This is a genomic window from Kitasatospora sp. NPDC091276 (assembly GCF_040684355.1).
In the GTDB taxonomy this organism is placed as follows: Bacteria; Actinomycetota; Actinomycetes; order Streptomycetales; family Streptomycetaceae; genus Kitasatospora.
Genome location: NZ_JBFBFU010000015.1, coordinates 56,677 through 111,704, shown reverse-complemented (window position 1 = coordinate 111,704; position 55,028 = coordinate 56,677). Strand labels below are relative to the sequence as shown.

The following is a 55,028-nucleotide window of genomic DNA, read 5'->3' as shown; positions in this document are numbered from 1 at the left end:
CGCCGCGCCCTGCCGCGCTTCCGCACCGAGCAGCCGCCGTACTCGCTGCTCGCCCGCGGCGTGGAGCGCGACGTGCTGCCCGTCGTCCAGCGGCTCGGCATGGGCGCACTGACCTGGGGCCCGCTCGCCTCCGGCTTCCTCACCGGCCGCTACCGCAAGGACCGCCCGGCTGACCTGACCACCGGCCGCCCGACCATCAACCCGGGCCGCTTCGACCCGACGCTGCCCACCACCGCGGCCAAGCTGGAGGCCGTCGAGGCCTTCACCGCCCTCGCCGGGGACCTCGGCCGCACCCTCCCCGAACTGGCCGTGGCCTTCCCGCTGGCGCACCCCGCCGTCACCTCGGTGATCCTCGGCCCGCGCACCCACGACCAGCTGGAGGCCGCCCTCAAGGGCGCCGACCTGGTCCTCGACGACGCCACCCTGGACCGCATCGACGCCATCGTCCCGCCCGGCACCGACGTCTACCACCCCGACGGCGTCTGGCAGCCCCCGTCCGTCACCACCCCCGCCCTCCGCCGCCGCCCCACCGCGGACCGCCCGGCCGGATAGCCGAACCGGTCTCCCCCGCCAGTGCGACACGGTGCATTACGGCGCGATACACTTGCCCCATGAAGACCATCACGCAGCGCGAACTCGCAGCGCGGTCCAAGGCCGTGCTCGACGATGTCGAAGCCGGCGAGATCTACCACATCACTCGCAACGGCACCGAGATCGCCGAAGTCCGGCCGATCAGCAGTCGCCGCCGATTCGTCCCCGTCGAGGAACTCCAGCGAAAGTGGCGGAACGCGCCGGCGGTCGACGCGACGCAGATGCGCGCGGAAGCCGACGCCTTCTACGGCGATGAGGACCGGATCGGCGGCGACGACCCGTGGGAGCGGAAGTGACCGAGCGACGCCGACGCGGACTGCTCGACACCTGCGTCGTGATCGATCTGCCGCAGATCGATCCACAGCTCCTGCCGGCCGATGCCGCGCTGTCGTCCGTCGTGCTGGCCGAACTCGCCCAGGGCGTCGCCATGGCCAAGGACCCGGTGCAGATGATGGCCAGGGCCCAGCGACTCGCGGACGTGGAGGCGGAGTTCGCCGCCCTCCCCTTCGACCGCGAGGCAGCTCGGCGGTTCGGCACCCTGGTCGCCCTCACGATCCAGGCCAGGCGGGACCCCCGCCCCCGCCGCATGGACCTGATGATCGCGGCGACCGCGGCCGCCCACGGCCTGCCGCTCTACACGCGGAACGCGGGCGACTTCGTCGGCCTGGAGCAGGGCGTCGACGTCATCCCCGTGTGACGAACGGCCCCGCTCCAGTGGTGCCGTCGCCACTTCCGGACGGGTCGCCGCCACCGGCCGCCCGCGGGGAGCCGGCTACTCCCTCGGGGCGGCGAAGCAGTGGACCACGACCGTGCGGTCGGCGGCCCACTGCTGTTCGCCGCTGCCGAGCCAGGTCCAGCCGAGGCGGCGGTAGCAGGCGTTCGCCGGGGCCGCGGTGGCGAGGACGTCGAGGACGGGGTGGAGGCCGAGCGCCCGCGCGTGCGCCACGGCGGACGCCACCAGCTGTGCACCGATCCGGTGGCCGCGCGCCGTGGGGGCGACGTAGAGCCGGCCGATCACGGCGGTGAGTTCCGGGCGGCCGCCGGTGCGGCGGCTCCACAGGCCGGGGGCGACGTCGCCGGGGGCACTGCGGGAGAGGCCCACGTGGCCGGCCGGGCGGCCGTCCAGTTCGGCGACCCAGGCGGCGAGCAGGCCCCCGGGGGTGAGCCAGGCGGCGGGGCGGTCGGGCCAGTCGGCGGGGTAGCCGTCGGTGGCGTGGACGTCGCCGAGCACCCGGACGCAGTCGGCGAGGTCGGTGACGCGGCGCCGTCGGACGGACACCCCTGCCCCGGCCTGCCGCGAGCCGGACGCGACGACGTTGGCGCGTTCTTCAAGGTCAGCCATGCCGGTACGTTACCGGCCGGGCCCCACCGCCGCAGCAGGTCGGCGACCCCGGCCGGATCCTCGCCGCCACCGCCGGCCGTCGGCCGACGCTCCATCAGCCGAACGCGGCCGGGCGCGCCCAGGCGCTCGGGCGGGCCGTCAGGCGATCGCGGCCGACACCACCGCCGCGACCGCGATGTTGCAGCTGGCCGAGACCCAGACCGCCGGGTGCGGGTCCGGCTCGACCAGGATCGCGCCGAGCCTGCCGGGCGTCAGCAGGTCCACCGCCCAGAAGGCGACGGCCATCAGCACCAGCCCGAGCAGGCCGTAGCAGGCGGTCGAGACCAGGCCCTTGGCGAAGTCCGCGTAGGTGTACATGATCGCGGTGAAGACGATGCCGCCGATGCCGAGCAGCGCGGAGCTGAGCAGCACGGCGGCGTTGCGGTTGCGCTCGACCCAGATCTGGTGGCCGAGCCTGCCGGGCGTCAACAGGTCCACCAGGCCGACGCCGAGGAGCAGCAGCACCACCCCGAGGGCTCCGTAGGCCGCTGCCGCGCCGAGCCCGTGCAGGATGTCGTCCATCGTGGTCCCAGCCCCCGGTCCGCTCGCCGATCCCCGACCGGCCTGGTCAAGGGTTGGCAAAAGATACCCCACCGGGGCGGGCGGCGGACCGGGGAAGCAGGACCCCTGACGTCAGTGGGGGATCAGTGCTCCTCGTGCACCAGGTGGTCGACGCAGGCGGCGATCGCGAGCAGCAGGCCGGTGTCGGCGCCGTCGGCGATCTCCACGCCGTAGGTGTCCCGGATCCGGAACCACTTGCGGGAGATCCGGGCGAGGTCGTCGCCGTGGTGGTTCTCGATCCGGTAGTCCTTGTCGATCAGGTTGCCGTGGATCTTCAGCTCGCCGCCGGATGCCAGCTCCACCAGGTACTTGTCGCGGAACGGGGTGAACAGCTTCTCCCGGACGGTCGCGATCACCTCGCCGTCGGCGTCCTCGATCTTCATCGCGTCGCGGACGGTGAACGCCTTCTCCTTCACCACCGCGACCACCCGCCCGTGCGCGTCCTTCAGCTCGAAGGTGTGCCGCAGCCGCAACACCTTGCCGTCCACCAGGTACGCCTTGTGACCCCGGTCGTCCTCGATCCAGTAGTCGTCCCCGACCGCGAACAGCTTCTCCCTGACCAGGTACCGCACAGCGGCCTCCTCCGTGTCGACGTGACCCCCATTCGACCCGATCCCCCCACCCGCCGGGAAGCACCGCCACACACGGGCGTTCAATGGCGGCATGCGTCCCGACCCCGCCGCCCCGCTGCACAGCGAGCGCCTCGACCTCCTCCCGATCGGCCCCGAGCACGCCGAGGAGCTGGCCGCCGCCCTCGCCGACCCCGCCCTGCACGCCTTCACCGGCGGCTCCCCGGCCACCGCCGACGACCTGCGCGTCCGCTACGCCCGGCTCGCCGCCGGCTCCCCCGACCCCGCCGAGACCTGGGGCAACTGGGCGCTGCGGCTGCGCGCCGACGGGCGCCTCACCGGCTACGTCCAGACCACCGTCCGCCCCGGGGCCGCCGAGCTCGCCTGGGTGGTCGGCACCCCCTGGCAGGGCCGCGGCCTGGCCACCGAGGCCGCCCGCGCCCTGCTCTCCCACCTCGCCGCCACCGGCGTCAGCACCGTCACCGCCCACATCCACCCCGACCACCACGCCTCCGCCGCCGTCGCCCGGGCCCTCGGCCTCACCCCCACCGGCGAGCAGCAGGACGGCGAGACCCGCTGGCAGGCGGAGCTCCCCCGGCCCTGACGCGGACCTGACCCGGACCTGACCCGGACCCGGCCCTGACGCCCTCAGTCCTCCTCGCCCGGCGCCGGATGCGGGTTGATGGCCTGCCCGTCGATCGGCTGCCCCCAGTCGTCGTCGCCCTCGGCCCCCACGCAGTACCCGGAGCCCTCCACCCACCCCCCGGCGTCCTGGCACTGCTCCGCGGTGACGTCACGCGGACCGGGCCGGGCGGCCGCCGCCGCCGAAGCGGCGCCGGCACCGGTGGCGAGCAGGACAGCGGTCGCGACCGTCAGGGCCGACCGGAGCAGGGGTGAGGTGATCATGCGGCCAACGACAGCACGACCCCCGGCCCCCACCCCGCCGACACGCCCACCACCCCCGACCGCGCCCCCACCACGACCGCCGCCCCGGAATGCCGCCCGACCACGATGCGGTTGGATACAGGCATGGCATCTCGTGCACGTGTACGCGCCCCCGAGCTGGTCGGGGCAGGCGGTTGGCTGAACACCGGTGGCAAGGAGCTGACGCTCGCCGACTTCCGGGGCAAGATCACCGTCCTGGACTTCTGGAAGTCCTACACAATGTAGGGATCTCCAGAGGGGGCGTACGTGCACCACCACACCCTGTGTGACCTGTACCTTCGGCTGTCCTTGGACCGGGACGGCAAGACGGCGATCGAACGGCAGGAAGCCGACTGCCGTGCGTGGGCCAAGCGCAATGGACTGACGGTCCGCAAGGTCCACATCGACCGGGGGCGCTCCGGCTTCAAGGACGTTGAGCGCAAGGGGTTCGACTCCGCCCTTGCCTCCGTGACTGCGGGCGTCGTCGGGACGCTGATCGTGTGGAAGCTGGACCGGCTGTCCCGGAAGGGCATCGGGCAGGTCGGCAAGGTCCTGGACGACATCGAGAGGGCGGGCGGCCGTCTGGTCTCTGTCGTCGACGGCCTTGACACCTCGAACGACTCGGCCCGCATGGTCGTCGCCATGCTCGCCGAACTCGCCCGGTCCGAGTCGAAGAACCTCGGCACCCGCGTGGCCCACGCGAAGCGGCACCTGCGCCGCCAGGGCCAATGGATCGGTGGACAGCCCCCGTACGGGCTGCTGGTCGACGCCGCCACGAAGAAGCTGACGCACGACCCCGAGACGGCCGTCTACGCCCGCCTCATCGCGGATGACGCGCTGGCCGGCAAGTCCCTCGTGCAGATCGCCCGACTGCTCAACGAGTACGACATCCCCTCGGCCCGGGGCGGTCAGTGGAACGCCGCGAGCATCATGAACCTGGTCAAGTCGCCTGCCTTCGCCGGTCTCATGCCCGAGACCGAAACCATCGAAGCCGAGGACGGCAGCCGCAGGTTCACCAGTCGAGTCTTCCCCTACCGAGACCCCGAGACGCTGGACACAGTGAGCATCGGCGAAGGCATCATCACGGTCGGCGAGCGCGAACGGATCATCCGGCAGCTCGAATCCCGGACCCGTACCCACGCAGGCAAGCGGATGCCGAAGCCGACCGGCACGGCGCTGCTCACCAGCCTGATCTTCTGCGACGTACCCGGGTGCGGTCGCCGGATGCACAAGGTCGGCAACAGCTACCAGTGCATGGCCCGCCGAGCGGGCAACCAATGCCCCGGCGCCAGCGCCATGGCCGACCGGGTGGACGACTACGTGTCCGAGCGCTTCCTGTCGCTGCTCCCCGCTCTGGAGTTGGACGACCCGTTGCTGGTGACGATCGCCGACCGGTGGATGAAGCGGACCGATCCCGAAACCTTCGCCAAGCGAGACGCGATCGCCTCCGAAATCACCGACCAGGAGGCCCGGTTGGCCGACCTGGAAGAAGCCCGTTACGTCCGTGGCGAGTTCGACCGCCCCGGCGCACTCGACCGCTACGACCGCCTCGCCGCCCGACTCCAGAGCCGCATCGACGGCCTACGCGCCGACCTCGCCAACATCCCACTCCCCGCAGTCGACATCACCCCGCTGCTGGACAGCGAAATGCTGAACCCCGCCTGGGAGGCGTCAACGCAGGACCAGAAGCGGGACCGCCTGTCTCTGGCCATAGACGGCGTGTTCATCAGCAAGGGCGAACGTGGCAAGCGCTTCGTCCCGGAGCAGCGCGTCCGCATCGAGTGGGCAGCGATCACGGAGTAGCCGCTCTGTGTGACCCTCCCAGCCCCGTCCGGCCCGATGGTCGGGTGGGGCTTCTTCGTGCCCGCTGGCGGCCATGTGGGCGTTCGCGGTCGGCCGGCGAAGGTGACGTGGTGACGGAATGACGGGTGATCCAGGTTTTCTCTAGACCGCGCGTGTCATAGAGAAACCAGAACTGGCCGTCATTTCGTCACCACGTCACCTGTACCGCACTGCCTCTCGCCGCCGACCAGGCGGGTGCCCCCTTCCACTCCTGCCCCAGCGCGGCAGGGAGGGAAATCTCCCGCATGGCTGATCGGACCGTTTTCGCGGTGTCCCATCCCGCTAGATCCTTGCCCGTCGGTCCTACGGGGCCACCGATGGGTGAACTCCCAAACCGCCCCCATGGGAGATCCAGGTAGGTTAAAGGCCGATCTGCGCCCCCAGCAGCAGATTTGCAGCCACCTGGCCTGGATCTCGGTACTCCGGGCGGTGTATCAACTCGGCAATGCTCCACGCCACCTGTGCGCTTCGTCCGGTTGTAGCCATACCCCGAGCATGAAGGGGTAGGTGGGGCTTAGCGTCAACCAGTGCAACTGTCGACCGTCCTTGAACTTTCCCGGTGCAACGCTGAAGTCGACGACGTGTTCAAGCTCCACTGCGAACGTCGCCGCTGAGGTCACAGCTCGCAGTCCGGACCCGCGCTCCAGAGTGATGGTTGCTTCACCGCCAGTGGCGGTCGTCAGGAACGGCTCGACCATCCCTTCTGCCATCAAGCCGGCAGGGTGAGTTGGGGTGCCGATCTGCTGCGACGTAGTGCGCTCGACGATCCGCTGAGCGAATGCTGCAAGCGGGACTGTGGCCCGAGGTGCTGCGCTTGCCTGCACGTTCATCGCCCGCCGCGTTACCGCCAGCACCAGCAGTGCGGCAATCAGTCCGACAGCCAAGCCAGCCTCCTGGTTGGTATGGCCCCAGAACGGGGCGCCCACGATGCCAATGAGGCAGCCGATCGCGCTTCCGGAGGCGAAGGCGGTCATGGCCCTCGGGACAGCGAGCGCCAGGAAGACCGATGCGATACCTATGAGAAGAGCGGCGACGACCGCGTGCCACCACGCTGATATGTGCTCATCGTTCGCCCGCTGGAGAGGGAAGCCGATGCCCCAGAAGAACGCCAATCCGTAAACGATGCCCATGAGCCGGATCTCTCGGCAGGTGATGTGTGGGCCACATCATGGCGCACCGGAGCCCGAGACGGCAGGGGCGTGAGTGGTCCGCTGTGGCTCCGGTGGACGTAGGCGGGGTCAAGCGGGACGTAGCCCGACCAGCGACAGCGCCACCAGGCGTTACGGGCCGGTGCTCGCCATAGCTACAACATCTCGCAAGACGAACCACGAACCGGACAAGACGTAGCCGCTGGCAGTCCCGGCCCCAGCTCGACAGACGCGTCCTGGGTGTGTTGCCGATTTCTCGCCCCACGGTGATCAACTAGTCATCTCTGCAAGAGTCTTCAGATCAAGAGCCGCCAAGAAGCAGGGTCGCGAAGGCACCTCTGACGGTCGCTGACGGGGTGTTCAGGGCACTCAAGGCGAGTCCGCGAGGCACGTTAGCGCCATGGGTTGTTGGCTTCTCGCAGTCTGGTGAGGAGATCCGCCCGCCGGTCGCGTTCCTCGGGCGTCAACGGGGCCTCGCTGAACTCCTCCGGAGACAGGACCGGTCGGAGCACGGCGGGCCGCGATGGGGGCCACGGGTGGGACCTCATCCAGCCGAACGGGTCCACGGGCGCAGCATCCTCACAAGGGCCTTCCGTGGGGGCCTGCGGGGCTCCCTGGACGTCATCCGTCATGGCGCACTGCCAGGCACTCCCCGTCGTCCACGTGCTGGGCACGCCACTTGGCGACCTTGCGCAGGATCGTGGGCATGTCCGGGCACCGCGCCTCCATGCCGTCGAAGAGGCCGCACCCGGGGCACTGGCCGGCGTCCGGGGCGGTCTCGGTCGTGATCGGCAGGATGCGTCCGACGATCGACATGCGGCTAACTCCCGTCACAGGGCACCGTCGTGTCCTGGCACTCGGGCAGCGCTCGGGTGACCGCCCAGGCCGACATCCCGGTGTCGTGGTCGCTGACGCGGTTGAACGACGCCAACGTCCTGCGACGCACCGCCCTGCGTTCGGGGAACATCTGCGCACTCCGGTTCTTCGCCGTCATTGGTCTTCCTCCGCCGAGTTGTCACCAAGATCTGACAGCGCCCTGGACGGTGAAACCTCGCGCAAAGGACACTTCAGAACGTCCCTCACGCGGTACAACGTCCCTACAAGAGTCCGGGCTTTGCGGGGAGACACGCGAGATGCCGAACGAGAGACTGAAAGCCGTTATGGCGGCGGGTGGTTGGACGTGCGCCGCCCTGGCGGACAAGGCCGGCGTCGACACCAAATCCGTTGAGCGTTGGGCCAATCAGAACCGTACGCCCCGATTGGGGACGGCCCGTGCGGCTGCCGAAGCGCTGGGAGAAGACATGTTCGCTCTGTGGCCGAGTCTGCGGCAGCCACGTGCCGCGCGGGCGATAAGCCCCGAACTCGTGGCCCTGTACGAGCAGCGGGCCGACCTACCGGTATCCGCCATCGTGAACTTGCTGGAGAAGGCCACCGAGCACATCGACGTGCTGGTCTACGCCGCTGTCTTCCTCCACGAGGCCTACCCACGGCTCAACGATCTGCTCCGGGAGCGCGCCGCCGAGGGCTGCGCGGTCCGGATCGCCATCGGTGACCCCGAGAGCGAGAACGTGAGGCAGCGCGGGGAGGAAGAGCGGTTCGGTCACGGCATCGAGTCCCGATGCAGGCTCGCCCTCATGCACTACAGGCCGCTCCTCGGCACGCCCGGCGTCGAGATCCGCACGCACGGCACCACGCTCTACAACAGCCTCTACCGGGCCGATGACCAGTTGCTGGTGAACGCCCACGTGTGGGGCGTGAACGCGTTCGGAGCGCCCGTCTGGCACCTTCGACGAACAGGTGCGGGAACGCTCTTCGACACCTACGCTTCGAGCTTCGACGCGGTGTGGAGCACCGCCCGACCGGTGGAGGAGAGCTGATCCATGGCACGGACCGAGCACTACGACGATCCCAACGCCCCCAAGCCCAACCGCCTGGTGGTCGCCGCCTCCGCCGTCGTGACCGACGAGGCCGGGCGCATCCTGCTCCAGCAACGGGTCGACAACGGCCTGTACGCCGTGCCCGGCGGGACGATGGATCTGGGCGAGTCGCTTCCGGGCACAGCCGTGCGGGAGGTCTTCGAGGAGACCGGCCTGGAAGTCGAGATCACCGGCCTGGTCGGCACATACACCGACCCACGCCACGTCATCGCCTACTCGGACGGCGAGGTGAGGCAGCAGTTCAACGTCTGCTTCACGGCACGGGTGACGGGCGGCTCGCTGCGCATCTCCGACGAGTCCACCGACCTCCGCTTCGTCCTCCCCGAGGAGATCACCGACCTGCCGATGCACCACACCCAGCACCTACGGCTCCGGCACTTCTTGGAGCAGAGGACTTCTCCGTACCTCGGTTAGACGGCGGCCCGAGCCTCCGTCGGCGCGACTTCTCACAGAACTCTAAGAAAAGCACCCATTTCCAGCATATCTACCCGGCGGGCATCATCAGGGTGTATGACGATCGTTAGCTTCTTGGATATCAGGCGCTCGCGGGAGTTGACTACGAAAGACAGAAGGATCATCCTTACGAGCATTTCTCGATCAGCGTGATCTATGCGGGCCATCTCGGAGCCGATAATTGGCATCGCAATGGCTTCTCGCCTACCATGACGGCCTACTGCCCTCCAGAGACCCCCAAGACTCAGCCAGAGATCGTCCATATTTGAGCTCACCGTCAAGTCATTCTCCATCTTTCCATAGGCCGAGCAAAAGTAGCTTTTCTCGCCACTGGAAAGCACCGCGACGGAGCCGACGGGATAGCGAATAAGTTTTCCCGCACGCTTGCTAGACCTGGTCTCCCGACTCTGCACCGGGAACCCAGCAAGAGAGACAGAAAGATCACTGTCCAGCTGGTCGATATCTCCAGCGTAAACCCGGTCCAAGAACTGCCCCTGCACACTCCCCCGCGATATTACGACATCCCCTGTCCAGTCCGTGTCAAATACGTCATTGAAGCCTATGACTAAATGGGATTGCTCGTCAAAAAGGTCTCCCACTTTGACTACGACAGTGATATCAGGCCTACCAAAGCTCCGACTGACTTTCGTCCGGGGAACAGCCCTCAGGGCCCCACAAGCAAGCGATGACACCATCAGGGCAAGGAGGATGGCGATGCGTGACGTCTCAATATTCGGCCACAAGGCAAAAAGTAGCTGAATAATCCCCGAACCGACCCCGAATGCCAGAGTAGAGTTGGCTGCCAGGCTGCGCCACCAGCGTTTATTTCCAATGCGGCGGCAGATGCCGCGGGAAGCAAACATACTAAGCGAACTCACAGTCACCAGTCTCGTTTACGGCAGCCGAAATCAGCCATCGCAACTCTCAGGACCATCCAGGGGGCCGGCCGGAATCATTGCCCAGCATATCGATGCCGCACCCAGAAGCTTTTAAATTCCCGCCCTGCATAATTCCATTGCTGCAACGGTAGCGAAATCCCCGGAATCTTTTCTAGTCGCTCATGCAGCTCATCGACCAAAGCATCGACATCCGACTCATCCCCAAGGAATGCCATCCGGATGTCACCCACCGCCTGGATCGCCTCTCCCAGGCTCAACGGAGGAACTAATACGGGGTACGTATCTTTCTCCAGGGCCCACGCCGCCCCCATTTCCATCAGACAGTAGGGGCGCGCCAAGAAATTTCTACTAACCAGCTCGATGACAAGGGTTGACTTCAAGAGAGTGGAGCGCAAGCGAGCCGGAATGCTCTCGCCGGAAGGAATTCCGGTCGATCTCTGAGAAGAGTAGAAGATTTGATCATTCGGCACCCCGCCAAGCAAAAGGAGCCTACGGAGTTCATCGGCCAGAATCTTGTCATGGGTGGCATGGCTTATGAATATCGATCGGTCATTCGACACAGTTCTCTGGTCACTTCCCAACGCTTCGCCTCGGCCGCTTTTAGTAGAAAATCTCTCTGCTTCGCCAAGGAGGTGAACATAGAAATCTCCACCCCTTGCTTTGGCTTCTCTAAGGGCTGATGTGACCTTCAGTGCCTTAGAACTCCAGGCGCCTGGCTTCCGATACGCGTCATCGAGGCCATGCGCGAAGAAGAACTTCTCGCTTTCAGCTTGAGTCATCGAAGCCAGCGACTCGGTCAGCTGCATTATGCGATCAGAAGGCCAAGGGTCAGACATGAATCGAGTGTAGCGAGGATGCTCCCTGCTGTCAGGACGTTCATGTTTCTCCAAAGACCCTGTGGCGTACGGCCCCTGTCAGGCCACTGACACCAGCTGCACCTCTAGCATCAATGCGCCTCAGAATTGTCAGCCAAATCTTTGATCACATAAGTTCATGCAGACACCATGGGCACCGGCCATCCATATCGCAGGGACCTGGACCTCCTAACAGCGGCGGATTTACTCGGCTCCGATCCGGGTCGTAGCCCGCAGCCTCCATGAGCACACCTCGGGCGGCACCAGCAGCACGCTCCGTGAGCCCCCCGGCGCTCTCCTGGGCTTCTGACGTGCCTCACCCCTGTCCTCAGCCGGCTGTCGCTCCCCTCCATGGGCCGTACGGAATGCTTCCACGACCCGATGGGGTTGGATGTGTGCATGGCTTCTCGTGCACGTGTCCGCGCCCCCGAGCTGGTCGGCGCCGGTGGATGGCTCAACACAGGCGGCAAGGAACTCAAGCTTGCCGACCTGCGAGGTAAGTGTGTCGTACTAGACTTCTGGACGTTCTGCTGCATCAACTGTCTGCACGTCCTGGACGAGCTGCGGGAGTTGGAGGAGAAGCACCGGGACACCGTGGTGATCGTCGGGGTGCACTCGCCGAAGTTCGTGCACGAGGCGGACCACCAGGCCGTGGTGGACGCGGTCGCCCGGTACGAGGTGCACCACCCGGTGCTGGACGATCCGGCGCTGGCGACGTGGAAGCAGTACGCCGTGCGGGCCTGGCCGACGCTGGTGGTGATCGACCCGGAGGGGTACGTGGTCGCCCAGCATGCGGGCGAGGGCCACGCGCACGCGATCGCGCGGCTGGTGGAGGAGTTGGAGGCCGAGCACGCGGCGAAGGGCACGCTGCGCCGCGGCGACGGCCCGTACGTGGCGCCGGAGCCGACCGCGGGGGACCTCAAGTTCCCGGGCAAGGCGGTCCGGCTGCCCGACGGGCACTTCCTGGTCGCCGACTCCGGCCACCACTCGCTGGTGGAGCTGGCCGAGGACGGCGAGACGGTGGTCCGCCGGATCGGCGACGGGCAGCGCGGCCTGGTGGACGGCACCAGCCCCCGGTTCAGCGAGCCGCAGGGGCTGGCGCTGCTGCCGGCGGGCTCGGACTACGACGTGATCGTGGCCGACACCGTCAACCACGCGCTGCGCGGGGTGCGGCTGGCGGACGGCTCCGTGACCACGCTGGCGGGCACCGGCCGCCAGTGGTGGCAGGGTTCGGCGACCGAGGGCCCGGCCCGCGAGGTGGACCTCTCCTCGCCGTGGGACGTCGCCTGGTTCGACGGCCGGGTGTGGATCGCGATGGCCGGCGTGCACCAGCTGTGGGCGTACGACCCGGCCGCCGGCACGGTCGGCGTCGCGGCCGGCACCACCAACGAGGGCCTGGTGGACGGGCCCGTCGGTGAGGCCTGGTTCGCCCAGCCGTCCGGTCTGGCGGTCTCGGCGGACGGCGAGCGGCTGTGGGTGGCCGACTCGGAGACCTCCTCGATCCGTTGGCTCAGCCGATCGGAGGGGGCACGTGGAACCGGGACGGTCCACACCGCCGTCGGCACCGGCCTCTTCGACTTCGGCCACCGGGACGGCCCGGCCGCGCAGGCGCTGCTCCAGCACCCGCTGGGCGTCACCGTGCTGCCGGACGGCTCGGTGGCGATCAGCGACACCTACAACCACGCGCTGCGCCGCTTCGACCCGGCGAGCGGCGAGGTCACCACGCTGGCCACCGACCTGCGCGAGCCGTCCGGCGCGGTCCTGGTGGACGGGGACATCGTGGTCGTCGAGTCGGCCCGGCACCGGCTGACCAGGCTGCGGCTGCCGGAGGAGGCGGTGCGGGTCGAGTCGGTCGCGCACCGCACCCGGCGGGCGGCCACCGAGGTCGCGCCGGGCGCGCTCCGGCTGGACGTGGTGTTCTCGGCGCCGAGCGGCCAGAAGCTGGACGAGCGGTACGGCCCGTCCACCCGGCTGCTGGTCAGCGCGACCCCGCCCGAGCTGCTGGTCTCCGGAGCGGGCGCGGACAGCGACCTGTCGCGCGAGCTGGTCCTCTCCGAGGAGGTCGCCGAGGGCGTGCTGCACGTCTCGGCGATGGCCGCGTCCTGCGACGACGATCCGGAGATCGAGTTCCCGGCCTGCCACGTGCACCAGCAGGACTGGGGCGTGCCGGTGAAGCTGGTCGCCGACGGCGCGCGCCGGCTGCCGCTGGTGCTCGCCGGCCTGGAGTAGCCCGTCCGGCGCGGAAGGGGCCCGGCGGAGCGTACTCCGCCGGGCCCCTTCGCAGTTGAGGGGGGATCAGCCCTCCAGGAACGCCTTGATCGCGCTGGCCAGCAGGTACGGGTCCTCGGCGCCGCACAGTTCGCGCGCCGAGTGCATGGACAGCGCCGCGATGCCGCAGTCCACCGTCTTGATGCCGAGGCGCGCCGCGGTGATCGGGCCGATGGTGGTGCCGCAGGGCATCGCGTTGTTGGACACGAAGGACTGCCACGGCACGCCGGCCTTCTCGCAGGCGGCCGCGAACACCGCCCGGCCGACGCCGTCGGTCGCGTAGCGGTTGTTGACGTTGACCTTGAGGATCGGCCCGCCGTTCGGCAGCGGGTGGTGGCCCGGCTCGTGCCGCTCGGCGTAGTTCGGGTGGACGGCGTGGCCCATGTCCGAGGAGAGGCAGATCGTCCCGGCCAGCGCCCGGGCGCGGTCCTCCGGGGTGCCGCCGCGCGCGTGGACGGTGCGGTCGAGGACGTTGCCGAGCAGCGGGCTCTGCGCGCCGGTGTCCGACTCGCTGCCGGTCTCCTCGTGGTCGAAGGCGGCCAGCACCGGGATGTACGGCAGGTCGGCGGCGCCCTCGGCGGAGGCGACGGCGGCCAGCGCGGCGGTGGCGGCGTGGACGGACAGCAGGTTGTCCAGGCGCGGGCCGGCCAGCAGCTCGCGGTCGCGACCCAGGTAGGCGGCCGGCTGGACGTCGTGCGTCATCAGGTCCCAGCCGGCCACGTCGGCGGCGTCCACGCCCGCACGCTCGGCGACGTACGAGATCAGCGAGCCCTCGTCGACCGGGCCGAGGCCCCAGATCGGGGTGAGGTGGCGCTGCTTGTCGAGCTTCATGCCGTCGTTGACCTGGCGGTCCAGGTGGATCGCGAGCTGCGGCACCCGCAGCAGCGGCTCGTCCAGCTGGACGAGCCGCGAGCTGCCGTCCTTCAGCGCGAGGCGGCCGGAGAGCCCGAGGTCACGGTCCAGCCAGGTGTTCAGCGGGACACCGCCGTAGATCTCCACGGCGACCTGGCGCCAGCCGGCCGAGCCGGTGTCCGGCACCGGCTTGACCCGCAGGTTCGGCGAGTCGGTGTGGGTACCGACCACCCGGAACGGGGTCTCGGGGCGGGCGCTCTCCGGCAGGTACCAGGCGATCAGGGCGCCGCCCCGGATCAGGTAACGGCCGCCGGCGGCGCCGTCCCAGACGTCGGTCTCGGCGACCTGCCGGAAGCCTGCCTTCTCCAGCCGCTCGGCGGCGCTCGCGACCGCGTGGTACGGGGACGGCGAGGTGCCGAGGAACGCGATCAGATCGTCGCTGTGCGTCCGGTCGAAGAATGCCTGGCGGGCGGCGGCGGTCGACATACTGCTCCTGAGTCGAGGGAGGGCTGAAGCCGGATGGGGAGTCGGCTTCGCACCTTGAGCATATGCCCGTACACGGACAGGGAATTCGGAACCTCCCAACGGATGCAGAACGAGGACACAACCGTGAAGTGACGCCGTGCCGAACTCCGTACACCCAGAGATCCGCGCCGGTCGCGGACGGTCATCGCCATGCCCGGCCCGGCGCCTGAGGCCCCCGAACAACGGGTGCGAAACGGGCGAACTCGGCGACGGGTGCGGGGCGGACGGGCCGCAACGCCGAAGGGCCCGGCGGGAGCCGGGCCCTTCGACGTGAGGGTGCTGTCAGGCGGTCGGAGAGGTGTCACGCCCCTCGCGGCGCCCCTGGGGGCACCGCGGCGGGTGACGGGTGGGGCGAGGGCCTCAGAAGGCCTCCTCCGCCAGGTCCATGATCTCGTTGTCGATGCCCTCGGCGATCAGCCGCTGCGGGGCGACGGTCGGCAGGACGTTCTTGGCGAAGAAGCGGGCCGCCGCGACCTTGCCCTGGTAGAACGGGACGTCCTTCTCCGAGGCGCCGGCCTCCAGCTTGGCCAGCGCCACCGCGGCCTGACGCAGCAGCAGCCAGCCGACGACGACGTCGCCGGAGACGAGCAGCAGGCGGGTGGTGTTGAGGCCCACCTTGTACATGTTCTTGACGTCCTGCTCGACCGAGGTGAGGTCGGCCAGCAGCTTGCCCACGATGGCGTCCAGGTCGCCGACGGCCTTGGCGAGCAGCTCGCGCTCGGCGGCCAGGGCGTCGCCGCCCTCGGCCGCGCCGAGGAACTTCTGGATCTGCTCGGACAGCGCGGTGAGCGCCTGGCCGCCGTCCTTGACGATCTTGCGGAAGAAGAAGTCCTGGCCCTGGATCGCGGTGGTGCCCTCGTAGAGGGTGTCGATCTTGGCGTCCCGGATGTACTGCTCGATCGGGTACTCCTGCAGGTAGCCGGAGCCACCGAAGGTCTGCAGGGACTGGGCGAGCTGCTCGTAGGACTTCTCGGAGCCGTAGCCCTTGACGATCGGCAGCAGCAGGTCGTTGAGGCGCTCGGCGGCCTCGTCGCGCTCGCCGCGCAGGCCGGCGGCCACCATGTCGTCCTGGACGGACGCGGTGAACAGGACCAGCGCGCGCATGCCCTCGGCGTAGGCCTTCTGGGTGAGCAGCGAGCGGCGCACGTCCGGGTGGTGGGTGATGGTGACGCGCGGGGCGGTCTTGTCCAGGAACTGCGAGATGTCGGCGCCCTGCACGCGCTCCTTGGCGTACTCCAGGGCGTTCAGGTAGCCGGTGGAGAGGGTGGCGATGGCCTTCGTGCCGACCATCATCCGGGCGAACTCGATGATCTTGAACATCTGGCGGATGCCGTCGACCTTCTCGCCGAGCAGCCAGCCCTTGGCCGGGTGCTTGGCGCCGAAGGTCATCTCGCAGGTGTTCGAGGCCTTGAGGCCCATCTTGTGCTCGACGTTGGTGGCGTAGGCGCCGTTGCGCTCGCCCAGCTCGCCCGTCTCCCAGTCGAAGTCGAACTTGGGGACGATGTACAGGCCCAGGCCCTTGGTGCCGGGCTTGCCGCCCTCGGGGCGGGCCAGCACCAGGTGGATGATGTTCTCGGACATGTCGTGCTCGCCCGAGGTGATGAAGCGCTTCACGCCCTCGATGTGCCAGGAGCCGTCCTCCTGCTTGATCGCCTTGGTGCGGCCGGCGCCCACGTCCGAGCCCGCGTCGGGCTCGGTGAGGACCATGGTGGCGCCCCAGAGGCGGTCGGTCATCCGCTGGGCGACCTTCTTCTGCTCCTCGGTGCCCTCGTCGTGGACGACGCCCGCGAAGGCGGGGCCGGAGGAGTACATCCAGATGGCCGGGTTGGAGCCCAGGACCTGCTCGGCGTAGGCCCAGATCAGGGAGGACGGGGTGACCTGGCCGCCGATCGCCTCCGGGATGCCCAGACGCCACCACTCGGCGTCCATGTAGGTCTGGTAGCTCTTCCTGAAGGCGGCCGGGACCGGCGCGGTGTTGGTCTCGGGGTCGAAGACCGGCGGGTTGCGGTCGGTGTCGGTGAAGGACGCGGCGAGGTCGTTCTCGGCGAGGCGCGAGATCTCGCTCAGGATGTTCTTCGCGGTCTCGACGTCCATGTCCGCGAACGGTCCGGAGCCGTAGACCTGCTCGCGACCGAACACCTCGAAGAGGTTGAACTCCACGTCCCGCAGGTTGGACTTGTAGTGACCCATGGCCGTTTTCTCCGGTTCGTCGCTTCCGGGAGACCGCCGCGTTCGGGCGCCCCGTACCCACCAGTACGCATCATGATGCTACCCAGCGGTAACTTGGGCAAGCCCCTGGCGGTGAATCCGCTATGAACGTGGTCACGTCCCACAAGTCGGGACGACCAGTCCTTGTCAGGATCGACGCCCGCACGGGCGGGTGCGCTCCCGATAGCCTGTCCGTGTGTACGGATATGACCAGAACGCATACCCGGGCGACCCCTACCAGCAGCAGGCGGGTCCGCAGCCGGGCATGAACGGCATGCCCGGCCCCGACGCCTACGGCGCGCAGTCGCAGGCGTCCCAGCAGTCCCTCTACCCCGAGCCCTCCCCGCCGTCGCTGGCGGACGCCGTCCGGGCGTTCACCACGGGCTCGATGGCGGTCGAGGACTTCCAGGCCATCTTCATCACCTCGAAGGTGCACTGCCCGCGCGGCGAGCGGCCCGGCTTCCTGGCGCTGCACAACACGCCGACGCCGGTGATCCCGATGTTCAGCTCGCTGAAGGAGCTGCGCCGCTACGCCGGCAAGGACTCCAAGCACTTCACCGTCACCGGCGCCGAGGTCCTGGACCTGCTGCCGACCGGCTACGGCTTCGCGCTGGACATGGAGGGCGAGCACCGGATGGTGTTCGACGCCAAGGCGGTCGAGCAGATGGTCGACTTCACCATGCGCCGCATGTACGGCTGACCCATCCTGGAGGAGGAGCCCCGCGCTCCTTCGTCACCATATGGTTCAACTTTCAACTTGCTTGTTGTTGAGAATTGAACTAACCTCGTGGACGTAGGCCAGAGGAACCCCCCGAAGGAGGCCGACATGCCAGCCGTGACCGTCGACAACCCGCTGACCCTGCCGCGCGTCGCCACCCCTGACCCCGCCGCCACCAGCGCCCGGCCGGTCCTCACCGTCGCGACCGCACCCGAGGGCTTCGAAGGCGAGGGCTTCCCGGTCCGCCGCGCCTTCGCCAAGATCAACACCAAGTACCTCGACCCGTTCATCATGATGGACCAGATGGGCGAGGTGGAGTACGCCGCCGGCGAGCCCAAGGGCACGCCCTGGCACCCGCACCGCGGCTTCGAGACGGTCACCTACCTGATCGACGGCGAGTTCGTCCACAAGGACTCGCACGGCGGCGGCGGCCACCTCGGCGGCGGCGACACCCAGTGGATGACGGCCGGCTCGGGCATCCTGCACATCGAGACCCCGCCGGAGTCGCTGGTGGCCACCGGCGGCCTGTTCCACGGCATCCAGCTGTGGGTCAACCTCCCGGCCTCCGACAAGATGGCCGCCCCGCGCTACCAGGACATCCACGGCGGCCACGTCAAGCTGCTCTCCACCCCGGACGGCGGCGCGGTCCTGCGGCTGATCGCGGGCGAGCTGGACGGCCACCGGGGCCCGGGCGTCACCCACACGCCGATAACCCTGCTGCACGCCAGCATCACCCCGGGCGCGCAGGTCACCCTGCCGTGGCGGCCGGACTTCAACGCGCTCGCCTACGTCCTCAACGGCGACGGCACCGTCGGCGCCGAGGGCCGCCCGGTCCACACCGGGCAGGCGGCCGTGTTCGGCGAGGGCGACACCATCACCATCACCGCCGACACCAAACAGGACTCCCGCCACCCCAACCTGGACGTGATCCTGCTCGGCGGGCAGCCGATCCGCGAACCGGTCGCCTGGTACGGGCCGTTCGTGATGAACAGCCACCGCGAACTGGAGCAGGCCATGCGGGACTTCCAGTCCGGCCGGTTCGGCCACCCGATCGACTGACGGCACCATCCCGGGCGGCCGCACCGCCCTCGGTGACGGCACCAGCTCGGTGACCGCACCGCCCCCGACGCCTCTGCCGTCTACGCGCTACAGCAGCGCGTAGACGGCCGAGGCGTCGTCGTGCGCCTTGCCTCGCGGCCAGCGCTCGCAGGCGGCGTCCGCCCGCTCGACCTCGCGGACCTGCGCGATCAGTTCGCCCGGACCGGACTCGGCGAGCAGCCGCAGCACGTCCGCCCAACTCCCCAGCCCGAAGCGCTCGGTGAAGCGCGAGGCGCCGTCGGTGAGCGCGGCCAGCGCGTGCAGCCGCTCCAGCCGGACGAAGCCGGTCTCCGCGTGCCCGGCCGCCTTCGGGCTGGCCGCGGCGATCCACGGACCGTTGCCCCGGTTGCGGGCGGACCGGACGGCCAGCGCGTACTCCAGGTGCAGCGCGGCCCGCTCGGCCGAGCCGGGGACGGTCGCCCAGACCTGCCGGCGCAGTTCCTCCCCAGCGGGGAAGCGCTGGTTGTCCCCGATCACCTTCGGCGGTCCGTCCTTGTACTCCAGCACCAGCAGCGAGTCGCCGAGCACCAGGTACTCCAGCGACTCGCCGTGCCGGCGGGCCGCCACCACCATGGCCGCGGGGGTGTTGGGGTGGCCCAGGTCGCAGCGGCCGCCGTGCAGCGCGGCCGTCTCCACGATGGCGTCGGCCAGGCACTCGGCGATCGAGCGGTCCACCCGGTCGGTGAGCCGGGCGAGCAGGTGCACGCCCAACCGGCGGACGTACCAGGCGGTTCCGTGCCGGCACCCGGACTCCAGGCCGGCCGGCGAACTCGCACCGTCCAGCAGTACCAGCGCCTCCGGCGAGGCCGCCGCGAAGTCCTCGCTCTCGCGGTCCGGCCGCCGTGCTTCCCCTGCGAGCTGTAGCTGCATCCCGACAGTGTGGCCGCCGCCCCCGGCCCGCGCCCAGACCCCTGCGCCGGTGTGGCGCGGGCCGGTCCCCGCCGCCCGGTGGCAGCCGGGGCAATCCGGTCATACCGTCGAATAGCGACCGGACAATTCGGCCAATCAGGGCCTGTCAGGTTTGGGATCACCTTCGGGTGTCCGGGCGGCCCGGGACTGACGAGGAGCAGGAGATGTTCTGGGAGTTCATCGTGCTAGTGGCCGCCTCGACCGGCTTTCCGACCGCCGCGCTGCTCTTCCTGATCGGCGGGCCGCGCTTCCCCGACGAACAGCGCGGCGGCCGGCACGCCTGACGCCAGGCCGGCGCCCGCCCGCACCCGAAAGCTTCAGGCCTTCCAGGCCGGGTCACGCCCGAGCAGGGCCAGCGCGCGGTCGAACCGGCCGCCCGCCGCACCCGGTTCGAGGCGCGGCGCGAACGCCTTGCCCGGCACCCGGTTCTCCGGCGCGGCCGGGACGGCCCCGGCGACCGCCAGCAGGGTCGCCGCCAGCGCCTCGTCTCCGTCCACGACGGCGGTGAACGGGGCCTGGACACCGAGCGCGGCCGCGACGTCCCAGCCGTGCACCAGGGTGTCGAGCAGGTGGAAGCCGACCGCGTGCGCCAGCGGGAAGGGGCCGCCGTGCTGGATCTCCGGCAGCCAGACCTCGCGCCCGGCCGCCACGGCCTCGCGGAACGCCTCGGTGAGCTCGGCGCCCGTGCGGCGGAAGGCGCCCGCCGGGTCGTCGCCGACCGGGGCGTCGGCCCAGAGCGCGAGGTCGGGCCCGGCGCCGCGGGCGGCCGCGGCGAAGCCCTGGTGCTGGCCGACGATGTGCTCCATCAGCCGGCGCAGCGTCCAGCCCGCGCACGGGCTCGGCAGCTCCAGCTGGTCCGACCGCAGGCCGTCCACCACTTCGGCGGCCAACTCCAGGGACCGGGCGTGCAGTTCGACGAGCTCTCCGGCACGGCTCATGCGGCGCTGACCTCCTGACCGGCCGACAGGAAGCCGATCGCGTTGTCGATGACGGTGGGCTCGGCGACGATCCGGCGGTGGCCGAGCCCTCGGGTGACCAGTAGTTCCAGCCGGTCACCGTACGCGGCTTTCAGGCGCCGCGCGTGCGATATTCCGACCACGTCGTCGCCCTCGTCGTGCGCCACCAGGATCGGCGGCGACACCTCCTCGGGCCGGTGCGCGGCGTCGAAGCGCCGCCACGGGTCCTCGGTGCCGGCGAACAGCTCGTGCTCGATCCGGTGCCGCAGGTCCCGCTCGATCACCGGGCCGAGGCCGAGCCCGGCGCAGAACGCGCCCGGCAGGTAGGCGAATTCGCTGACCCCGGCGAGCGCGACCAGCCGCCCGGCCCGGACTCCCTCGCGCAGCGCCAGGAACGCCCCGGCCACGCCGAGCGAGTGCGCCACGATCGCCTCGAACCCGCCGTAGCCGTCCTGGAGTTGCCCGGCGATGGCGCGGTACTCCAGCACCGTGGTGGCCCGGCCGCCGGAGTCGCCGTGGCCCGGCGCGTCGAAGGCGACCGGGCTCAGCCCGAGCGCGCGCAGCCGGGGCACGTAGGGGGCGAAGCGCGAGGCGCGGGAGCGCCAGCCGTGCATCAGCAGCACCGGCCGGGTGCCGTCGCCCCAGCGGTAGACGACGACGTCCTTGCCGTTCACGGTGATCCGCTCGACGGTGGCCTGCCGGTGGGTCTCCCGCTCGGCGGGGCGGACGGCGCTGCGCCGCAGCGGACGCTGGAACAGCTCGTACGCGGCGCGGCCGGCCAGCCGGGGCGCCAGGTGCGAGGTGGTGTTGAGGGCGGTGCGAACCAGTGCGAGGGCCGGGTCCATGCGGTCTCCCTGTCGGTGCGGACGGGCGTGCCGGGGTGCGGGGGCCGTGCTGGGCTCGGATATTAGCACGATCGTTCGTGCAGTTTTATGGGCGAGGAGTCCGCCGCCCACCCCCGGGCTACCCTGGCGGCACGCACCGCGACGGCGACGGCGACGACGAGAACTGAGGTGGCCGATGGCCGGATCGACCACGGACGGACGGGTCCTGCGCGGTGAGGAGACCCGCCGGGCGGTGCTGCACCGCGCCGTCGCGATCGCCTCCGTCGAAGGCCTCGGCGCGCTCTCCATCGGTCGCCTCGCCACCGACCTCGGGCTCAGCAAGAGCGGCGTGTTCGCCGGCTTCGGCTCCAAGGAGGAGCTCCAGCTCGCCACCGTCCGCGCCGCCCGCCGCATCTTCGCCGACGCCGTCGTCGCCCCGGTCGCCGACACCCCGCCCGGCCTCGCCCGGGCCCGCGCCCTCTGCGAGAGCTGGCTCGCCTACTCCCGGGCCCGGGTCTTCCCCGGCGGCTGCTTCTTCTACGAGGTCACCGCCGAGTTCGACGCCCGCCCCGGCGCCGTCCGGGACGCCCTCGCCGACTGCGCCCGCGAGTGGCGCCAGGTGATCGCCGACGCCCTCGCCGAGGCCCGCGCCACCGGCGGCCTGCGGCCCGGCACCGACCTCGACGACCTCGCCTTCGCCCTGATCGCCCTCCTGGAGACGGCCAACTCCCAGGCCGTGCTGCACGACGAGGACACCCCCTACCAGCGGGCCGGCCGCCTCCTGCTGCGCCTGCTGCGCGCCGAGGCCACCGACCCGGCCGACCCGGCGCTCGCCTAGCAGGCTCCTAGGCTTTTCCGCCCAGCGCCCCTTCCAGGAAAGCCGCCTGGGCCAGCAGCCGCTCGTCGCCGCCCGCCGCGCCGACCACCTGGAGGCCCAGCGGCAACCCCTCCGCCGTCCGCCCGGCCGGCAGGCTCAGCGCGGGCAGGCCCAGGTAGCTCCACGGCAGCGACATCACCGGGTCCCCGGTGGTGTGCAGGCCCTCCGGCGCCCCGCCGGTCGCCGACGGCGCCAGCCACAGGTCCACTCCGGCCTCGGCGGTCGCCCGGGCGACCCGCTCGCGCAACCGCTCCCGGGCCTGGAGCGCGGCCGCCCGGTCCTCTGCCGCGACGCCCTGGCCGACCCGGATGCTCGCCGCCGTCTCCGGCCGGTACAGGCCGCCGAACCGGGCGAACCAGTCGGCGTGGCCGCGGGCCAGCTCGAAGCGGTTGATCGTCTGCAACTGCCGGGTGATCCCGGCGAAGTCCGGGAACAGCGGCACCCGGCGCACCGTCAGGCCGGCCTGCGCCAGGCGCTCCAGGCTCTCCTCGAAGGCGCGCAGCGCCGCCGGCTCGGCCCGCTCCAGGTACGCGCCGTCCGGGACCCCGAGCACCGGCCGGCCCCCGGCCGCCGGCCCGCCCCGCCAGTCGTCGCCGCGCCAGTCGTCGCAGAGCAGTGCGGCCGCCAGGGCCGCCCCGGCCAGGTCGGCCGTGAACACCCCCAGGGTGTCGAAGCTCGGCGCGTTCGGGATCACCCCGGCCGTCGGGATCCGCCCGTACGTGGGCCGGAAGCCCACCACCCCGCAGTACGCGGCGGGCCGGATCACCGATCCCACCGTCTGGGTGCCGACCGCCAGCGGCACCAGCCCCGCCGCGACCGCCGCCGCCGACCCGCTGCTGGAGCCGCCCGGGGTGTGCCCGGGATGGTGCGGGTTGCGGGTCGGTCCCGGCGCGCTCGCCGCGAACTCGGCGGTCACCGTCTTGCCGGCGACCAGCGCCCCGGCCGCCCGCAGCCGGTCCACCACCACGGCCTGCGGCCCCGCCAGGACTCCCGGCGGCAGCGCCGAACCGCCGTGCGTGGGCAGCCCGTCCACGTGCACGATGTCCTTGACCCCCACCGTCACCCCGTACAGCGGCGGACGCCCGGCCGGCTCGGGGTACCGCGCGGCCAGCGCCCGCGCCTGCGCGCGCAGCCGCTCGTGCCGCCCCGGCTCCGGGACGAACGCGTGGATCAGCGGATCCACCCGCTCGACCAGCCCGCAGAACCGGTCGACGTGCTCGGACAGGCCCGGTGCGCCGGACCGCAGCCCGGCGGCCTCACGGGTCAACGACCGTGGCCGGGCGAGGGGTTGCTCCATGCCGATCACGGTAGACCACCCGTTGACGCACTAGCCGCACTACTGGTGTTCGGCCGACAGGTACGGCGTCTCGCGCAGGTAGTACGCCCCGCAGGTGTGGCAGCACAGTTCCGGTGTCTTGCCCCAGTCCACCGGCTCCCGCACCTGCGCGCCCGGGTCGAGCTCCCGGCCGCACATCGCCACGCTCTCCACCCCCCGGACCATGTGCCACAACCGCACCCCGCCGGTCGCACCCCCGGCCCCGTACTCGGCTCGCATCTGGTGCTTCATGCGGCCATCGTCCGGCCCTCCGGCCACCCCGGCAACCGGTGGCCGAACAGGCGTGCTGGGCAGCATCGATCACTTAGCGCCAAATCCGATCGAAACCAGCCATCCGCAACCGGTAGGGTTCGCGGGCGCGACCAGCGCCGACGGCCCTGCCGGAGGCCTCAAGTCGCCCGAAATCAACCCCATTTATCCCAATCTGGAGCTTCTCAACGTGCGCTCTTCTCGCCTTCTGGCCGCGTCCGCGCTGATGGCGCTCTCCTTCGGCACCACGGTCGGCGCCGTCAGCGCGAGCGCGGTCGGAGTCCCCTCCTCCCCGCCCCCCACCTCCACCACGGCCACCCCGAGCGCCCCCGCGCCGAGCACCCCGGCCCCGAGCACCACCCCGAGCGCCCCCGCCACGGCGACTCCGAGCACCACCCCCAGCCACACCGCGACGGCCACCCCCACCAACCGGCCGTCCACCCTGCCGATGCCGACCCCGACCAACAGCATGCGATGCCACGGCGGCGTCTACCAGAGCCCGCTGCTCAAGGTCACCGGCTCCGGCCTGTACGGCACCACCCTGGTCAAGGGCGGACCGGCCGCCGAGCTGAGCGTGACCTGGCAGAACAACAGCGGCGTCGATCTGCCCGTCGTCCACAACTCGCTCTACGTCACCGACGAGTTCGACGGGGACTACCCCGTCCAGTGGAGCACCGAGTTCTTCGACGTGCAGCTGAACACCGGCTCCGGCTGGAAGCCCGCAAAGCTCGACGACCGCGACCTCCAGTCGCCGGACATCAAGCTGGCCAAGGGCGAGAAGATCACCTACCAGGTCCGGATCGCCGCCACCGCCAAGGCCCCGGTCGGGAACTACGGCGCCAACTACGACGCCGGCTCCGACGCGTTCGACAACGACAAGGTGCCCACTCCGGCCAACGACAAGCCGAACGCCTGCACCCAGTTCTACAACCCCTTCGAGGGCAAGTTCCGGGTCGCCGAGGCCGGTGGCGCCAGCAGCACCCCCGCGGCCGCCGGCCACGGTTCGGCCTCCGCCTCGCCGTCGGCGGGCCCGCACCTGGCCGAGACCGGTGCCGACTCCAACACCCTGCCGATCGCCCTCGGCGGCGCCGCCGTCCTGGCGGCCGGCGCCGGCACCGTGTTCGTCCTGCGCCGCCGCAAGGCCGGCGCGCACAGCTGACCCCTGCACCCGGGCGAACGCCGGGGGTGCGGACCACGGTCCGCACCCCCGGCGTTCGTCGTATCAGTCCGTCGTATCAGTCCGTCGTCACCGGTTCGCCGTGTCAGGACGCTGCCCGCAACAAGGCGCCGTCCTGCCACTCGAGGATCTTTTGACCCCCGCAAGCCCGTGACCTGCGGGTTCGGCCACAAAAGTGCCGCTGACCAGGCGAAACTACCTTCAGCAATTCGCACTGGTCAGCGGCACTTTTGACCCTCATGTGCCCCGGATGTGCCCTGCACGAGGCATTCTGGTGGCCGGCCCGGTCCACTCCCGCGAGACTTGCCCTGGCACTCGGCCATCAGATCGGTCCAGGCGGGTTAGCACCGAGAGCACGATCTACCTCATCACTGTTCCTGGCACTTCTACGCCGCACAGGTGCTACGCGGCGAAAATGGAAATCGGCACAGTTGTGTCGTCAACGATCGTCCAGCCAGTGCCCATCTGGACCCGGGGGTCAAGCGGCGGAACGCGAGCGAGATCGTCGCTGTTCAGCGACACTCCTGCAGGGAAGGTCGACGAATTGGTCAGAACCGCGTCGAAGACGTCGCCAATGGCATCCGAAATCTCCGCCGAATTGTCAACGGCCGGGAAAACGACGGAAACGCCACTCGCATGGCGCACGATAAGATGGACCAGCAGTTTGCGCGCATAACGGTCCAGGTAGGAGTCACGCCAAAGGGCTGGGACGTCCAGGTAGCGACCGCGCATAACGAAGTCAACTCTCCACAGGTAACCAGGCGATCCACTAATTGGATCTCCAGAATCAAGCGGCCCAGCCCATGGGCGTCTGGTGTACGTTACCCGAATATCCGTGTCGTACTGACTCTGCGCATGATTGATGAGACGCCGAGCCGTCCGATGGTTACCAACGACCCACGAATCAACTACTGGGTCTTGAAGGTCCTCGTCGACGTATGCTTCGCGATTGTAGGACGCCAGCGCCTCAAACGCCCCCTTCTCCAGATCCCGCAATGTTTGTTCGAGTCGACTCAGGTCATCAGCGTGAGGGCGTCGAAGATGTCCAATTCTGTTTCTGATCGCCAAGAGTTCGTTCACTCGCCCCTGAAAGGCGGACTGTTCAAACAGACTGGGTCCCACCAAGTCCCAGGAACTATCCAGGAGGGGGAATAGCTTGCCCACATCGAGATAAGCCAGCGGGTCATCCCAGTCTGGACTGGCCATGTAGGTCCGAAGCTTGTCTTTTTCCTGACGAGACAGAGCCCCCTGGCCGATGTGCGAAGCCCAGTCCACGCCATGAGCAGCTCTGAGTTCGACATAGAGCAACGACCGCAGCCAGGTCTCAAGCTGCCACCATCGGGCATACAGAGCCAGTGCTCTGGTAGGGAGACCTGCGTTACCAACGGATGTACTGATGGCGTGTCGTTCTTTCGCGGGCATCTGTTGCCACACGCTGCGGGACCGGGTTGTCATAGCGGGAGCATAGGAGGCGCCGGGAGAATTGGCGTCTGAATTCGCAACATCAACCACCTACCTGGCACCTGCAACAGCGAGCTACGCGGCGCTCAACGCCAGCCTGGCGGCGAGCATGGCTTCCCGGACCCGCGCGGCTCCATTGGTGGCCACGACCGCCCCATCATCGACCTGGGGCCTTCGCCCGCACAAGCCTGCACACGCGGCACAGATGCCCGGCTGCGGGACTGGGTCATGGCACTTGGCGCATTCGGCGTATCGAGGCTTCACGGGCTGCTGTCGGGCCTGGACGGGCGGCATCTTGCGCTGCAGGCGGCTGCGGAGCACGCCGACCGGGGAGTGCAGGGGCACGGGCAGGCCGGGCAGCAGGGCCTGGGACAGCTCGGCGGCGGTACTGCCGCGCTCCAGCCACTGGGCGACGAGTGGCGCCAGCTCGGTGGCCTCGGCCTCGCCGAGCCGCAGGCGCGGCTCCGGGCGGATCACCCGGAACAGCGTCGCCACCGCCTCGCGGACCTGTTCATCCGGCATGGCTCGAGGCTCCTGGGCGATGGTGTGGCCCTCCTCCCGCCCTTCAGACCGGTCGGCGATCTCACTGCTGGTGGCCGATCGCTTGTCGGCCTGCTCGGCGGGGTGGGAGGGTTCTTGGTACCGGTTCTTTACAAGAGGGACGCCAGCACGGCCGGTGCTCGCCTCACCGGAGACCGGACGGGGGACACCCGGCACCGCCGACTGCGGGGTGTCGTAGACGTGGGTCTCGGTGCGGATCGTCCCGTCCGGCATGCGGATCTTCTCGACCTGGTAGTATCCGGCCTCGGTCAGTTCCTTCAGAGCCTTGCGGATCGCCCCGCGCCCCTGCGGGCTGGAGTCGGCCATGTGCCGGCCGTCCTCGCGCCAGCCGTCAGGCCGGGAGAGGAGGTCCGCGAGCAGACCGCGGGCGGTGTAGGACAGCCGCCGGTCCTGCAGTAGCCCGTTGGGCAGCACGGTGAACCTACGTACGTGTTCGGTACGATGGACGCGCATAGGGAGGTTGCACTCCTGTTGCCGGACCCCGGAGCGTTGGCGCGCTGCCGGGGTCGCCTATTTTCGGTTGGACCACGGAACGTACCACGTCATCCGCCACACCAAGGTCCTTTTGCCGCAGCGGTTTTGATCACATCCCGTCGAGCGAACAACCGGGGGTGCTGTTGCTCGAACCGGCCGCGTTCGCATCCCTGCTCCGCTAGCCTGCGTGGGGTGACGGAAGCGACGAGCAACGCCCGATACGGCGAGATCACCGCAGATCTGCCGGTTCTCGACGAGGCCTTCGGGCTGGGCGACGTGCAGGAGTGCCGCTTCCTGTCGGATGGCTTGATGAACGGGAACTGGCGGCTGAACACGGCTGAAGGCTCGTTCGCGTTGAAGCGGATCATGGATGTGCCGTTGCCCTTGGCGCGTCGGAACCTTGCTGTGCTGTCGGCGCTGGCCGATGACGGCCTGCCGGTGGGCAGGGCACGGCTTTCCGGGGCTGGGGATGCGGTGGTCGAGGTCGCCGACCGCGGGTACTGCGTGATCCCGTGGACGGAGGGTAGCCATCTGCCGGGTACGGCCCTCTCAATTGGGCAGGCCCGTGACCTCGGTGTTCTGCTTGGTCGGATCCACCGGAGCTTGAACGGTGAGCGGCTGGCCGGCCTGCTGCCGCAGGCGCCGGAGCAGGTGACTGTCTCGGGGACCACGCCCGCTGCGGCTCACCAGGAGGCGGACCGCTTCCTCGCCGTGATCGCGGGGCTGGAGAACCGGACCGCGTTCGACACCGAAGCGACGGCGGCCTTGGCCGAGCGCAAGTTGCTGCTGGAGAAGTACGGGAGCGAGCATCCGGTCGGCGAGGTGGCGGTCGGCCCGGTGGGGTGGACGCACGGTGATGTGCAGCACCGGAACGTGCTGTGGCGGGACGGCGTGATCGCTGGGGTGATCGACTGGGACCGGATCCGGGTCCGGCCGTTCGGCGAGGAAGTCGCCCGCACCGCCACGGTGCAGTTCGGCGGTGAGGACGGCTTCCTCGACTTGGAGCGGACCTCCGCGTTCGTGGCTGGCTACCGGTCGGTGGTGCCGCTCCCCGTGCCGGCGCTGGCGGACGCGGTGGAGCGGCTGTGGTGGAAGCGCATGTCGGACTACTGGCAGTTGGTCTTCCACTACGACCGTGACGACCACTCGTGCGACCACCTGTTCCTGCCCGCCGAGCGTTTCCTGGCCTGGTGGAGCGAGCGGCGCGAGGACGTGCAGGAGGCGTTCGCGGCTATGCCGTGAGTACCGTGCGGGCCAGGACGGTGGCGAGGGCTTCGGCGACCTGTTCCATGTAGTCCGGGGCTGGGATCTGCGGCACCTTGAGGACGATCATCTGGCGCCGGGCCCTGTAGTAGTTCGGCAGCGCGTCCCTGGTCGGCGGCCGGTAGGGGCTGTCGGCAAGGTGGGGCCAGTAGCGGGCGACCAGGTCGGGACGTTGGAGAAGCGGCGTCTGGGTCCAGTCCTCGTACTGGGAGCGGAGGGGGATCCCGGCGGCCCGGCACCGCTCGTGGAGCGTCTTCGGATCGGGCACGCGGGTGTTGATCGTCAGCGGGGTGCCGTACCAGCCACGCACGGAGAGTTCGCCGATCGCGGGCCAGGCGACGGGCGCGTCGTACTCCTCCAGAGCCTTGCGGAGGGTGGCCAGGTTCTGTTCGGCGGCGAGCATCCGGTCGGGCAGTGAGCGGAGCTGCCTGCGGGCGATGACGGCGGAGAGGGCGGGCATCCGGTACTTGTACGCGGCTCCGGTGTCGGCCAACGGCTTCAGCTCGGGGAGGGTGAGCTCGGCGGCGAGCCGGACGGGGTGGTGGCCGAGGGTGAGGGCACGCTCGTAGATCTCGCGGTCGGAGGTCGTGAGGACGCCGCCTTCGCCGCCGGAGACGGACTTGGACTCCTGGAGGCTGAAGCATCCGGCGGCACCCCAGGAGCCGACTGCCCGGCCTTGGTAGACGGCGCCGTGGGCGTGCGAGCAGTCCTCGACGATCGGCAGGTCGGTGGCCTTAGCGAGCTGGTCCATGCGGGCGGGGATGCCCCAGGTGTGGGTGGCGAGGACGGCGGAGCACGTGTCGGCGACCCGCGCGACCGCAGCGGTGGCGATGTTGGGGCTGTCCGGCTCGATGTCGCAGAAGACGGGGTAGCTGCCCGCCTGGAAGACCGCGGTGGTGGCGGAGATCCAGGTCATCGGCGATACGGCGACGCCGGCTTCGGGGTTGGCGCCGACCGCGTGGAGCGCGGCGTGCAGGGAGGCGGTGCCGGAGTTGAACGAGAGCGCGTGGCGGGTGCCGGTGAGGCGGGCGAAGGCGGCTTCGAGGGCGTTGGTGGCCGGGCCTCGATTGACCTCGGAGAGGTGCCCGTCGTCGAGGAGCTTGAGGACGGCGTTCTTCTCGGCCTGTCCGTACTTGGGCTCGCGGGGAAACGGGAGGGTGACCTTGGGGTTGTTCATGGTGTCCTTCCGGGCCGAGCGGGTTACGGGCGTCGCCGTTCGGTGGAGCGGCAGTCGGGGGCGATGCGCGGGACGGCGGTGAGTTCGCCGTGGTCGAGGTCGTCGAGGTCCGCCTGGAGCTGCTCGGCTCGCAGCCGGAGCATGCTCCGGTCGTCGCAGGCAGCGTGGAAGTGCAGGAGCGAGACCGCGATACGCAGGCGGAACAGGACGAGCGGCAGCAGGCTGTCGGCGGGGAACGGGCCGTCGAAGTAGCCGGCGAGGAGGGCCTCGGTCATCGGGGCGGGTTCGCGCAGGGACCAGCCGGCGAGTTCGGCCAGCGGGTCGCCGCCTCGGACGCTCTCCAGGTCGACGACTCCGGTGATCTGCCGGTCGTCGGTGAAGAGGTGGCGTCCGACCCAGTCGCCGTGTAGGAGCTTGGGCGCCGTGGTCGGGAGGTGGTTGGCTCCGGCTTCGAGGACGAAGCGGGTGCGGTTCAGGAGCCCCGGCAGGTCAAGGCCGTCGAGGTTCGGTGTGGTGCGGGAGGGTAGGGCGAGGAGCCAGCCCTGGACGGTGGTGTGTTGGCCGATGCCGTGTCCGTCGAGCTGGCCGAAGCTGCTGACCTCGATGGTGTGCAGGCGGCGGAGGATCTCACCGGCTCGGGTGGCGGCGTCCAGGTCCTCCGGCCTCGGCGGCTCCGCTTCGATCGGGCGGCCCAGGCAGCGGGTCTCGACGCACGCTTCGATGCTGTGCCAGAGGATCTGGGCAGCCGGGATGCCCGCTTCCCTCATTCGGACCGAGGCCCAGGCGGCGGTCGGGTAGCGCGAGCGGCTTCCGGCTCTGCGGACTTTGACGACCAGTTCGTTGCCGTCGTGGGTGGTGGCGGCGAAGGGGAGGCTGTCCGTTCCGGACCTCAGCGGGGTGAACTGCGCGTCGGTGCTGTCGAATCCGGCTGCGGTGAGCGCGTCGAGCAGCAGCGGGTGGGGTCGGGCGATGGTGGTGTCACGGGCGGGCATCGGGGACCTCCGGCACCGGGGCGGGACGGCGACTGGCGGCGGACTGCAGGGCGGCGTCCAGCAGGGCGATGGAGCCGAGGTTGTCGATAGCGGGTACGGGAACGGGGCCGGGCTGGTGGAGGGCGTCCACCATGGCGGCGATGCACCGCTGGTAGGCCGGCGGTCCGGCCTCGGCCAGCCCCGGATTGGCGGCGGGGTCCGGTGCCCATCGGGCGGCGAAGCCTCGTGCCTCCACGCGCCACTCGCCGTTGGCGTTGGTTCGCAGGAACGGGTCCACGATGTACCCGCCCCGGTAGGTGAACAGCGAGCCGTCCGCGAAGTGCACGGTGATCACGGCGATCGAGCTGTGCGGGGCGAGGAACCCGGTCGGCGTCTCGATGCAGGCGATCTCGGTCGGCGGTGCGGTGATCAGGGCGCGAACCTGGTCGAAGGCGTGGACGGCGAGGTCGGTAGTGACGGGCAGGTGCTGGCTGCTGCGGAAGCCGGGGCCGGGGAGGGTGACGAGGGTGTCGGCGGTGATGGTGAAGGGCGGTAAGCCGCCGTGACGGGTCATGTCGCGGAAGGCGAGGAAGCCGGGGTCGGCGCCTCGGTTCTGCATGACGGCCAGCAGCAGGCCGCGTTCCTGCGCGAGGTGGACGAGGTCGAGCGCGTCGGGCAGGTTCAGGGTCAGGGGCTTCTCGGTCAGGACGTGGAGTCCGTGGGAGAGGGCCTCGCGGCTGACGGGGTAGTGATGGTCGGGCGGGGTGAGGTTGACGACTACATCGATCGGGGCCAGGGCGAGCGCGTCCTCGAGCGTCGCAGAGAACGCGGGGCTCAGCTCGTACCGGTCCGCGAGTGCCTGTGCCGCCTGGTGATCGGGGTCGACGAGGACGACGATCTCGATGCGGCGGTCCGCGAGCAGGGAGCGGATCCAGCGGCTGGCGATGGCGCCGCAGCCGACCAAGGCGGCCTTCACGATGCCTCCCGCAGCGGGTGCTTGTCGGCCTGGTGGCGGCGGATGTGGTCGAGGGCGCGTGCGGTGAGCTCCTCGGGCGAGCCGGTGGTGGTGTCGAGCCGCACGACGGCCGGGGCGAGCGGCTGGTCGAAGTACGCGTTGAAGTGCTCGCTGAAGTGGCGGTCGTAGAAGATCGTCGGCATGCCCTTGCGCAGGCGGGCACGGCGGGCGAGCACATCCGGATCGGCGGTGAGGACGATGGTCAGGTCGGGCATCGCCACGGCCCGGCTGGTGACGGCGTGTTGGGCCTGGGCATCGCAGTCGAAGTCGTGCATCCAGCCGACCGCGTGAGCGTGGGCGAGGAGGGTGTCCACGGTGCGGTCGAGGATCACATCCCGCCCCTCAGCGAGGGCCAGCAGCGTTCGGGCGAGCCGGAGGTCTTCGACATCGAGGAACTGGGCGATGTTGGCCAACTGGTGCTCGGCGGTGAAGGGTTCGGGCTTCGGCAGCCGGGAGGGGTCGGGGCTGGCGTGGTAGTAGCAGGGGATGACGGCGGGCTCGCCGAGGTGGGTGGCGAGTGCGGCGGCCAGCGTGGTCTTGCCGACGCAGCTCACGCCCTCGATGCCGAGGATCACGGTGTCTCCATGTCCGAGGTGGTGGGTGGGGCCGCGCGGCGGTTGCTCTTGGGGGCGAGGGCCGTGCGTCTGGTGCCGGTGACGGCCCAGCGGCCGAGGGCGGTCAGTGGGCCGATGCTCTTGAGCAGCAGGCCAGCTAGCGTCTCCGCGCTCTGTACGGCGGTCTCCCGTACGGTCAGCGGCCGACCCTCGGCCTTGGCCAGCTGGCGGACCGGCGCGACGGTGGCTGTCCAGAGCGCGGCAGCAGCCGTGGCCCGAACGGGCAGGCGCGTGCGCGGGCCGAGCGCGAGAGCCAGGCAGGCGGCCATCGCGGGCGAGACCAGCAGCCAGGCCATGCCCCGGTAGGTGCCGATGGCGAGGGCCGCCGCGTGGTCGAGGCGGCTGCCGTGGCCCTGGGCGTGCCAGCGGGCGGCGCACTGTGGGTAGTCGAGGTAGCTCTGGAACCAGCGACCGCTCTGGGACAGCAGCTCAGGCAGGTGCTCGGCCGCCGGCACCGTGGTGGTGAAGGGGAGGGCTGTCGACCGGGATTCCGCCCAGGGTGAGCCGGTAGCCGAAGGCGACATCGTCGAGCACGGTGAAGGTGGGCAGGCCGCCGACCTCCCGGAAGACGTCGGCGCGAACGAGCAGGCCGTGGCCAACGGTCTGGGCCAGGCCCCGCCGGCTCCGCGCTCGGCGGGCGGAGCCGGCGTACCGGCGGAGGTTGGGGATCTCGCGGCGGAGGGTCCACAGGGTCTGGGCTCGCGCGGCGCCCCGGCACAGGCTCCGTTCCCACCAGGTGTCGGCGGCGGCCTGGGTGGCGAAGCGAGCGGATTGCTGGACGACGCGGGGCAGCTCGCCGTCCTCCACCCGGCCGCGGGCCAGGAACTCGGCGGTTCGCAGGAGCAGTTCGCGGCTCGGCCGGGAGTCCACGTCGTAGACGGCGATGTGCTCCTCCCTGGAGTCGGCCGCGAGCTGGTCGACGGCGGCGTTCACCTGGCCGGCCTTCCGGCCGTCGCCCTCGTAGTGGACGTGCCGCACCGCCTGCCCCCGGATGCACGCGATCTCGTCCACGATGACGTCCGCCGTCGTGGGGAAGGCCGAAAGAGCCTCGGCAGCCGTTACCGCAGTGAGCGCACGCTCTCCGGTCGCGGCCAAGGCTTCAGCGAGAGCGGTCAGTTCCTCGCCGGTCAGCTGCGGGAAGCGCTCCACCGTGAGGTCGGCCTTCGTCGCTCCCGCAAGTCGGGCGGAGAGGTGTTCGCGTTCGCGGTCCTCGCGTGCCGTGGACACCAGGGTCAGCGTCGAGCCCGGAAGGTCGCGCAGGAGCGGCACGAACCACGCCAGGGCACCGGCGATGTGCTGCTGCTCGCGCAGCACCGGGATGACGACGTGCAGCACCATCGGCTCCGCCTCCGAGACCGTGGCGGGCTGGTCGGCCCAGGCCAGCGTCCGGCGGACGTGCCGCAGACCGTTCGCATTGCGCGCGGCGACGGCGGCGGCGATCCACCAGGACGGCTGCCGCCAGAACGGCTTCCGCGCGCTCACTCGACTCCTCCCGAGCCGATGAAGTCGTGGAACAGCCGGTAGGTGCCCCGGAGCTGGCACTCCGGGTAGTCGTCCTGCCAGGGCTTGGCGGGCCCGGCGAAGTGCACCAGGGCGGCCGTCTTCTCGTCCTCCAGGAGCTGGGCGAGTGGGCTGTCCTCCTCGGCGTAGTGGACGAACCCGGGCTGGGCGGCCTGCGGGGACATGGCGAAGGTGTTCCAACGCCGTTCCAGACGGTGCCAGTTGTCGTCGACGGCCCAGTTCAGCGCGTCCTGGTCCCAGAACCGGACCTTGTCCGGGTGCTCGGACAAGAACTGCCTCGACCGCTCGAAGACGCCGAGCTGCTGGCACCGGTCGAGGTCCATGAGCATGACGCCGCTGTTGAAGTAGTCCCGGCCGTACGGGACTCCGAGCTGGTCCCAGCCCGGCAGTTGGATGCCGCGGCCGAGGACCGGGTTCTGCGGGTCTCGAACGGCGCCGACCGGGCGACCGTCGAGGGACTGCCGCAGCAGCGGCCGCAGGTCCCCGAGCACCAGGGTGTCGGCGTCCAGGTACAGGACCCGCCGCTCGTCGGGGATGACCTCCGGGATCGCCAGGCGCACGTACACCGCGCCGCTCACCCAATCGGAGACCGGGTAGCGCGGGTCGGTCGTGGGCGCCGGCCGCAGCTCGGTCCGCAGGCCCATCCGGTCGGCGTCCCGCAGGATCGCCTCCCGGTTGGCCTCGCTGATCTGCTGGTCGAGGACGATCAGGCGAAGCTCCTCGACGGCGCCGGGATGGGCGGAGGCGATCGACTGCATCAGCGTCCGCAGCGGGCGGGCGTAGCCGTCGTCGACCCCGCAGACGAGTGCGGGCAGCGGGCGGGAGTCGGTGTTCACGGGGCACTCCTTCGGGTAGCGGCGGCAGCGGCCTCGCGGGGGAAGTGCTGCTCAGCCCAGTCGAGGGTCTGTCGCAGGCCGTCGCGCAGGTGGGTGGTGGGCTCCCAGCCGAGGTGGGCACGGGCCGAGGCGATGTCGGGGCAGCGGCGCTTCGGGTCGTCGGCGGGCAGCGGGACGAACATGATCGTGGACGAGGAGTCGGTGAGCGCCCTGATCTCCTCGGCGAGCTGGAGCATGGTGATCTCGTGCGGGTTGCCCAGGTTCACCGGGTCGGTGTGCTCCGCAGTGGCGGCGGCGAGGAGGCCCTCGATGGTGTCGGCCACGAAGCACAGGGAACGGGTCTGACTGCCGTCGCCGGCCACGGTGATCGGCTCGCCGGTCAGTGCCTGCCGGATGAAGGCGGGCACCGCGCGCCCGTCGTCGGCGCGCATCCTCGGCCCGTACGTGTTGAAGATCCGCACGATCCGAGCGCTGGCGTCGCCCGAGCGCTGGAAGCACGAGGTCAGCGCCTCGGCGTACCGCTTGGCCTCGTCGTACACGCTCCGGGGCCCGACCGGGTTCACGTTGCCCCAGTACCGCTCCGGCTGCGGGTGCACGAGCGGGTCGCCGTACACCTCGGAGGTCGACGCGAGCAGGAACCGGGCACGCTTGACCTCGGCCAGCTCCAGGGTGTTGAGCGTGCCCATCGCGCCGACCTTCAAGGTGGCCAGCGGGTGGCGGGCGTAGTCGAGGGGCGACGCGGGCGAGGCCAGGTGGAAGACGAAGTCCACCGGCCCGGCCACGGCGAACGGCCGGCTCACGTCGTCGGTCTGAAAGCCGAACCCCTCCGACGAGCGGAGGCTCGAAAGGTTCTCAAGGCGGCCGGTCAGCAGGTTGTCGACGCCGACCACCTTGGCGCCCAGGTCCAGCAGTCGCTCGCACAAGTGCGAGCCGATGAACCCGGCGGCCCCGGTGACGACTGCGGTACGGCGGGCGAACGCGCTGGTTGCTGCCGTTCCCCGGGGCTGTGCTGTGTTCAGGCGAGGCACGGTGTTTCTCCTCCAACTCGTAGACGGACGGCGAACTGAACCGGGGTGGCCTCAGACGATCGGCTCCCGATCCGGGAGTGCGCGAGCCGGCGGCGCCGCGAACTGGTGCTCTGCATCGAGCTGGTGCTGGGCGACGATCCCGAGCAGCGCGAGCGTGACGACGTGGCCCAGTCCCCACACCACGGCGAGTGCTCTCCCCACCGGGTCTTGGTGCGCGCCGCGGTGGCGGCTTTGCTGCGAGTGTTCGACTGCGTCCATGGCCGGGGTCCGCTCCGATCTCCTCGGGTGAGCGGATCCAGCGTCTCGACGTCACCGAGCGTCGCGGAACGTTTCCAGGGGGTTTCTCTCCGAGATCGCCCGCGCCGCAGCGGGTACCAGTACGCTCACCAACAGGGCCTACAAAGCCGGGGGTTGAGATGAGCGAAGACGTTCTGGCAGTCCACCCGCTCACCTACCTGCTGCAGTTACGCGGATGGGGGAAGATCCAGTTCGCGCGGATGATGTGCGCGCGCGGCGCCGCATTGAAGATCCGCCTGGCAACCAACCGGACGCTGGTCTGGAAGTGGGAGCAGGGCCAGGAGCCCGAGCCGGACGCCCAGTACGTTCTGGCCGACCTCCTTGACGTCAATCCCCGTACGCTGGTTGCCAATCCGTGGCCGCGATGGCTCCCGGTCTGGGAGGTGACCGGCATCATGGCGCCGTGGACGAAGGCCGGTACCGTGGACGTACTGGTGGAACTGGTCAGGAGTGGTCATATGGATCGGCGGGGCTTTCTCACCATCACCGGGGCCACCATGGCCACCGTCGCCGCGAGCTGGGCCTCAGCCTCGCCCGCCCTCGCTTCCGCCCTCAACGGCGACCAGGTGACCGACTCCATGGTCGACACGCTCGACGCCCGCGTCGCCACCCTCCAGACCCTGGACGCCCAGATGGGCGGCGCCCGCCTCATCGAGCAGGCTCGCGGCGACCTCGCGATCATTACCAGCCTGCTCAAGCACGGCCGCCACACCGAAGCCGTCGAAGCCCGCCTCTACGGGCTCGCGGCCCAGGTCAACTACATCGCCGGCTGGATGGCCTACGACAGCGGCCTGCGCTCGGCCGGCCAGCAGTACTACCTCGGCGCCCTGCGCGCCGCGAAGACCGTGGGCGACGACGCCCTCGGCGCCTTCCTCCTCGCCGAGATGGGCGTCCACCTCTCCGACAACGGCAACCCCGCCGAGCGCGTCGCCCAGGTCGAGACCGCGCTCGCCAACACCCCCTCGACCATGCAGCCCGGCGTCCGCAGCTACCTCGAACTCCACCACGCCGAAAGCCTCTCCCGCGACGGCCAGCACGAGAAGGCCGGCTCCGCCCTCAACCGCGCCCACGACCTCTGGGCCAAGAACGGCAGCGACCACCTCCCGAGCTGGCTCTCCTGGTACGGCGACGCCCAGCTCAGCTCCACCGAGGGCAAGGTCATGCTCCGCGCCGGCCAGGTCGAACGCGCCACCAGCGCCCTCGCCTCCTCCATCGACCACGCAGTCCCCCGTGACCAGGCCGTCCGCTCCGGCCGCCTCGCCACCGCCCGCCTCGCCGGCAAGGACCTCGACGGCGCCCTCGACGCCGCCAACCGCGGCCTGGACCTCCTCGAAACCAAGGTGCACTCCGGCCGCGCCGTGAGCCGCCTCACCAAGTTCGAGGGCTACCTCAAGCCGTACGGCACCGAACCCGCCGTCGCCGAGTTCCGCGAGCGCCTGCGTGCGCTGCCGGCCATGGCAGCCTGACCAGCACCGGTGGTTGGCCGAGTAGTGCCGTGATTGCCAGGGCGCCAGAGGCGTCTTGACGATCACGGCACTCTAACGAGAGCTGACCTGGGCGACGTTCCTGGCTAACGGGGGTCTTTCTGCTGCGGCTCGGCCTGCCGACGATGACTTCGCAGGCTGTCGGCAGCCTTTGATTGGCCGAATCGAGCAGCGAGAGACGCAAGCTCATCAAGAAGGTGGGCTGTGGTGTCCGGCTTCATGCCGCCGATGAGTTCCTGGAGGAGTTTGGCCGTTGCGACCCAGGCGGTGGCCGGGTCACAGGACGCGATCCTGACGATGAGTTGGTCGATTTGATCGATGGCTCCTGCCGACAGGCCCTGCGGGTGCCGAAGGGCAAGGTGGGCAAGCGCCAAGCTCGGGTCCTTGCGCAGTGCGTCCCGAAACGACTCGCTGAGTTCGATCTCTCGCCGGTGTTGCTCCTCCTTCAGGTTGTGCTCATAGATGCGTTGCGCGGATTGTGCGGCGCGATCAACGTCGTCGGATGTCCCCCACAGTCGTACAGATGCCCAGCTGAGGGATACCGGCATACCCGGCACAGGGGTCGGCAGGCCGAAGTGAGCATTGACGCGTTTCTCCACGGTCAGCGCGTCGGGCAACGCGTGGGCTCCCGCGATCTTCCGGATGACGGTGAGAACGTGGTCCGCCGCAGCGGCCTCAGGATCGTGATGCCGGTCGGGTCCGGGCGAGTCGCGCCAGTGGCCTGTGGCCTCGAACTGGAATCGATAGCATTCAGCCGAGCTCGGCACCGTACCGGCAACGTGCAGAGCTCCGTCTCGCGCCTCCGAACTACGGCTGCGAAACACTGGAGCCGGTTCCCGGGTTGGTGGTGGGGTCCGCGGCCCTGACCCAGTCGATTAGCGAGTCACGGAAGCGGGCACGTTCTGTCAGTGGCTTCCTCGGCTCGGACGGTTCCCAGTGACTAGCCAGCCGGTTCAGGCTCAGGAACCGGACAGCACTGTTGTCCTCAGGGGCGTCGTGAACCGCGTGGGCGAGAATGCCGAACACAGTGTCGTGCTGGTCAGGAACAGTGGCCAACGCTTCCATCCACACCTTGAACGCGTCGATCGCGCTCTCAGGGGCAGCGTCGTACTCCAGGGCAGTGCGCCAACTCTGGATGATCCAAGGAAGATCGTTCTCGTAGTCGCCCCCTGCAACCAGCAGGGACGGTGTGCCATTCTCTTCCACTCGGCTGGCGAGATACAGGAACGCGTGGCTGCTGGAGCGGCGAAGCGATTCCCTGGAGCTCTTGGCCCATTTGCGCAGCACCTTCCGGGCCCTTTGCCGCTGGTCAGGGTGCTCCCACATCGCGTTGATCGCTTCACCCACCGCAGCAGTGACTGCGGGGTTACCGCTGGCCGCCAGTTCACCCAGTCGGAGCAGTGCTTCCTTTGGGTAGACCTGGCTCACCTGCTGGCACACGCCGGCCAAAGCGGCACGAAGGCTGTCGGGCTCCTTGTCATTGCGGGCCCAGATGAGGCTCTGCTCCCTCACAAGACGGCCGATCTTGCTGTCCACAGCCGCAATCGACAGGAGGTCCCGGGCGTGCTCCCGGAGGAGCTTGCTGGCAGACCACTCCTTGGCCACCGACTTCAGCACGTCCACGGAACGGCTCTTCTGGGTGTGGCGAATCACCCACACCGCAACGCGGTCGGCGAGCTGTGTCCCGCGATCGCCATCCAGGCTGGCGGCCTGCTTGGCGGTCCACTCGGTGAAGCTATCGACGAGATGGGCTCGGTCCATCAGGAAGTACTCGACGACAGCCTCGGCATAACCCGCGCTGGGCAGGGTGACCAGGCCATCGGCAGAGAGCTCAGCACCGATCATGAAGGTCAGCTCGATGATTCCCGGTCCCTGCTGGCCGGGTCGCGGCTCGGGCGTCTCCCCGAGGGTGACGGCAAGGCTCTCCGAGGCACGGTAGATCAGGTCAACCGGGGTGCCATCCATGGCTGCAGCGGCGAGGAGGAAGTTGCGGTGGTCGCTGTCAGGATGTCCGATGTGCCATGTACGTAGCTGGTTACGCCAGTCGGCCATCGCTTCGATGACACGTTCGACCCGCTGGTTGAACTCGTCGATGGGTTTCCCATCGGTCGTCGCAGTAGCAGCCAAGGCTGCGACTGGCCACTTCTCCTCAGCCGTGATGGCATCGGCCCATCGCTTCACCTCGCCCGGCAACTTGCCAGTGATGGCCTGGTCGATCCGACTGTCCGCAATCCACCGCTCGGGCCTTTTGCAGCCAGCCGCCCGCAGATGGGCCCGCAGGACATCCGGCGCCTCCGGCGCCTGGAGCGGGACGTAGACCTCGTCGCTGCCTTCGCTGATCGTTGCCCAGACCTGTGGGCTGGCAAGCACCACAAGGTACGACGTCGCGGTCTTGAGCATGGTGGTGTCCTGAAGCGAGTAGCCCAAGCCGCCCGCCACGGTGTCGCCCTCGGCCCTGAGATCGAGGATCCAGCCGACGTTCTCCTGGCCGGTCAGGTCAGTGAGCGAGAACGGGTCCCCCGGCTCCCGGTGGAAGCGCTTGAGCGTGAGTCCCTTGTTGAGTCGCCGCAGGAGGTCGAGGCCAGTGGGTTCGCGACCCGAACCGTTCTCACCAAGAAGTACGACGACGTGGTCCTCGCGCAGCTTGTCGGCGGCATCCTTCTCGTTCTTGGGCGGGACGTAGACGGCGAGCTGCTGGTCGACCCAGTCGTCGCGCAAGTCGACGGTACGCATTCCATTGATGATGTTCTGGAACTGCATGCCGATGGCAACGCCGTTGTTCGTGCCGAAGCTCTGCCGCACCGCCAGCCCGGACGTCTCTGCCTTGCCAGACGATGGTGAAAGGGCTGTGGCTTGCCCGTGTGTGTCGCCGGGCGCCGTCCGCTCGACCGGCTCGGTGGCCGTGGCGGGCGGGTAGGAACCCTGTGCGCCCACGTCATCCAGCAGTTGCTGGAGAGTGTCCCGTTCCTGCGAGCCAGTGTTCACTCGCGGGCCGCGACCGTGCTGGGCCGCAACGTCGTCCGAGTTCACATCGTTCGCCAGGCCAGCAGTGCCGCGTGCCGGCGCAAGTTCCACGTACTCGGCCGGGTTGTTATCTCCAGGTTGCTGGTGCCGGGAGCGGTGATTGGCGGCGCCGTGCTCAGCGTCATAGTCGTCCGGTTCTGCGGCCACGGTCGGTACCGGCGGCAGGTCCGGGGCCGAAGGCAGGGGACGAGTGGTCTCGGAACCGGTCACATCCTCGGCGCTACCCATCGGAGCCCAATCCGCAGGAGTCGAAGGAGGCGAAGCTGGCTGGTCATCGGCCGGACCGTGGCCCATGAAACGGAAAGGCGGGTTCATGACGGGCTTCTCCTGGTCGTAGGCGAGTTGAGTGCCGGGGAGCGCTCGCGGGCCTGGGGGGTCAGCCCTTCATGCCTCACCACCAATGACAGGGGCGGACATCCCAATCACCGTGGCACCGCTGTTGACGGTCTTGAGCTCCTGCTCGACCGTCCCCGTGACGATCGCCTCATCCGCCCGCATGCCGGTTACATTGCCGGTCACGTTGTCGATTCGCTGCACGACAAACGGGGCGGAGCGTTCGCGGTTCTCACCGGTGAAGGTGAAACGGTGCGAGTAGATCTCTTCGAGTGCCATGCGGAGCTGGCCGAGGACATCGGTCAGCACCGTGTCGTCCGGCACCACCAGGGCCGGGTCCTGCTGGTACCGCGCGAGTACCGTCCTGGCCATGCGCAGCTGTGCGGCGTGCTCACGCAGGCGCTGCTCATCGACCACGAGTGGCAGGGCAACGGTTCCTTCGAGCGTCGACGGCAGGTCGGACGTGGTGAGTTCGTCGGTGGTGTCGCGGCCCTCGTTGCGATTGAGAAGTGCGTCAACGCGCCCGTAGAGGAAGGTGAAAGTCGGCTGGAGAGCCGCAGCAGCCACAGCAGAGAGACTGAGAACGTCGGACATCGGATCCCCCCGAGAAGGTACTAGCTGATCACCAGACAGCCATTCATACATCCCGAGAGGTTGGTGGCGCGACGAAAATGAAGATGATGGCCAAAAGCAGAGCAGAGAAAACGGATGGCGATCTTTCGATTCGCCAACTCATCGTTCAAACATTCGACCAAATGGAGATCTTCGAACACGCCCCAGTCACTCGCGCGGCGGCATGCCCCCCACTCCGTGCCCGTGCAGCAGGAAGGGCAACTCATCGGGACTAAGACGCATGCGAGCGACTCTCCAGGCCACATCTGGATCAAGCAGGCCGCCGCACGCACGCACCAGTCGCAGCGCGTACCAGCTCGTCAGCGGAGAGAGGACCCACCGATATAACGTCACCGGTGGAGTGTGGCACGCCGACGAGCGGCTCCATGCGTTGAAATTCGGCCGATAGTCCAAATGTTCGGATTTTCGGAGCCGCACAATCCGGAATTCAGGCGCCACGCACACGCGAATTGATCTTCAATCCCAGGTGGCGCCGGCCAGCAGTCCGTCGAAGGCGAGGGCCCTCATCGCGGCGTCGAAGTCGAGCCACTCATGTTCGGATTCGGTGAAGGAGAGGTCGAAGTTAGCGCGGGTGAGGTCGGGCTCGTGCCATTCGGCCGCGCAGCGGCAGCGGACGAAGACCTGGTGGCGGACGTTGAGGAGGAGCCAGTCGCGGCGAGCGCGGCAGTTGGGGCAGATGATCGGGATTCCGCGGGCGTCGAGTTCACCAGGGTGGGGAACGGCTCGGATGACGATCCGGTGGGGCTCGGAGTGCGGGTCGTGGCAGGCGGGTTCGTAGTCGGTCAAGTGGTGCCCTTCCGTGTCGGCGACGGTCGCAAGCACACAAGACGCACGGCGGCCGGGTTGGTTCCCGGCCGCCGGAATGAACATCACATCGACACCTTGGCCCGGCAGTTGCTCGGCCGAGGCACTGGATGGTTAGCCCTGGTCGCGGTCCGCGATGATGCCCATGCCGGGGCCGAGGATGTCGGAGAGGCGCAGGTACTCGATCCGGTCCTCCTCGGTCATGTGCGAGGCCGGGTCGTGGATCAGGGTGCCGTCCGGGATGTCGCCGAAGTACCTTTCCATCAGTGCGCGGACGGCGCGAGGGGCGTCGGCTTCCCTCTCCTGCTCGAAGTCGAGTTCAAGCTGCGTCTGGGCACGGGCGGCGCCGATCTCCTTGGGGGTGCAGCTGCGTACGAGGGCTCGCTCCTGCTTCGTGAGGGACCGCCCGTCGTGGTGGGTCCAGGTGCTGGAGTCAAGGGACGCCCGGAGGTTGGTGTCGAGCAGCAGGGTGACGACCTCCGGGCGGACACCGGTGCGGACGATGCTGCGCAGGCGCTGGTACTCGCTGCGATCCGTGTCGGTCATGGCGGCGACGATGTGCTCGTCAGGGGCGCCGTCCGGGAGCTTGATCGAGTAGCGGTACCAGAGGATGCGGAGGGCGTTGGCCGGGTCGCCAAGCCCGTGGTCGAGCAGGATCCTCCGCGTGGAGGAGAGGGTTTCCAGCTCCACCTCCGTTGCGTCGTGAGCGGTGGCCTGTTCCTCCGTGGTGAAGGGGCGTCCGTCGTTGTGGGACCAGGTGTTGGTGTCGGGGCGGTAGATGAAGTCGGCGTCGTTCAGCAGGAGGAAGACGTCGCGACGGCAGTCGGGCTGGGACAAGGGGAAGGTCTCCGGAGGGTGGGGTTGGTACTGGTAGCCGGTGTCGGCTCGCTGGGGCTTGTGCCTGCCGGGCGGGGCGCGGGGCAGTGGGTTCTCCCTTGTACTTGTAGGGGTCAGCGTCGGCGGGTGGAGTCGTTCGCAGCCGGGCCGGTGGCCGGTGCAGGGGCGGTGGGTGTCGCGGTGGCGCGTGCGGTGGTGGTCTTGGTCCGGGCTGCGGTGGTGCGCTCGCCAACGGTGTTCTTGCGGGTGCGGGCTCGCACTGACCACAGGAGGTTCTGGGCAGGCGAGTTGGCGCCCGCGAGGTCATGCGGCTGGGCGGCCTGATCGAGGGCCTCACCGATGTCGTGGCCTGCTTGTTCGGCGTCGGCCAGGACGGTGGCGAGGGCGGGCCAGGCGGGGTCGGCGGTGATGCTCTCCGCGTGGTCGGGCAGCACGGTCCGGACGGCGTGCTGGTAGCGGGTAAGGGTGTGGGTTACGGGGGTGCCGTGGGCCAGGTCGGCCAACGGCTGGGCGGCGGCCTGCTGGTAGGCAGCGTTGAGGTGGGTGCCGGCCTGCCAGGCGGCCTCGGCCTGCTGTTGGTGGCCGCGCCGGGCGTGCCACTGAGCCGCAGCGATCACCGCGGCGGCGACCATGAAGAGGACCAGGGCGAGGATCTCGCCGTCCTTGGTGCCGCCGGTGAAGAGCAGTTCGCGGGTGACGCGGTGCAGGGCGCCGGCCTTGCGGTGGTGGGGTTTGATGCGGGAGCGGTTGGCGCGTTCGAACACCTCTGTGGCGGCTCGGAGTTGTTGTCGGTATGGGAGTGGGCTGAGGGCGGCGGTGATGTCGAGGAGTTCACCGAGGGCGGCGATGTGAGCTTGGCCGGCCTGGTCGTCGCTGGTGCGCAGAGCGTGGGGGACGGCCTCGGTAGTGCGGGCGGCGCGGTGCCAGGCGACGGCTTGATCACCGGCGCCAGCACCAGGTTCGATGCTGGCGAAGCGCTGGCGGATCTTGGGCAGGGACAGGTCGGAGGCAAGCGTGCTGCCGCTGAACCATGCCGTCTCACCCGGCAGGGTCACGCTGTAGCCGCCGACGTCGCCGGACGGCAGCCGACGCGGCTTGACCTGGACGCCGAACTCTTCGAGGGCGAGGAAGAACTGCTCCTCGCTGCTGGAGGCGGCAACCGCCAGCCGGACCTTCGTCCGGAGCTGTTCGCGGGCGGTGGCGGGGTGACCGAGTCGCTTGGCGCGGTGCTGCTCGGCCTGGGTGGGGCGCTTGGCGGCGGTCCCGTCACCCGGTCGGACACGCCGGAGGCCGTAGTCGACTTCGATCTTGCGGGCCTCGCGCTGGGCGCGGGTGAAGTCACGGCCGTTCTTCGGTGTGCGCCCGTCCTGGCGCACCAGGGTCGCGACGATGTGGATGTGGTCGGCGTTGTGCCGTACCGCGACCCAGCGGCACGCTTTGGTGTCGCCCTCGGGGGCGATCCCGGTGGCGCGCAGGATGCGCCGGGTGATGGCGGCCCACTCGGCGTCGGAGAGGATGCGGTCCTCGGGTGCCGCCCGCACGGAGCAGTGCCATACGGTCGTGGGCGGCCGGTTCTCGGGCCCAAGGGCGTTGACCGGCAGGTCGAGTTGGGCGGCGAGCTTGGCGATGGTGTCCCTGGGGCCGCGCTTGCGCTCTGGGGCGGGGTCGGGGGCGAGGCCGTTCCACGAGGCGATCATGTGCGGGTCCTCGTGCTCGTCGGCCTTGCCCGGCCCGTAGAGGTACTGGATGAGGACGTAGGTGCCGCCGGAGTTGTGGTCGATGCTGGGGATCAGTGCGTGTTCACCTTCCGATGATCGAGGCGGTGGCGGCGTCGATGCCGTCCAGGCTCTGCACGACGCGGTCGAAGACGTGCTGCAGGTGAGCCGGCGGTGTGCCGCCGACCCACAGGTTGTGGGCGATCTGGTTGAGGTTGTTGCCGATGGCGGCAGCCTGCCGGTCGGCCTCCATCAGCTCTTGCAGCAGGCGGCGGGTATCGGCGACAGCGGCCTCGGGGTTGTCGCTGCGGGCTGCGGCCAGGGTGACGGCGGCGGCGTAGCCGCCGGGCTTGAGGCCGCTCGCCGAGGCGGCGGCCTGAACGTCGGCCCACTCCCCGTCGCTGAACACCGGATGGCAGCGGTTACGGCGGCGCATCTTCAGGTACTGGCGGTGCCGGATCCCGGGCATGACGCCCGGATCGCGCTCGGCGAGGCCGGAGGAACTCACCGACTGCGGCTCCTCTTCCACCGGCACCCCTGGGCCGGAACCGGTCGCCGCTTCCGCCACCCCCGGGGCGGAAGCGGCGACGGCCGGCGCCCCCTCCGGGGCGGCGGCGCCGTGTGGACTCCACACGGCCCAACTTGCTGCCGCGCGGCCCTCGGTTCCGTGCTGCGCTGGGGAGTTGGCGTCGATGGTCGGGTCGGTGTCTCGGTGCACTCATGGGTCCTTACGCGTCGGGAGGTCGTCGGGGTGCTGCCCCGGCCCGCTCGGGGGCCAGGGCAGCGGGTACCGGCGGACCGGTTGCACTCGTCGCACTCGTACCGGGTGGGCCGGACGGGCACGCGAGCGAAGGGGGTGGGACGAGTGGGACGGGCTCGGCAGGCAGGGTCAGGCCGCGCTGTCGCCCTCGGCCTGCGGCAGCGCGGGCTCGGGACAGTAGCGGCGCCACGGGTCGAGGAGGTCGTTTCGGACGAAGCCCTTGGCCTGCCGGGTGTCGGGGAAGCGGATGTTGGACGAGGAGACGCCGAAGTCCTTGAGCAGGAGTTGCAGTCCGCGCGCGGACAGACCGCTGACGCCGTACTCAGCCCACGGCGCCTCCTCCAACGCCCGCAGTTGGGCGAGGAGCGTGGCAGTGGCGAGGGCGGGCGGATCACCGAGAGCGGTGAACACGGTCCGGATGTCCTGCAGGATCCGGATCTTGGCGCCGTCGCCGTCGTCGTCCAGACCGGCCTCGTGAGCGCACATCGCCGCGCACGCGGCGCGTGCGGTGGCGGGCCAGTGCCCGCCGGCCAGGTCGGCGACGATCACCAGCGGCTCCCACGTGTCGGCGGCGCGGTCGGTCACCGGCATGGCGGGCAGCATCCCCACCGCCCTCGGCAGCAGCGGGCGGAGCCAGTCGGCGACCCGGTCGCGCAGGCCGTGGAGCGGCTTGGTGTCGAGGGCCGAGCGGAACGGCTGCACGGTCTCACCCGGTGCACGGCGGCGCATCCGGACGACCACCGAGCGGTCCATGATCGTGTCCGGGAGATCTCCGATCCCGGCCAGGGCGGCCATCGCGAAGGTCGGGAACTTGCCCGGCCTCATGTCCGGTCCGTTGCCGACCATGCGGACCGCCGGGCGGTTGCGCTGGTGGCCGGCGTTCAGCACACCGCGCAGTTCCTCGTTCCGCTCGGCGGCCTTCGACGTGCCGAACAGCGTGTCAGCCTCGTCCACCAGCAGGGTCGGCGGGTCCTCGGTGATCGAGCGGAAGACCGCGGGCAGGCTGGCGTTCACCGTGATCAGCGGGTCGTGGACCGTCTCGGTGACGATGTCCAGCAGCCGCGACTTGCCGCAGCGCTTGGCCGGACCGACCACCGCCAGCCGGGGCGCATGCTGCCACGCCGGCTGCCCGTGCGAGGCCGTCACCCACAGCGTCACCGCGTCCAACGCGTGCGGGGACGGCAGCACGACGAACCGGGCGAGCGTGGACCGCAGCTCGTCCAGGAGCACCGCACCCGGGTCCGCGCGGACCACCGGGACCGCCTCCGGACCGAACCGGACCGGACCGTCGTCCGGACCGGACGGGACCGGACCGTCCGCAACACCGGTCCCCGTCACCGGACCGTCGATCCGGACGGTCCCCGTCTGCGGACCGGCGGTCCGGAACGGACCCGCAAAGCGGTCCGCCGGTCCGTCCCCGTCCGGCGAACCGCTCCGCTCGGTCCGCTCGGTCCGCACCTGCGGACCACCGTCCACTGAAATGGTCCGGGACCGGTCCCTGTGTTCCGCCACAGGCTGCGGACTGTCCCCGGGTTCGCTCCCCGTGTCCGGACCGTCCGCAGCGGACGGACGACGGCCGTCCGCAGAGTCCGGAACCGACAACGGTCCCGTCGAAGGTATGGAAGGCATGCTCTCCAAGGAGTCTCCTAACTGCGGTCCCGGACCGTGGAGTCCGAGACCGCCGAGTTGAGCGGTGATGTGGGGAAGGGTGGTACGGCCCGCCGACGCGCTGGGCGACGGGGACGGGAGCTGACCGTGCAGGCGATGCTCAGGCGGCGCGGCCTGAGCTGAGGTCGTCCAGCCATGCCTCCACCTCGGTCCAGCGGTAGCGCAGGTGCCGGCCGACCTTGATCGCCTTCGGGCCTTGGCCCCGGTGCTTCCACCCGTAGACGGTGTCGAGGGGCACCTGTAGGTGGTCGGCGAGCTCCTGGGCGGTGGCCAGCGGGCGGCGGTCGGCAGTGGTGGCGTGGAAGGGCTTGGTCACGGATCTCCGATGGGCAGGGAACAAGGGCAGGCCGAAATAGGCGGTCCCTTTTCGGGCCGCCTGCTCGGGTGAGCGGTGGAAGTTCAGCAGGAGGTCGGCCAATTTCCTAGAAAGAGGCCGAGCCCCCTCTCGGGAGCCTCCTGCGAACGCGATCCGGGCGAGTATGACCGGCCTGCGGCTCGGGACCTAAAACGGACCGAGCATCGCCCACCCTGGCTGGGTGCACGAAGGCGCCGCCCGCAGGTGACGGCGCCCATTAAGACCGTAGGAGCCGGGCTATCCCCCCGGCAAGGATTTCGGGAAGATCGCGGCAAAGATCTTGCTGAGCGCGCCAGGCCAGCGCGCTTGGGCCGCCATCAGCACTCCCCCAGCGAGGTCGCGTGGCCCAGGCCCAGGCGACCACCACATGCCCCTCTCGTGAAGGCTCGCGGATTTCCCGGGACGATCTGACACTATTTGGCACTATCGGCCGCCGACGAGACGATCAAGCACCGTCCATTTGACAAACGCCCGCCGGCCGATGAATATCCAACACCCGCCCGAAGCCAGCGTTGATCGCGGCTTATCGGATCTGCGGTTCGCCCGCGAGAAAAATCCCCCCATTACCCACCGCCGCCCACCCAGCCGCGTATCCCCATGCCCTCGACCGAAGGAGCCGAATGGCGACCGTTTACGACACCTGGCACAAGTCCTACCCCCGCCCGACCGACAAGCCCTGCCGCGAGCACAAGGGCAAGTACCCGAGCGCCGACCACGGCAAGGGCAAGCGCTGGCAGGTTCGCTACCGCGACCCCGACGATGTCCAGCGCAAGGAGGACTTCGAGCTCAAGACGAAGGCCGATGACCGCGCCGCCGAGCTCAAGGTCACGCTCAAGGACGGCACCTACATCGACCCGAACGCGGGGAAGACGACCGTGGCCGAGTACGCCGAGACGTGGCTGGAGGCCGTCACTCCCGGCCCGACCACCCTGGAACGCTACGACGGCGTGGTGCGCAACCACATTGTGGCCCGCCTGGGGAAGTTGGAGCTCCGGGCGCTCAAGCCGACCACGATCAAGCGCTGGATAAGGCGACTTCAGGACGAAGGCTTCGCCTCGTCCAGCATCGGCTGGTACGGCTCCGTCCTGATCATGATGCTGGATGCGGCAGTTGACGACGGAGCGATCGCCACCAACCCCTGCCGGGCGAAGTCGGTGAGCTTCCCGAAGGTGGAGAAGGAGCCGGTCGTCCCGTGGTCCGTGGAGCGCGTCCACGCGGTCATCAACGGCCTGCCGGAGCGCTTCCAGGCCGGCGGCTCCGTCGCGTTCGGCTGCGGGCTGCGACAGGGCGAGGTCTTCGCCCTGTCCGTCGACGACGTCGACTTCCGTCGCCGCATGGTGACGGTTCGGCGGCAGGTCCGCTTCGTGGCGAAGAAGATGGTGTTCGCGCTGCCGAAGGGCGGCAAGGTCCGACAGGTCCCGCTGCCCGATGGGCTGGCGAGGGCGCTCAAGGCCCACATGAAGAAGTTCCCGCCGACCCGGGTCACGCTCCCCTGGCGCCTCGCCGATGGCGACGGCCACACCGCGAACCTGCTCTTCACCGACGAGAACGCCAAGCCGTACCACCGCAGCGTCTTCAACGCGGGCGCTTGGAAACTGGCGCTCGTCGCGGCGGGAGTCATCCCGCCGCGCGAGAAGGGGGCGAAGTACTTCCAGGCGGCCCCGGACGACGGCATGCACGCCCTGCGGCATGCCTACGCCTCGGTGCTGCTGGATGCAGGCGAGACGATCAAGGCACTGGCGGCCTACCTCGGCCACAGCGACCCGGGCTTCACGCTCCGGACCTACACCCACCTGATGCCGACGAGCGAGTCGCGGACCCGCTCCGCGATCGACAGGGTGCTTCCTGGTGCGAAGGCGGGGCACTCCGCGCCGAAATCCGAGGGCATGTGCCCCACGTGTGCCCTGGCAGCCTGATCCCGGCCTCGCGTTCGCCGCGACCTGGGCCCAGGAAGAGGCCATTCGTGCAGGTCAGAGAGCCACACCCCCTACGACGCCGCCCGCAGCAGGGCGCCGTCCTGCCACTTGAGGATCTTGTCGAAGCTCACGATGGCGCCCCGGAGCGGGTGGTTGCGGAGCTGGACGTGGTCGGTGAGGGCGTGGATGAGGAAGAGGCCCCGGCCGGATTCGGCGGTGAGGTCCGGGAGGGTGTCGAGGTCCACGGGCCGCAGCGTGGGCGCCGTGGGGCGGGCGGGGAGGACGTGGGTGTCGTAGGGGTGGCCGTCGCGCCGGGGCTGGTGGCCGGTGAGGACGCGGGCCGGGACGGTGGCGCGGCCTCGGCGGGGGCGGCGGTGCGCGGCCGGGCGGGGCGGCGGCGGGGGGACGGGGCGGCGGCGCAGCGCCGGGGCGGGGGTGCCGACGGGGCCGGGCAGGCCGGGGCCGGAGTCGGTGACCTCGATCCGCAGGCGGTCGCCGCTGATCGAGGCGGTGACCTGGAAGCCGCCGTCGGGCCGCCCGCAGGCGCCGTGCTCGACGGCGTTGGCGCAGGCCTCGCTGAGGGCGACGCCGAGGTCGTGGGCGATCTGCGGGTCGACGCCCGCCGTCGCCATGGCACCGAGCAGGATGCGCCGGGCCAGCGGGACGCTGGCCGGGTCGCGCTTGAGGTGCAGAGTCCACCAGATGTCCACGGGAGGTCCCTCCTGGCTGCGGCTCCACATACAACTAGGTATCTCCGGGCGATTCGGCGGTGAACCGTGCCCGGGGCCCGCTGCCGCCCGTTCGGCGGATGGACTGAGGCCGTGGATTGTGCCGAGTGGCGCACTCTCCGGCCTGCACGCCGCTGCCGAACGGGGCATTCGTAGGGATTTCCCACCCTGCCCACGCGGGCGAGGTAGGCGGTGAGATGATGTCTCGGCCATGACTGCCCTCCCCGCCGCCCCGCTCCCGGGCGCCCTCGCACCGGATGCGCCGGTGGGGGCCGCCGCCTGGGACCTGCGGCTTGCCCGGGCCGTCCCGTTCGCCCTGGTGTGCACGTTGATAGCGGCCGCCGGGCACGCCCTGGCGGGTGGCGGGAACGTGCCGCCGGCCGCGTTGGCGACGGGCTTCGCCGCGGTGCTGGTGCTCGCGGTGGCCTGCGGTGGGCGGGAGCGTTCGCTGACGGCCATCGCCGGTGCGCTGGGCGCGGGGCAGCTCGGGCTGCACTGCCTGTTCCACAGCTTCAACGGCCACGCCGCGATCGGCGGCATGGCCGGCATGCACCACGGCGGCTCCGGTCCGCTGACCCTGCCGACCGTGGCGGGCCGGCTGATCTGCAACGAGGCGCGCCCCGGCACGCTGGCCGGCCTGCCGGGGAGCCCGACCGCCGAGCAGCTGGTCTCCTCGGCGGGCCTGGACCCGAACGCGTACGCCGTCGCCCCGTGGTGGCAGGGCGGCGTGTTCGGGATGACGCCGTCGATGCTGGCCGGGCACCTGGCCGCCGCGCTGGTCGCGGGCTGGTGGCTGCGGCGCGGTGAGGCGGCGCTGTGGCGGCTGGTGCGGGTGACCGCGTCGGCGGCCCGGGAGCACTGGGCGGCGCCGCTGCGGTCGGCGCTGGTGCTGGTGGCGGCGTTGCTGCGCGGCCTGTTCGGCGCGGCCGGTCCGGCCCGCCGGTTCGGCGTCCGGGGCGGGGAGAGTCCGCTTCCGGCGGGTGCCGCGCTGCGGCACAGCGTGGTGCGGCGCGGTCCGCCGCTCGGGGCCTTCGCGTACTGATCCGGCTCCTGGCGCCCCGTTCGTGTCGGGCCCCGGTCGTGCGCAGCGTCCCGGGCCGGTCCCGCGTGTCCCCGACATCCCGTGTGTCCCCGACACGCCGACGGCCCCGTTCCGCCCCCACACGTCCCCAGCACGTCCCCACGCGCGGCCCCGCCGAGGCACGGTCTTCCCGTCGCCCGGACGCGGGCCGGTCCGCCGAGCTCCGATCGGAGACACCGCATCATGCGTTCCCTTCCCACCCGCCGTCTCGCCGCCGTCGCCCTCACCGCCGCCGCCTCCGTGGTGGCGCTGGCCGGTCCCGCGTTCGCGCACGTCACCGTGAACCCGGGTGCGGCCGCCCAGGGCGGCTACACGGCCGTCGACTTCCGGGTGCCGAACGAGAGCGACGCCGCCGGCACCGTGAAGCTGGAGGTCAACCTCCCGCTGGACCACCCGCTGGCCTCCGTCCGCACCCTGCCGCTGCCGGGCTGGACCGCGACCGTCGAGAAGGCGAAGCTCGACAAGCCGATCAAGGTGCACGGCAGCGACGTCAACGAGGCCGTCTCCAAGATCACCTGGACCGCCGACGCCGGCACCAAGATCGCCCCCGGTCAGTTCCAGGAGTTCCGGGTCTCGATCGGCCCGCTGCCGTCCGACGCCGACAGCATGGTCTTCAAGACCCTGCAGACCTACGACAACGGCGACATCGTCCGCTGGATCGACGAGTCCAAGGACGGCCAGCCCGAGCCGGCCCACCCGGCCCCCGTCCTGAAGCTCACCAAGGCCGCCGCCGGTGAGGACGCCCACGGCGGCGTCACCGCCTCCCCCTCCGCGGGCGCCCACGGCGACAGCTCCGACCACGCCGCGGCCCCGGCCGGCGCCAAGTCCAGCGACTCCACCGCCCGGGTGCTCGGCGTGGTCGGCATCGTGGTCGGCGTGATCGGCACCGCCGTCGGCGTGCTCGGCCTGCGCCGCCGGAGCAGCGGCTCCGCCTCCTGACCCACCCCGCCGGCGGGGCCGTACCCACGCCCCGGGTACGGTCCCGCCGGCGGTCCCACCCCGCACGATCGGATCTCCCATGCTCCGCACCACCCGCACCACCCGCCTGGCCGGCGCGGCCGCCGTCGCGCTCGCCGCCGCCCTGACGCTGACCGCCTGCGGCTCCTCCGGGGGCGGCTCGACCGCCGCCAAGGTCGTCCAGCAGAAGTCCGACTCGCCGTACCAGGGCACGGTGCTCACCAAGAACTTCGAGAAGCCCGACCTCCAGCTGACCGACACCTCCGGCCAGCCGTACGACCTGCGGCAGCAGACCAACGGCAAGACCACGCTGCTGTTCTTCGGCTACACCAGCTGCCCGGACGTCTGCCCGACCACCATGGGCGACATCGGCGTCGCGATGAAGGCGCTCCCGGCCGAGGAGCGGCAGAAGGTCAACGTCGTCTTCGTCTCCACCGACCCGCAGCGCGACACCCCCAAGGTGCTGCGCACCTGGCTGGACTCGATGGGCAGCGACTTCATAGGCCTGACCGGCGACCTGGCCAAGGTGAAGACGGCCGCCAGGTCGCTCGGCATCATGATCGAGGACCCGGTGGTCAATGCGGACGGCACCGTCACCTCGACCCACGGCGCGCAGGTGCTGGCCTTCCTCCCCTCGGACGACAAGGCGCACGTGCTCTACCTGAGCGGCACCGAGGAGAAGACCTACGAGCACGACCTGCCGCTGCTCGCCAAGGGGGTCGCGGCATGAAGGCCTCGACCGGCCACGCCCCGGCCGGCCGCGCGACCCTCGGCTTCCGGCGGACGGCGCTCACGGGCGCGGTACTGGCGACGGCACTGGGCGGCGGCGCCATCCTGGTCGCCTGCGGGGCAGGCGGTCAGGGCGGTGGCGGCGGCGGGGCGGCGAAGCTGAGCGTCGCCGACTCCTACATCCCGCTGCCCCCGGCCGGCGGGATGGCCGCCGGTTACCTGACCGTCCGCAACGACGGCGGGCAGGACCAGCTGGTCAAGGTGAGCAGCCCGGGCGCCGAGTCCGTCACCATGCACCGCTCGACCCCGTCGAGCATGGAGCAGGTCCCGAGCCTGGACGTGCCCGCGCACGGCGCGTTGGAGTTCGCCCGCGGCGGTACCCACCTGATGATCATGGGATGGCAGAAGGCCCCCGCCCTCGGCGACGAGCTGGAGCTCGACCTCACCTTCGCCAAGTCCGGCACCCTGTCGGTCAAGGTGCCGGTCAAGGAGCTCACCTACCGCCCCGGCCAGAGTTAAGGGGACCGCCAGCATGGAGAAGGCCGCCCACCGCCGCATCGCCGGACTGCTCGGGACGCTCGGCGCGCTGCTCGCGCTGATGCTCGCCGGTGCCGGACCGGCCGCCGCGCACGCCACCCTGGAGTCCACCGACCCGCACCAGAACTCGGTGGTCGCCACCGCCCCGCAGGCGGTCACGCTGACCTTCAGCGAGTCCGTGTCGCTGTCCAGCGACTCGGTGCGGGTGCTCGACCCGGCCGGCAAGGCGGTGGACACCGGCAACCCCGGGCACGCCGACGGCAAGGCGGACACCGCCCGGGTCGGACTGAACAGCGGGCTCGCCAACGGCACGTACACCGTCGCCTGGCGGGCCGTCTCGGAGGACTCGCACCCGATCGGCGGCGCGTTCACCTTCTCCATCGGCGCGCCCTCGGACACCTCGGTGTCCGCCACCGCGCTCCAGGGCGCCAAGGCCGACGGCCTGGTCTCCGCCCTCTACGGCACCGGGCGCACCGTCGCGTACGCGGCGTTCGCGCTGCTCGCCGGCGTCGCCGCGTTCGTGCTGATCTGCTGGCCGGAGGGCGCCGCCCGGCGCCGGATGCAGCGGCTGCTGATGACCGGCTGGGCGGCGCTGCTGGCCTCCACCGTCGCGGTGCTGATGCTGCGCGGCCCGTACGAGCGCGGTTCGGGGATCGGCAAGGCCCTCGACCTGTCGCTGGTGCGCGCCACCCTGGACGAGCGGATCGGCACCGCGCTGGCCGCCCGGCTGCTGCTGCTCGCGGCGAGCGGGGTGTTCCTGTCGCTGCTGGTCGGCCAGTTGGGGCAGCCGGCCCGGCCGGCGGTGCGGCCCGGCGGTGCCGGGAGCACGGGGAGCGCCGGAGGCGCGGGCGACGAGGAGGCCGAGGAGGCCGAGCTGCGGGAGCTGGAGCAGCGCGCCGCCGAGCGGCCGCAGCGCGAGGCCCGGCTGGGCCTCGGCGTCGCCGGGCTGGTGCTCTCGATCGCCCTGGCGGCGACCTGGGTCGGCGCCGACCACGCCTCGGTCGGCATCCAGGTCTGGCTGTCGCTGCCGCTCGGCATGCTGCACCTGATCGCGATGGCGCTCTGGCTGGGCGGCCTGGCCGCGTTGCTGGTC

57 protein-coding genes (2 of these 57 only partly in view) are annotated in these 55,028 nt (G+C 70.2%); 21 read left to right on the top strand and 36 right to left on the bottom strand.

The annotated features are described in order from the left end of the window. The 3 genes in view from AB0O19_RS20435 to AB0O19_RS20425 are tightly spaced (at most 59 nt apart) and all read left to right on the top strand, a layout consistent with a single transcriptional unit that may run on beyond the window. On the top strand, positions 1 to 552 hold the 3' portion of the coding sequence (locus AB0O19_RS20435; protein ID WP_363621211.1) for an aldo/keto reductase. Its footprint begins 504 nt before the window's first position; the window shows 552 of its 1,056 coding nt (coding positions 505–1,056); its start codon lies beyond the left edge, outside the window; the stop codon is at positions 550 to 552. A gap of 59 nt (positions 553 to 611) precedes the next feature. Further along, positions 612 to 887, top strand: a complete 276-nt coding sequence (locus AB0O19_RS20430; protein ID WP_363621209.1) for a PhdYeFM domain-containing protein — start codon at positions 612 to 614, stop codon at positions 885 to 887. After that, entirely contained in the window at positions 884 to 1,288 is a 405-nt protein-coding gene (locus AB0O19_RS20425) for a PIN domain-containing protein (RefSeq protein WP_363621207.1), read from the top strand. Before AB0O19_RS20430 ends, AB0O19_RS20425 begins: the two co-directional genes overlap by 4 nt. A gap of 75 nt (positions 1,289 to 1,363) precedes the next feature. Here AB0O19_RS20425 and AB0O19_RS20420 read toward each other — a convergent pair whose 3' ends face one another. The 3 genes from AB0O19_RS20420 to AB0O19_RS20410 form a co-directional block, all read right to left on the bottom strand. After that, positions 1,364 to 1,933 (bottom strand): GNAT family N-acetyltransferase, encoded by a 570-nt coding sequence (locus AB0O19_RS20420; protein ID WP_363581434.1) that lies wholly within the window; start codon positions 1,931 to 1,933, stop codon positions 1,364 to 1,366. Positions 1,934 to 2,071: 138 nt separating this feature from the next. After that, entirely contained in the window at positions 2,072 to 2,494 is a 423-nt protein-coding gene (locus AB0O19_RS20415; protein WP_363621205.1) for a DUF350 domain-containing protein, read from the bottom strand. Positions 2,495 to 2,616: 122 nt separating this feature from the next. After that, positions 2,617 to 3,105, bottom strand: a complete 489-nt coding sequence (locus tag AB0O19_RS20410; protein WP_363581438.1) for an LURP-one-related family protein — start codon at positions 3,103 to 3,105, stop codon at positions 2,617 to 2,619. 91 nt (positions 3,106 to 3,196) lie between these two features. Between AB0O19_RS20410 and AB0O19_RS20405 the strand changes: the two genes are divergently transcribed. Then, positions 3,197 to 3,706 carry a GNAT family N-acetyltransferase gene (locus tag AB0O19_RS20405; protein ID WP_363621203.1) on the top strand — a complete coding sequence of 170 codons (510 nt, stop codon included), beginning with the start codon at positions 3,197 to 3,199 and terminating at the stop codon, positions 3,704 to 3,706. A gap of 44 nt (positions 3,707 to 3,750) precedes the next feature. Here AB0O19_RS20405 and AB0O19_RS20400 read toward each other — a convergent pair whose 3' ends face one another. Then, entirely contained in the window at positions 3,751 to 4,008 is a 258-nt protein-coding gene (locus AB0O19_RS20400) for a hypothetical protein (protein WP_363621201.1), read from the bottom strand. A gap of 123 nt (positions 4,009 to 4,131) precedes the next feature. On the opposite strand from AB0O19_RS20400, the gene AB0O19_RS20395 reads away from it, so the two are divergent. After that, positions 4,132 to 4,272: a hypothetical protein gene (locus AB0O19_RS20395; RefSeq protein WP_340633919.1), complete on the top strand. Its 141-nt coding sequence runs from the start codon at positions 4,132 to 4,134 to the stop codon at positions 4,270 to 4,272. A 21-nt stretch (positions 4,273 to 4,293) separates the two neighbouring features. Beyond that, complete coding sequence (locus AB0O19_RS20390; protein ID WP_363621199.1) at positions 4,294 to 5,829, top strand: recombinase family protein; 1,536 nt, start codon at positions 4,294 to 4,296, stop codon at positions 5,827 to 5,829. 473 nt (positions 5,830 to 6,302) lie between these two features. Here AB0O19_RS20390 and AB0O19_RS20385 read toward each other — a convergent pair whose 3' ends face one another. Both AB0O19_RS20385 and AB0O19_RS20380 read right to left on the bottom strand, forming a co-directional pair. Continuing rightward, the gene (locus tag AB0O19_RS20385; RefSeq protein WP_363621197.1) at positions 6,303 to 6,998 is read right to left on the bottom strand and encodes a hypothetical protein; all 696 of its coding nucleotides are present in this window, start codon (positions 6,996 to 6,998) and stop codon (positions 6,303 to 6,305) included. Between the two features lie 639 nt (positions 6,999 to 7,637). Continuing rightward, positions 7,638 to 7,832, bottom strand: a complete 195-nt coding sequence (locus AB0O19_RS20380; RefSeq protein WP_363621196.1) for a hypothetical protein — start codon at positions 7,830 to 7,832, stop codon at positions 7,638 to 7,640. Positions 7,833 to 8,149: 317 nt separating this feature from the next. Here AB0O19_RS20380 and AB0O19_RS20375 point away from each other — a divergent pair, with 317 nt between their 5' ends. Both AB0O19_RS20375 and AB0O19_RS20370 read left to right on the top strand, forming a co-directional pair. Beyond that, positions 8,150 to 8,893: an XRE family transcriptional regulator gene (locus AB0O19_RS20375; RefSeq protein ID WP_363621194.1), complete on the top strand. Its 744-nt coding sequence runs from the start codon at positions 8,150 to 8,152 to the stop codon at positions 8,891 to 8,893. Between the two features lie 3 nt (positions 8,894 to 8,896). Beyond that, a complete protein-coding gene (locus tag AB0O19_RS20370; protein ID WP_363621192.1) occupies positions 8,897 to 9,367 on the top strand; it encodes an NUDIX domain-containing protein in 471 nt (156 codons plus the stop codon). Between the two features lie 32 nt (positions 9,368 to 9,399). On the opposite strand, the gene AB0O19_RS20365 is transcribed toward AB0O19_RS20370, so the two are convergent. Next, positions 9,400 to 10,284 carry a macro domain-containing protein gene (locus AB0O19_RS20365; RefSeq protein WP_363621190.1) on the bottom strand — a complete coding sequence of 295 codons (885 nt, stop codon included), beginning with the start codon at positions 10,282 to 10,284 and terminating at the stop codon, positions 9,400 to 9,402. 74 nt (positions 10,285 to 10,358) lie between these two features. Further along, on the bottom strand, positions 10,359 to 11,111 hold the full coding sequence (locus tag AB0O19_RS20360; RefSeq protein WP_363621188.1) for a toll/interleukin-1 receptor domain-containing protein: 753 nt from the start codon (positions 11,109 to 11,111) through the stop codon (positions 10,359 to 10,361). A 447-nt stretch (positions 11,112 to 11,558) separates the two neighbouring features. On the opposite strand from AB0O19_RS20360, the gene AB0O19_RS20355 reads away from it, so the two are divergent. Beyond that, positions 11,559 to 13,388 carry an NHL domain-containing thioredoxin family protein gene (locus AB0O19_RS20355; protein ID WP_363621186.1) on the top strand — a complete coding sequence of 610 codons (1,830 nt, stop codon included), beginning with the start codon at positions 11,559 to 11,561 and terminating at the stop codon, positions 13,386 to 13,388. A gap of 66 nt (positions 13,389 to 13,454) precedes the next feature. Here AB0O19_RS20355 and AB0O19_RS20350 read toward each other — a convergent pair whose 3' ends face one another. Both AB0O19_RS20350 and AB0O19_RS20345 read right to left on the bottom strand, forming a co-directional pair. Beyond that, entirely contained in the window at positions 13,455 to 14,765 is a 1,311-nt protein-coding gene (locus AB0O19_RS20350) for a M18 family aminopeptidase (RefSeq protein ID WP_063348358.1), read from the bottom strand. Between the two features lie 399 nt (positions 14,766 to 15,164). Continuing rightward, positions 15,165 to 16,994, bottom strand: coding sequence for an acyl-CoA dehydrogenase (locus AB0O19_RS20345; RefSeq protein ID WP_363621184.1), 1,830 nt, complete (start codon positions 16,992 to 16,994; stop codon positions 15,165 to 15,167). A 283-nt stretch (positions 16,995 to 17,277) separates the two neighbouring features. Between AB0O19_RS20345 and AB0O19_RS20340 the strand changes: the two genes are divergently transcribed. Both AB0O19_RS20340 and AB0O19_RS20335 read left to right on the top strand, forming a co-directional pair. Beyond that, positions 17,278 to 17,712, top strand: coding sequence for an SseB family protein (locus tag AB0O19_RS20340; RefSeq protein WP_107452894.1), 435 nt, complete (start codon positions 17,278 to 17,280; stop codon positions 17,710 to 17,712). A 126-nt stretch (positions 17,713 to 17,838) separates the two neighbouring features. Further along, positions 17,839 to 18,789, top strand: a complete 951-nt coding sequence (locus tag AB0O19_RS20335; protein WP_363621183.1) for a pirin family protein — start codon at positions 17,839 to 17,841, stop codon at positions 18,787 to 18,789. A gap of 87 nt (positions 18,790 to 18,876) precedes the next feature. On the opposite strand, the gene AB0O19_RS20330 is transcribed toward AB0O19_RS20335, so the two are convergent. The 3 genes from AB0O19_RS20330 to AB0O19_RS20320 all read right to left on the bottom strand — a co-directional run bounded on the left by AB0O19_RS20330 (position 18,877) and on the right by AB0O19_RS20320 (position 21,538). Continuing rightward, positions 18,877 to 19,698: an integrase gene (locus AB0O19_RS20330; protein WP_363621181.1), complete on the bottom strand. Its 822-nt coding sequence runs from the start codon at positions 19,696 to 19,698 to the stop codon at positions 18,877 to 18,879. A 356-nt stretch (positions 19,699 to 20,054) separates the two neighbouring features. Next, entirely contained in the window at positions 20,055 to 20,675 is a 621-nt protein-coding gene (locus tag AB0O19_RS20325; RefSeq protein ID WP_363581454.1) for a TIGR03086 family metal-binding protein, read from the bottom strand. Next, on the bottom strand, positions 20,672 to 21,538 hold the full coding sequence (locus AB0O19_RS20320; RefSeq protein WP_363621179.1) for an alpha/beta hydrolase: 867 nt from the start codon (positions 21,536 to 21,538) through the stop codon (positions 20,672 to 20,674). The genes AB0O19_RS20325 and AB0O19_RS20320 overlap by 4 nt, the downstream gene beginning before the upstream one ends. Positions 21,539 to 21,713: 175 nt before the next feature. On the opposite strand from AB0O19_RS20320, the gene AB0O19_RS20315 reads away from it, so the two are divergent. Further along, entirely contained in the window at positions 21,714 to 22,355 is a 642-nt protein-coding gene (locus AB0O19_RS20315; RefSeq protein ID WP_363581458.1) for a TetR/AcrR family transcriptional regulator, read from the top strand. 7 nt (positions 22,356 to 22,362) lie between these two features. Here the strand turns inward: AB0O19_RS20315 and AB0O19_RS20310 are convergent, their stop codons facing one another. Both AB0O19_RS20310 and AB0O19_RS20305 read right to left on the bottom strand, forming a co-directional pair. After that, positions 22,363 to 23,691: an amidase gene (locus AB0O19_RS20310; RefSeq protein WP_363621177.1), complete on the bottom strand. Its 1,329-nt coding sequence runs from the start codon at positions 23,689 to 23,691 to the stop codon at positions 22,363 to 22,365. A 39-nt stretch (positions 23,692 to 23,730) separates the two neighbouring features. Continuing rightward, the gene (locus AB0O19_RS20305) at positions 23,731 to 23,961 is read right to left on the bottom strand and encodes a hypothetical protein (protein ID WP_363368038.1); all 231 of its coding nucleotides are present in this window, start codon (positions 23,959 to 23,961) and stop codon (positions 23,731 to 23,733) included. 208 nt (positions 23,962 to 24,169) lie between these two features. On the opposite strand from AB0O19_RS20305, the gene AB0O19_RS20300 reads away from it, so the two are divergent. Then, positions 24,170 to 25,138, top strand: coding sequence for an LAETG motif-containing sortase-dependent surface protein (locus tag AB0O19_RS20300; protein ID WP_363621175.1), 969 nt, complete (start codon positions 24,170 to 24,172; stop codon positions 25,136 to 25,138). 420 nt (positions 25,139 to 25,558) lie between these two features. Here the strand turns inward: AB0O19_RS20300 and AB0O19_RS20295 are convergent, their stop codons facing one another. Together AB0O19_RS20295 and AB0O19_RS20290 are read right to left on the bottom strand one after the other, a co-directional pair. After that, positions 25,559 to 26,464 (bottom strand): hypothetical protein, encoded by a 906-nt coding sequence (locus AB0O19_RS20295; protein ID WP_363621173.1) that lies wholly within the window; start codon positions 26,462 to 26,464, stop codon positions 25,559 to 25,561. A 228-nt stretch (positions 26,465 to 26,692) separates the two neighbouring features. After that, complete coding sequence (locus AB0O19_RS20290; RefSeq protein WP_363621171.1) at positions 26,693 to 27,631, bottom strand: hypothetical protein; 939 nt, start codon at positions 27,629 to 27,631, stop codon at positions 26,693 to 26,695. Between the two features lie 213 nt (positions 27,632 to 27,844). On the opposite strand from AB0O19_RS20290, the gene AB0O19_RS20285 reads away from it, so the two are divergent. Continuing rightward, positions 27,845 to 28,894: a phosphotransferase gene (locus tag AB0O19_RS20285; RefSeq protein WP_363621169.1), complete on the top strand. Its 1,050-nt coding sequence runs from the start codon at positions 27,845 to 27,847 to the stop codon at positions 28,892 to 28,894. Here the strand turns inward: AB0O19_RS20285 and AB0O19_RS20280 are convergent. From AB0O19_RS20280 to AB0O19_RS20240, 9 genes are read right to left on the bottom strand one after another with little or no spacing between them, the layout of a single operon-like run. Further along, positions 28,884 to 30,092 carry a DegT/DnrJ/EryC1/StrS family aminotransferase gene (locus tag AB0O19_RS20280; protein WP_363621167.1) on the bottom strand — a complete coding sequence of 403 codons (1,209 nt, stop codon included), beginning with the start codon at positions 30,090 to 30,092 and terminating at the stop codon, positions 28,884 to 28,886. The genes AB0O19_RS20285 and AB0O19_RS20280 overlap by 11 nt on opposite strands. Before the next feature lie 23 nt (positions 30,093 to 30,115). Beyond that, positions 30,116 to 31,084 carry an aminoglycoside phosphotransferase family protein gene (locus AB0O19_RS20275; protein WP_363621165.1) on the bottom strand — a complete coding sequence of 323 codons (969 nt, stop codon included), beginning with the start codon at positions 31,082 to 31,084 and terminating at the stop codon, positions 30,116 to 30,118. Further along, the gene (locus tag AB0O19_RS20270) at positions 31,071 to 32,039 is read right to left on the bottom strand and encodes a Gfo/Idh/MocA family oxidoreductase (RefSeq protein ID WP_363621163.1); all 969 of its coding nucleotides are present in this window, start codon (positions 32,037 to 32,039) and stop codon (positions 31,071 to 31,073) included. Before AB0O19_RS20270 ends, AB0O19_RS20275 begins: the two co-directional genes overlap by 14 nt. After that, positions 32,036 to 32,653 carry a hypothetical protein gene (locus AB0O19_RS20265; protein ID WP_363621161.1) on the bottom strand — a complete coding sequence of 206 codons (618 nt, stop codon included), beginning with the start codon at positions 32,651 to 32,653 and terminating at the stop codon, positions 32,036 to 32,038. The genes AB0O19_RS20270 and AB0O19_RS20265 overlap by 4 nt, the downstream gene beginning before the upstream one ends. Next, positions 32,650 to 33,147 carry a hypothetical protein gene (locus AB0O19_RS20260; RefSeq protein ID WP_363621159.1) on the bottom strand — a complete coding sequence of 166 codons (498 nt, stop codon included), beginning with the start codon at positions 33,145 to 33,147 and terminating at the stop codon, positions 32,650 to 32,652. Before AB0O19_RS20260 ends, AB0O19_RS20265 begins: the two co-directional genes overlap by 4 nt. Then, complete coding sequence (locus AB0O19_RS20255) at positions 33,122 to 34,174, bottom strand: hypothetical protein (protein WP_363621157.1); 1,053 nt, start codon at positions 34,172 to 34,174, stop codon at positions 33,122 to 33,124. The genes AB0O19_RS20260 and AB0O19_RS20255 overlap by 26 nt, the downstream gene beginning before the upstream one ends. Beyond that, entirely contained in the window at positions 34,171 to 35,049 is an 879-nt protein-coding gene (locus tag AB0O19_RS20250) for a glycosyltransferase family 8 protein (RefSeq protein ID WP_363621155.1), read from the bottom strand. The genes AB0O19_RS20255 and AB0O19_RS20250 overlap by 4 nt, the downstream gene beginning before the upstream one ends. Then, on the bottom strand, positions 35,046 to 36,068 hold the full coding sequence (locus AB0O19_RS20245; protein WP_363621299.1) for a UDP-glucuronic acid decarboxylase family protein: 1,023 nt from the start codon (positions 36,066 to 36,068) through the stop codon (positions 35,046 to 35,048). Before AB0O19_RS20245 ends, AB0O19_RS20250 begins: the two co-directional genes overlap by 4 nt. 60 nt (positions 36,069 to 36,128) lie before the next feature. Further along, the gene (locus AB0O19_RS20240) at positions 36,129 to 36,335 is read right to left on the bottom strand and encodes a hypothetical protein (RefSeq protein WP_363621153.1); all 207 of its coding nucleotides are present in this window, start codon (positions 36,333 to 36,335) and stop codon (positions 36,129 to 36,131) included. Positions 36,336 to 36,493: 158 nt separating this feature from the next. On the opposite strand from AB0O19_RS20240, the gene AB0O19_RS20235 reads away from it, so the two are divergent. Next, positions 36,494 to 37,840: a transcriptional regulator gene (locus AB0O19_RS20235; RefSeq protein WP_363621152.1), complete on the top strand. Its 1,347-nt coding sequence runs from the start codon at positions 36,494 to 36,496 to the stop codon at positions 37,838 to 37,840. Positions 37,841 to 37,944: 104 nt separating this feature from the next. On the opposite strand, the gene AB0O19_RS20230 is transcribed toward AB0O19_RS20235, so the two are convergent. The 9 genes from AB0O19_RS20230 to AB0O19_RS20190 all read right to left on the bottom strand — a co-directional run bounded on the left by AB0O19_RS20230 (position 37,945) and on the right by AB0O19_RS20190 (position 47,948). Further along, a complete protein-coding gene (locus AB0O19_RS20230) occupies positions 37,945 to 38,475 on the bottom strand; it encodes a hypothetical protein (protein ID WP_363621150.1) in 531 nt (176 codons plus the stop codon). Positions 38,476 to 38,665: 190 nt separating this feature from the next. After that, positions 38,666 to 41,110, bottom strand: a complete 2,445-nt coding sequence (locus AB0O19_RS20225; protein WP_363621148.1) for a hypothetical protein — start codon at positions 41,108 to 41,110, stop codon at positions 38,666 to 38,668. A gap of 156 nt (positions 41,111 to 41,266) precedes the next feature. Beyond that, a complete protein-coding gene (locus AB0O19_RS20220) occupies positions 41,267 to 41,809 on the bottom strand; it encodes a hypothetical protein (protein ID WP_363621146.1) in 543 nt (180 codons plus the stop codon). A gap of 495 nt (positions 41,810 to 42,304) precedes the next feature. Next, positions 42,305 to 42,634 carry a hypothetical protein gene (locus tag AB0O19_RS20215; protein ID WP_363621144.1) on the bottom strand — a complete coding sequence of 110 codons (330 nt, stop codon included), beginning with the start codon at positions 42,632 to 42,634 and terminating at the stop codon, positions 42,305 to 42,307. Between the two features lie 132 nt (positions 42,635 to 42,766). Next, entirely contained in the window at positions 42,767 to 43,489 is a 723-nt protein-coding gene (locus tag AB0O19_RS20210; RefSeq protein WP_363621141.1) for a hypothetical protein, read from the bottom strand. Positions 43,490 to 43,602: 113 nt separating this feature from the next. Then, positions 43,603 to 45,186: a mobilization protein gene (locus AB0O19_RS20205; RefSeq protein WP_363621139.1), complete on the bottom strand. Its 1,584-nt coding sequence runs from the start codon at positions 45,184 to 45,186 to the stop codon at positions 43,603 to 43,605. Between the two features lie 103 nt (positions 45,187 to 45,289). Further along, entirely contained in the window at positions 45,290 to 45,712 is a 423-nt protein-coding gene (gene mobC / locus AB0O19_RS20200) for a plasmid mobilization relaxosome protein MobC (RefSeq protein WP_363621138.1), read from the bottom strand. A gap of 381 nt (positions 45,713 to 46,093) precedes the next feature. After that, the gene (locus tag AB0O19_RS20195; RefSeq protein ID WP_363621136.1) at positions 46,094 to 47,218 is read right to left on the bottom strand and encodes a DUF3631 domain-containing protein; all 1,125 of its coding nucleotides are present in this window, start codon (positions 47,216 to 47,218) and stop codon (positions 46,094 to 46,096) included. A 514-nt stretch (positions 47,219 to 47,732) separates the two neighbouring features. Next, positions 47,733 to 47,948, bottom strand: coding sequence for a helix-turn-helix domain-containing protein (locus AB0O19_RS20190; RefSeq protein WP_363621134.1), 216 nt, complete (start codon positions 47,946 to 47,948; stop codon positions 47,733 to 47,735). Positions 47,949 to 48,607: 659 nt separating this feature from the next. Between AB0O19_RS20190 and AB0O19_RS20185 the strand changes: the two genes are divergently transcribed. Next, positions 48,608 to 49,903 carry a site-specific integrase gene (locus AB0O19_RS20185; RefSeq protein WP_363621132.1) on the top strand — a complete coding sequence of 432 codons (1,296 nt, stop codon included), beginning with the start codon at positions 48,608 to 48,610 and terminating at the stop codon, positions 49,901 to 49,903. A 71-nt stretch (positions 49,904 to 49,974) separates the two neighbouring features. Here the strand turns inward: AB0O19_RS20185 and AB0O19_RS20180 are convergent, their stop codons facing one another. Continuing rightward, positions 49,975 to 50,613 carry an ATP-binding protein gene (locus AB0O19_RS20180; protein WP_363621130.1) on the bottom strand — a complete coding sequence of 213 codons (639 nt, stop codon included), beginning with the start codon at positions 50,611 to 50,613 and terminating at the stop codon, positions 49,975 to 49,977. 229 nt (positions 50,614 to 50,842) lie between these two features. Here AB0O19_RS20180 and AB0O19_RS20175 point away from each other — a divergent pair, with 229 nt between their 5' ends. The 5 genes from AB0O19_RS20175 to AB0O19_RS20155 all read left to right on the top strand — a co-directional run. Then, positions 50,843 to 51,673 carry a hypothetical protein gene (locus AB0O19_RS20175; protein WP_363581468.1) on the top strand — a complete coding sequence of 277 codons (831 nt, stop codon included), beginning with the start codon at positions 50,843 to 50,845 and terminating at the stop codon, positions 51,671 to 51,673. Between the two features lie 222 nt (positions 51,674 to 51,895). Further along, entirely contained in the window at positions 51,896 to 52,651 is a 756-nt protein-coding gene (locus AB0O19_RS20170; protein ID WP_363581470.1) for a YcnI family protein, read from the top strand. 79 nt (positions 52,652 to 52,730) lie between these two features. After that, positions 52,731 to 53,399, top strand: coding sequence for an SCO family protein (locus AB0O19_RS20165; protein WP_363581472.1), 669 nt, complete (start codon positions 52,731 to 52,733; stop codon positions 53,397 to 53,399). Further along, complete coding sequence (locus AB0O19_RS20160; RefSeq protein ID WP_363621128.1) at positions 53,396 to 53,917, top strand: copper chaperone PCu(A)C; 522 nt, start codon at positions 53,396 to 53,398, stop codon at positions 53,915 to 53,917. The genes AB0O19_RS20165 and AB0O19_RS20160 overlap by 4 nt, the downstream gene beginning before the upstream one ends. Before the next feature lie 13 nt (positions 53,918 to 53,930). Next, positions 53,931 to 55,028 carry the 5' portion of a FixH family protein gene (locus AB0O19_RS20155; RefSeq protein ID WP_363621126.1) on the top strand. Its footprint extends 918 nt past the window's final position, so only the first 1,098 of its 2,016 coding nucleotides appear in the window; it begins with the start codon at positions 53,931 to 53,933; the stop codon falls past the right edge of the window.

Excerpts from the sequence above, each read along its gene's own strand:
- AB0O19_RS20430 (WP_363621209.1), top strand. The coding sequence starts at position 612 with ATGAAGACCATCACGCAGCGCGAACTCGCAGCGCGGTCCAAGGCCGTG.
- AB0O19_RS20420 (WP_363581434.1), bottom strand. The coding sequence starts at position 1,933 with ATGGCTGACCTTGAAGAACGCGCCAACGTCGTCGCGTCCGGCTCGCGG.
- AB0O19_RS20415 (WP_363621205.1), bottom strand. The coding sequence starts at position 2,494 with ATGGACGACATCCTGCACGGGCTCGGCGCGGCAGCGGCCTACGGAGCC.
- AB0O19_RS20405 (WP_363621203.1), top strand. The coding sequence starts at position 3,197 with ATGCGTCCCGACCCCGCCGCCCCGCTGCACAGCGAGCGCCTCGACCTC.
- AB0O19_RS20400 (WP_363621201.1), bottom strand. The coding sequence starts at position 4,008 with ATGATCACCTCACCCCTGCTCCGGTCGGCCCTGACGGTCGCGACCGCT.
- AB0O19_RS20395 (WP_340633919.1), top strand. The coding sequence starts at position 4,132 with ATGGCATCTCGTGCACGTGTACGCGCCCCCGAGCTGGTCGGGGCAGGC.
- AB0O19_RS20385 (WP_363621197.1), bottom strand. The coding sequence starts at position 6,998 with ATGGGCATCGTTTACGGATTGGCGTTCTTCTGGGGCATCGGCTTCCCT.
- AB0O19_RS20380 (WP_363621196.1), bottom strand. The coding sequence starts at position 7,832 with ATGTCGATCGTCGGACGCATCCTGCCGATCACGACCGAGACCGCCCCG.
- AB0O19_RS20375 (WP_363621194.1), top strand. The coding sequence starts at position 8,150 with ATGCCGAACGAGAGACTGAAAGCCGTTATGGCGGCGGGTGGTTGGACG.
- AB0O19_RS20370 (WP_363621192.1), top strand. The coding sequence starts at position 8,897 with ATGGCACGGACCGAGCACTACGACGATCCCAACGCCCCCAAGCCCAAC.
- AB0O19_RS20360 (WP_363621188.1), bottom strand. The coding sequence starts at position 11,111 with ATGCAGCTGACCGAGTCGCTGGCTTCGATGACTCAAGCTGAAAGCGAG.
- AB0O19_RS20355 (WP_363621186.1), top strand. The coding sequence starts at position 11,559 with ATGGCTTCTCGTGCACGTGTCCGCGCCCCCGAGCTGGTCGGCGCCGGT.
- AB0O19_RS20350 (WP_063348358.1), bottom strand. The coding sequence starts at position 14,765 with ATGTCGACCGCCGCCGCCCGCCAGGCATTCTTCGACCGGACGCACAGC.
- AB0O19_RS20345 (WP_363621184.1), bottom strand. The coding sequence starts at position 16,994 with ATGGGTCACTACAAGTCCAACCTGCGGGACGTGGAGTTCAACCTCTTC.
- AB0O19_RS20340 (WP_107452894.1), top strand. The coding sequence starts at position 17,278 with ATGAACGGCATGCCCGGCCCCGACGCCTACGGCGCGCAGTCGCAGGCG.
- AB0O19_RS20335 (WP_363621183.1), top strand. The coding sequence starts at position 17,839 with ATGCCAGCCGTGACCGTCGACAACCCGCTGACCCTGCCGCGCGTCGCC.
- AB0O19_RS20330 (WP_363621181.1), bottom strand. The coding sequence starts at position 19,698 with ATGCAGCTACAGCTCGCAGGGGAAGCACGGCGGCCGGACCGCGAGAGC.
- AB0O19_RS20325 (WP_363581454.1), bottom strand. The coding sequence starts at position 20,675 with ATGAGCCGTGCCGGAGAGCTCGTCGAACTGCACGCCCGGTCCCTGGAG.
- AB0O19_RS20320 (WP_363621179.1), bottom strand. The coding sequence starts at position 21,538 with ATGGACCCGGCCCTCGCACTGGTTCGCACCGCCCTCAACACCACCTCG.
- AB0O19_RS20315 (WP_363581458.1), top strand. The coding sequence starts at position 21,714 with ATGGCCGGATCGACCACGGACGGACGGGTCCTGCGCGGTGAGGAGACC.
- AB0O19_RS20310 (WP_363621177.1), bottom strand. The coding sequence starts at position 23,691 with ATGGAGCAACCCCTCGCCCGGCCACGGTCGTTGACCCGTGAGGCCGCC.
- AB0O19_RS20305 (WP_363368038.1), bottom strand. The coding sequence starts at position 23,961 with ATGAAGCACCAGATGCGAGCCGAGTACGGGGCCGGGGGTGCGACCGGC.
- AB0O19_RS20290 (WP_363621171.1), bottom strand. The coding sequence starts at position 27,631 with ATGCGCGTCCATCGTACCGAACACGTACGTAGGTTCACCGTGCTGCCC.
- AB0O19_RS20280 (WP_363621167.1), bottom strand. The coding sequence starts at position 30,092 with ATGAACAACCCCAAGGTCACCCTCCCGTTTCCCCGCGAGCCCAAGTAC.
- AB0O19_RS20275 (WP_363621165.1), bottom strand. The coding sequence starts at position 31,084 with ATGCCCGCCCGTGACACCACCATCGCCCGACCCCACCCGCTGCTGCTC.
- AB0O19_RS20240 (WP_363621153.1), bottom strand. The coding sequence starts at position 36,335 with ATGGACGCAGTCGAACACTCGCAGCAAAGCCGCCACCGCGGCGCGCAC.
- AB0O19_RS20235 (WP_363621152.1), top strand. The coding sequence starts at position 36,494 with ATGAGCGAAGACGTTCTGGCAGTCCACCCGCTCACCTACCTGCTGCAG.
- AB0O19_RS20225 (WP_363621148.1), bottom strand. The coding sequence starts at position 41,110 with ATGGGTAGCGCCGAGGATGTGACCGGTTCCGAGACCACTCGTCCCCTG.
- AB0O19_RS20220 (WP_363621146.1), bottom strand. The coding sequence starts at position 41,809 with ATGTCCGACGTTCTCAGTCTCTCTGCTGTGGCTGCTGCGGCTCTCCAG.
- AB0O19_RS20205 (WP_363621139.1), bottom strand. The coding sequence starts at position 45,186 with ATGATCGCCTCGTGGAACGGCCTCGCCCCCGACCCCGCCCCAGAGCGC.
- AB0O19_RS20185 (WP_363621132.1), top strand. The coding sequence starts at position 48,608 with ATGGCGACCGTTTACGACACCTGGCACAAGTCCTACCCCCGCCCGACC.
- AB0O19_RS20175 (WP_363581468.1), top strand. The coding sequence starts at position 50,843 with ATGACTGCCCTCCCCGCCGCCCCGCTCCCGGGCGCCCTCGCACCGGAT.
- AB0O19_RS20170 (WP_363581470.1), top strand. The coding sequence starts at position 51,896 with ATGCGTTCCCTTCCCACCCGCCGTCTCGCCGCCGTCGCCCTCACCGCC.
- AB0O19_RS20165 (WP_363581472.1), top strand. The coding sequence starts at position 52,731 with ATGCTCCGCACCACCCGCACCACCCGCCTGGCCGGCGCGGCCGCCGTC.
- AB0O19_RS20160 (WP_363621128.1), top strand. The coding sequence starts at position 53,396 with ATGAAGGCCTCGACCGGCCACGCCCCGGCCGGCCGCGCGACCCTCGGC.